Genomic DNA, 54,736 nt, shown 5'->3' with positions numbered 1-54,736 from the left:
TAACACAATTATAGTAGAAATTTTTAATGCCTTTCCAGAAAGATTTTTCATCATAAATTTTTAACAGCAAAAGAACATTTTTTTTTAAATTCATAATTATATTATATTATCCATAAATAAATCTATTTTAATCTAATTCTAGAAACACTAGCTATTTGATGTTTATAAAAAAAACCTAAAATACACAGTAGATTAATTTGAGATGCAGTCGCATCTGTTTGTTTGCCTCTAAAATATTGGAACATTCTAAATTTACGCTACCAAGTTATAGAATGATTTGAACATAGTTTGTCGGGATTAATTATCTAATCGTTACTTAACATGCGTATAACTTCAATTCTGAGTATGAATATCAGTAAGTATATAATTCTATAGCATAAATTAAATTCCGACAAAGGCAGTATATTACAAGTATCGCCATTTGCATTTAGTGAGATATAATAATTCATTATCCATCACTGCTCTATTGCTTAAACAAAACCAGGACATCTTATCGCAATCATCATTCACAATAACAAAAAAATGTGCAAAGTCAGTGATATTTGCATTATATCTCATTAAAACACTTCCAATAACAGGCATTTTTTCAAAAACCAAACACAAAAACAATAAGAATAATCTCTCAAAAATAAATATTTATCATTCTTAATAAAATTTAACATTTTAATATAAAGAAGAAAAAAATCCTCTTCATCCATTTTCAAAATAAAACAACCAATTATTAATCAAATAAATACATTTTAATTAACTCAATTCCGTTTATGATTGATGATTTCTAACAATGCTCTTTTCAGTGTAACCAAAAAAAGTTTTTCGAAAAAACTATTGTGTATTTTAAAATTGATTGTATTTTTGCACCCGCAATAGCAAAGTAGGCCCGTTCGTCTATCGGTTAGGACGCATGGTTTTCATCCATGTAAGAGCGGTTCGATTCCGCTACGGGCTACTAAGAAAAAGCTTCAGAGAAATCTGAAGCTTTTTTCGTTTATATTTACTTTAAAGAAATAAAAACTACACTCTTTAGAGAATAGATAACACAAAGGTTTACAAAATTTAATCAATAGCTTTATAAATCTTTGCAGTTAAATCAACACAAAAAAAGGACTGCATTAATAATAAATAATAGTAAAATGGAGCAAATTTTAGAAAAGCTAAACTTTTTTATTGAGAACAATTTACCTCTTGTACTGTCGAATTATACTGAAGATGATTTTGACATGATTTTAGATGAAAGAGACGAAGACTATTTTTCTGAAAAATGGATGGAAATATTTGATATCATCAAAGTGAAAGTTAGTGAAAGTAAAATAGACAAAACTAGTAGCCACAGCTTAAGAGAAAAAGTTTTTAAACTCGTATATTCTATAACAAATCATCCTGATTTATCTTCCTACGTATCTGATGATTTTGGCTTAATATTACAGTCATTAGAAATTAAACATAATGATTACTGGTTAAATTCGCTGTGGTTAGAATATAAAAAAGGCAATTTACCACATGGCCAATTAGCAGAAACTAAAGGTGAATTAATTGATTTAATCTAAAGAAAGCTTCAGATCTCTCTGAAGCTTTCTTTTTTAGAACTTTTGATATTACTAGTGATATTTACAATTCTTCCTTCACTCGGACTCCATCTCTCCTAATAATATATGCAGGAACACCAATTACGGTACAATTCTCAGGAACATTTTTTACAACTACAGCATTTGCTCCAGCCTTAGAGTTATTTCCCATTTTTACTTTTCCAATTATTTTTGCACCTGCATTAATTGTTACATTATCTCCTAATTCAGGACTATCAGTCGCATTAGAAAATCCAATAGTTACTTGCTGATTAATCCAACAATCGCGTCCAATAGATTTAGCAGATATTATTGTTGCAAAACCATGCTGAATAAATAATCCTGGCCCAATATTTTTTGTCAAAATAAATAGTGTATTCATCTTCGGACACATCCAATTTATTAAAAAAGAAATCTTTCCTACTCTTACATAAAAAACGTTTCTATATTCTGGGTAAAATGTCATAAGTGTTAGGAAACCAAATTGAGTATTGCTTCCTGAATTAGTTATCTTCAGCCAACGTTCGACATCATAATATATTACTTTCTTATTCCCATGAAAATTAAACAAAAGAATATGAGGTAAAAGTCGTATCGCACTTAATATTACAACGATTTTTTTTATATTATTTTTCATCTTATTTCTTGTAAATGCAAAATTTGCCTTTGTTTAATTGATATTACTTAATAATGGCGCAGTAGACCTTATGCTTACCTCTAAATTAAGATAGATTTACAAAGGTTTGCATTATTTTTTTGCCAAATATATAATATTTATCCTACGAATCATTAAGCCTTATATATATTTTAAGGAAACATTAGACATTACGTTTTTTATAGTAGATATTAATGCCAGGTAAGAAATCAAAATTATAATCTCGCATTCCTAAACTTATCTCTCTTTTGTAATTTCTAAGAACTATAACAAAGGTTATGAGATTTTTATAGATTTCATAAAATACGAAAAGTTGTACAGATACAGGAATCTTAATGTATTTTTATATAGAAACACTTCCCTAAATGAGTCATTATTTCTCTTTTCTAAATAAATTACATTTGCTTATTACTCTTTTTCAACACATTAGAAATATAAAATAATATGCGAGTGTCTTAACAATTTAATAATATATTTTCCTAATAACTGAGTTCGTTCTAATAAATGTTTTTATAAATTTGTGGCCTTGTATTTAATAGTTTTTACTTCACAGTATTTAAGACTTGGTAACCAAATACTCTATCATTTTGTCACTTATATATAAGCAACTAATCATGAGATCCTTTTACTTTATTGTTAATATAAAAGATATATTAACCTTGAGAAGTCCACTTCTGTAGTCTTTAAATTATTTACACTAAAAAATATTACCCACAATTCAAATATCTAATTTACAAACAAAACAACAAACAATTCCCTCACAATCTTTATTCATTAAATTATAACAGTAATTAAATCCAATGCTTAAAAAACACACAACCCAAATTCTAATTTTTACCCTTTTAAGTTTATTTTTTTCCATCAATTCATTTTCTCAAAAAAACATTTACGCAGGAATTGAAATCGGACGTAGAGCAATAAAAACTTCTGTTGTAGAGATAAATAATATTAAGAAAGCAGACTATACAATTCTCCACTTCTCGAATGAGAGAATTAACCTTGCCGAACATATTTCTACTTACGGAGAGCTTCCTCAGGACGACATTAATAAAACTAGCAATATAGTTCTTAGTCAACTGAGAGAAATAAGAGCGAAATTTAAAATTCCCGAAGAAAATATTTTTATAGTTGCTGCTCCTGCTTTTTCATCTGCTCGCAACATTGACGTTTTAAGAAATAGAATTTCTACTTTAACTAGCAAAAGTTTTGATATAATTAATGTTGACGAAGAAGCTAAAATACTAGTTAAAGGTGCTATACCACCTGTTGATTATTCAAACGCTCTGCTCCTCGATATTGGTGCCCAAACTACTAAAGGCGGATATATTGATGAGATTGGAGATAACAGATTAGAGTTTATTCCTTTGGAACTTGATTTCGGTACAATGACACTTACTGATGCTGTTAAAAAAACGGTTGTAAATCAAAGTCAAGCTAATGATATGTCAACCTATCAGGAAAAGGCTTTTGATTTTAACCCAATTCTGCGTAAGAAGATAAAACAATTGCTTGATGCAAATCCTCTTTTATTAAAAAAGGAAAAGATTTATTTATCCGGAGGAGCTGTTTGGGCGTTTTCAGCTCTTTATTATGATGAAAACACTAAAGACCATTATATTTCTTTTACGTTGGAGGACGTTATGAATTATGATGCAATCCTGAAAAATAATTTCGGTAAGTTTACTACCTATGCTAAAACGAATAAAGAAGCTGCTAGAGTTTTGACTACATACGATCAACGATACCTTATTTCAGCAAACAACATACTAGTAACTTGCCTGGAAAGTATTCCAAATTTAGAGAAAAAGAAAATATACTTTGTAAAAGACGGACAAGTAACTTGGCTTATGTCATACATTGCTGATCGCTCTAAAAAAGTAAATACTAATTTTTAAGTATCTTTTTTTACACTCTTACAAAGTCTATTCTGTTTTGTCATTATAGAACTTACATATAACATTAAGCAAAGCTTCAGAGAAATCTGGAGCTTTTTTTATAGAATAGTATTTTAAGCCTGATCAAAAGATAATGTTGCTAAATCGTTGCTGAAAAATTCATTACTTATAGTAAATTAGCTTTATATTAGCTTTTAAAAGACATAGTGAACATAGACATACTCATATCGCATTTTGATAATTATCTTCCTCTTGACAGCAAGGAAAAGGAAGAATTGAGTAATCGTGTGATTGAAAGAAACATCAAGCGGAGACAATTTATACTTCAGGAAAATGATGTTTGCAGGCATTATACTTTTGTTATTTCTGGACTTTTTAAAATGTATGCTGTTGATAAAAACGGAACGGAACATAACATTCAATTTGCTTCAGAAAATGAATGGATTACTGACATTGGTAGTTTTCATTCTGAACAACCAAGCCGACTTTATATCGAAGCTATGGAACCAGCTGTTATTTTGCAAATAGAAAAATCAAACCTTTTATATCTCTACACTCATTTTCCGAAATTTGACCGAAATTTTAGAGTTATTATCGAAAACAAATTTATTGAACTCGAAAATAGGGTTCTACAAAATATTAGTTCTACTGCCGAAGAAAGATATCAAACTTTTCTAGGTCAATACCCGAAACTTTCTAACCGAATTCCTAATACTCAAATAGCTTCTTATCTTGGTATAACTCCTGAATTCCTGAGTAAAATCCGCAATAATATTACTAAAAAGTAATTTACCCTTAATATAGTTTAAGGATATTTCTTAAACTTGTTTATAAGTGTTACACTTCTGTTTACCTCAACTTTGTAATGTAATTAAAGCATTATAAAATGAAAAAAATACTAATCCCAATTTCTTTGCTCTTGCTGATGGCAAGTTGTCAAAAACAAACAGAAAACAAATCCGTAACAAATAATTTAAAACAAGTAGAAATGAATACAACAGCAGAAAAAACAGCCATAGAAAAATTATTTTTCTCTTATCGTGATGCCTTAAACACATCAGATGTATCTAAAGTTTTGTCATTATACACTCAAGATGGTGTATTTATGCCAACCTCTGCCCCAACTGCAAAAGGCCAACAACAACTAAAAGATTCCTATGAATTTGTATTTAAATCAATACAATTAAACATTGAGTTTTTTATCGAAGAAATAAACATTAGTGGAGATATTGCTTATGCAGTAACAAACTCAAAAGGCACAACATTAATTCACGCTAATGGACAAACTGTTTCAGAAGAAAACAGGGAGTTATTTGTATTGGCAAAAGAAAATGGAGAATGGAAAATTGCCCGTTATATGTTTAATAAAACAAAATAATCAATAAAACAATTCCAGAATTGTCCTGTGAGGGGTGCAGTAAAGCTTCAGCGAAATCTGAGGCTTTACTATTTTATAACCCTTTTATTATAGTTAAATAAAATTCCGAATAAGACAAAAAAAGCAAATCTAACAATTGCTAAAAGTTTTAGCAATTAAATAGTACTACACTATTTTAGAAATCATCATAATAGCAATAAAGGAAACCACAGCAAACACTATTGAGTTAATAATTCTGTCTTTTCTCTTCATCGATTTTTCTGATATGTCTAGCTCTGTCAAATCTTTTTTTCTTGTTTTATTTGCTTTCATGTTTTTTAATTTTAATTCATAATATTAGGAATCAAAGTGTGCAAACTGTATGCCAAAGCAATCAAAAATAAATTAAAGCACTAAATACCAATAAATTAAATAATTAATATTGCTGTTTAATTTATAATACCTATCAAAATGATAAGGTTAAGCATTCAAAATGAAAGGGATAACACTCTATACAGCTGTTTTTTTTTGCAAGACACAATTTATAATTTTATATTTACGGTGTTCATTTATAGCTGGTAAAATATACAAATTTCACTTCTCTTAGATACTTTTTATTGCTTGCCCACAACTTAGACAATTTGAATAAAAAAAAACAAACAATTTTACTTATGAAAAAACAATTTCTACTTTCAATCTTTCTGTCATTTAGTTTTATGATTACATTACAAGCACAGGAAAAAGGTACTAGCGACATTAGTGTTAATATCGGTTTTGCAACATCTACAGAGTTGTCAAATCTTTTTGCTGATGTTTTTTCCAGCGCTTTTACTGGTAATTTAATTAAAACTGGTGATATGAAAGCAGGTCCAACTTTTGGTATAACATACCGTTATGCGATTGCCAATAGATGGATGGTACAAGCAGATGGATTTTATCAAAAAATGTCGCAAGATGTATATGTAGGAAACACAAAAGATGGTACAGTCGATTACTCTTATATTACGGTAGGTTTAGGTACAGATTATCGTTATATCTCTAATACTATTTTCCAAATGTATTCTGGAGTTGCGGTTGGTTACACTTCTGAGAATGTAAAGAATTCAGGAGGTCAAAGTTCCGTTGATGGAGATGGCTTTATAAACTATCAAGTAAATGCCTTGGGATTTCGTGTAGGGAAAAAATTTGCCGCTTTTGCCGAATTAGGTTTTGGATATAAAGGTATCATTAACACAGGCGTTTCGTACCAGTTTTAATATTACAGAAAAAAAATATAAGATTTTAATAAACTCCTCTATTACAACAAAGCTTCAGATTTCTCTGAAGCTTTGTTGTTTATATTTTTATGCTAGTTTTAAAATAGTATTATAAGCTAAATTCAGCGTAAAGCCTCCTTTCGCACAACCGAAGTTTTTATCACCTATTCTTCTATTACAAAATCAAAATTCCCATCAGCGGGGATGGTTAATATTCCTTTTTTATGCATTTCGTCTGTTGCTTGTGTATAGATGAAATGATACCACCAGATAAAAAATTCCTCGAAAGATATCTCCTTATCATAACCTAATTTAGTGTAAATCTTTTTACTGTATTCTCTTTCGCTTTCCAGAATCTTTAATAAGTCTGGCAAATAGTTTTTAGCTATTTCTTCAAACAAAATATTGTCTGATTTAGAAACTAAATTTCCGAATGAATTTGTTTTTACATGAAGTCTGTTATTTCCGTAAACACAAACGTCTTTGCTATCTATTTGTTCTGACTGATTTCCGTAAATTCCAAAAGATTCTGTTTTTGCATTTGTATTTTCACTAATTCTGTAATAGTAATGATTTCCGTGTCTTAAAGGTCTGTCTTCTTGCTTTAGAAATCCTTTTTCGACATCATTAATTTGCCAGGAATCTAATAATACATTACTTAAAATAAGGAATGACCATTTTTGGAAATCTTGTGTTTTTGAAATCTCTGTTTTTCCAAATTGCAGTTTTATATCGGCTAAATTTTTAATTATTGATTTGGTTATTTTTTCCGAAATGGGTTTTGCATATTTATAAAGCAGTTCACCATCTTTTGCATCGGTAATAAAAACTGTTGGTTTATATTGATTATTGATTTTATGAAGCCAATTTTTAGATTCTAACAAGGTAATTAAACTCGTCATTTTTTCATCACTAAACTTTGTGAATTTCTGAAAATCAGCTGGCGAAAACCCTTTATGGAGTGCAAATAAAAATATATCTAAACTATCTTTACGTGTTTTGAAATTAGGAAAATTATCTCCTCTAGAAATTAGAGATTGCTCGATTTTTAATTTAAAAATGTCATCGATTTTGTTTTGAGCATTTATATTTTTTCCAAATAACAGAAAGATTATAGTCAATAATTTCAGAATTCTCATAGCTTTTTTATATATAGTATTGGTAATTAATTCGTAAACAATAAAAAACAGCAAATTAAATGGATTTACACCATATAACTTGCTGTTTTACCAATGCTAATATATAGCATTTATACTACAAACAATAAACTACATAATTTTAATTTTATGCAATTATATTTACCTCGGTATCTGTGGACGCTCCATTTTATATTGTCTTCCCGATAAGGTTTTAATAAAAGAAACCAAGGCTATAATCTCATCATCATCTAGATTTAGAGGTTGCAACAACACATCTGTTTGTGGAAATAAAGGATCTGCAGCTTTTTCACTTTCATCTGGGTCTATCATGTGCATTCCGCTATTGTATATATTAATAATTCCTGTCATATTATCAAACAAACCATTATGCATCCATGGTCCTGTGTGCATGACATCGCGAAGTGAAGGCGTTCGGAATTTCCCGACATCTTCTGCCTTTTTAGTAATATGGTAAAGTCCTAAATCTTCATAGTCTCTTTTATAATAGGTAAGTCCTATATTGTGGAATGATTCATCGGTAAAATATTTCCCTGAATGGCAATTCATACAACGCGCTTTGGTACGGAAAAGATGCAAACCGTGTATTTCCTGGTCTGATAACTTACTGTAATCTCCTTCGATAAAAGCATCAAACCGGCTTCTTTTACTCAGTATTGTTTTTTGGAAAGTTGCCAATGATTGCAAGATTTTATCATAAGTAACATCAGTGTTTCCGTATGCATTTTGAAATAAAACTTCATAGCCTTTAATTTTTTTTATCTTTTTAGCCAGACTTTTAGCATCCATATTCATTTCATGATGTGCTGTAATTGGTCCTTGCGCCTGCTCTTCTAACGTTGTTGCACGACCATCCCAAAAGAATGATTTTCGCGCATTAATATTATATAAAGACGGTGTATTGCGCTTGCCTTGCAAATGATCATTACCCAAAGATACTTCTCTCCCATCTCCCCAAGCCAGTTCTGGATCATGGCAGCTACTACAGGAAACCTGATTAGAACCTGAAAGTTTTGGGTCAAAGAAAAGCATCTGACCTAGTATAACTTTAGGATCATCCATCCTTTCGTAATAACTTGTATCTACATCCAAAGGTTCAAATTCTTTCCAGATAATACCTTTGTCGATAGTTGGTTTTGGCCATTGATTTGTTGGCTTACTATAAAGTTCTCTCCAATTGGTATTTGCTATTTTTTCGCTTAGCGTAACGCTAAAACTCAATAATGAATATACAATACCAACGGACAGAATAAGAAAAAAGGTTTTTAATAAAATAGACTTCATTATAAAGTAATAGATATTTTACAATGCCTATTAAAACGTCATTCCTAGTGACATTTGAAAATAAGTATTGTTTTTGTTTTTAGAATAATTGTAGTAATCCAAACCTGTTTTAATGAAAAAATTAAGGTCTGTTTCATATTTGTAATCCCAACGTGCTGTTAGATTTACTTTGGTATATGCTGCTGATAAGTAAGCAAAATTATAATCTAACATTTCAAAAATTTGATTTGTATTTATGCGATCACTAAGTTTCATTTTTGAATCTAGAGCCCAGCTATGCTCTAATGATGTCGAGACTTTAATTAATGATTGCGACACCAATTTTGAAACCGAAAAATCTAATCGACCAATACCTTGCTGTATATCGATAGTTCTTAAGGGATCTATATATTTTGTTGCTGTATTTTTTAAATTAAAACTTGGCGTAATTGACCATGATAATTCTGGATTAGGAATACTGTATAAACCTGAGAATATAACCGATGTAACCTGGTTTGTATATTTGGTAGCTTCGGATATTTTTACGTAAGATGATGAAGTCTGATTGTCGAATATATTCTCGGTTCCTGCCCGATCAATATAATAAAATCCGATTTTTGTACCCCAAGCCTTTTCTTCTGATTTTTTTAAATAAGAAACTTCTCCATCATAACGTTTCTCTAGAATACTAGATGCGATAAGGTCTTGAAATTCGGTCATTATTTTTTCATAATCAAAATGGTTATATCCAATCGATAAAGCAAACCCATTCCTGTCTTTTGGAAATAATTGCACATTTGCTCCATATCCTTTCCCATCATAATAAGAGCTCAGTTTGTTTCCTGTAAGTAGGTTGTTATAGACTCCAAGTCCTGTCATATGATACACAGCGGGTGCGCCTAACTCACTGAAGAATTTCAAATTATTTGACTGCGTGTATTTTTGCAAATTAATAGCTGATCCAATCACATAATGATTTCCTATGTTTCGGGATATTCCAAGTGCTACTTTTAGATCCGAAACTGTATTTTTAGGTCTGGGATCTATATCTCGGTATTCCATCAAGGCACGGTATTCGGCAACGATACCCAAGGTCATTTTTTGATATCCTTTAGTATAACCTCCTTTAAAAGAATATTCTTCAAAAGAAAGATCTCCTCCTATAGAATCGGCGGTTACATAAGGATATATTACCTGATAATCTGAGCTTTCGTTCCAACGCACATTTTTACGTTGACCATTTTTATAGTTTGCATTTCCCCAAACCGTATTTTTAGGATCAATCTTATAATAGGATTGTGCGTTAATAAGAAACTCACTAATGCCATTTCCTAATTGTTGAATATTTGTTTGCTGCGATGTAGTATTATAACCGGCGCTAAACTCTGATAAGGAATAGCGACGTGCATATTGCATATTTGCAGGGTTTGTATAAAATGCATTAGAAAAATTATTTTCGGGAGCTAAGTCTTCATGAATACGGACAAGAACCGAGGTACTATCCTGTGCATGTAGCATAGCTGAACTAAAAATAATAAATAGAAAGATGGAACGAAAACTCATGATTAAATTATTAATTCATTAAAGATGGTTTAACCTCAGGGCTAAAATCTAATGTAGAGTTATTGGTGTCTTTCAATTCTTTTTTACCTTTTGAGTCCGTTGAAAGCACTTTACGACGAACACTTTTTCCGTAACGGCTTTGGTCTGCATCGACTTTTCCGCAGTATGTCCATCCCATATCCAATGAAGGATCGGTAACAATCCATTGAAATTCTGACGCAACACTTAAATTAACTGCATCTACAATCCATGAATTAGGAATAGAGTAAACACTCTCTCCCATAGGATAACTTTCTCCTCCTACTACTAAGTTATATTCATAGTCGTACGTGTAATCTGCCAAGTAAGAATCTTTATTTATTGGCAAACGAGCAATAACAAAGCTCTTGAATCCTCTGTTATGTACAATCATCGATGAGAATAAATTCTCCATATTAGGAACTGCAGGATTATCTACATCGTCTGCATCTTCTGTATAAAATTCGAAATTAGCTGTTCTTAAATCAATCGAACCCGAGTTGTATTCTTTATGATTAATTGCATCTTCGGCAATAATAAAAAATCCTCCCGGAGCAATAGGATATGTAGTTCCTGTTCCGGGAACAATAGCAATTGCCGATGCTGCAAAAGATTTCGCCATGATATTTGGCGTATAAGCCTGTTTCTCTACCGTCATAAATTCCGATTGAGCAATCATTAATCCATCTGCGTATAATACTTTATCTGTATTGTTGTAAATTTTAAAGTATTTGTCTCCTAGATATTGTTTTCCTTCGGCAGTTCGCGTTCCTGTAAAAAACACTTCTTCGATAATAAAATCTGATTGGCTTGTTTTTAGGAAAAGGTTTAAAGAAACCAGCGCTGTTTTTCCTGTAATAACAACCGATTCTTTGTAACCGCTTACTGCTGCCTCAACAGTACTTTCTCCCGCAGAATATTGGATTTTTCCGTTGATAGTAATTTCGTAAGATCCTTCACTTAATTCGATAGAAAGATCATTATTTACAAATGACTTACTCTCTGTTATTTTACCTGTATTAAGTTCTTTAAAAGATACCGAAAGATTAGAAAGTACAACATTATTTAAATCTTCTGGGTTAACAAGTTTTAAGGTTATAGCGGTTTGTTTGCTACTATAATTATCGTCATCTTTTGAGCAAGATTGTAGTAAAGCCATTATGGCCATTGTGAGATAAATGGGTAATAGTTTAATTTTCATAATTGAGGTATTTATTTAATATTAAAGGTTATAAATTCAAGTTTAATTCCATCCCGAAATAAGGAGAAGTGAGCCCTCTTTGTTCTATGTTCTGCCCATTGATTTCGTAGTTTTGATAGTAACTAAAGAGTCGGTTAACGAACATTGATATTCTGATTTTTTTATAAAAATCTTTAGAGATTTTCAAATTCATATTCATTGACATTGGAATTGTTCTTTTCTCAAATAAATCGTCGTTATATTTTATATCCAGCCATTGCAAAATAGGATCTGATTTATCTTCTTCGAGATAAGGATATTGTTCTCCCGAAGGATTTATATAAGCAATTGGTGTTCCGTTCATAGGTGTAGATTGATTGCTTCTAAACCACATAAATTGAAAGGAACTTGAGAACTCTAAACCAAGTGAAGGGATATAAGTATCGACAATTAAGTTTGTATTTAATTGTTGTTTTATAGAACCATCATCCCACTGGTAAAGACCTAAATACGGAAGTCGTTTGCCATTAATAATGATATCTTTTTGCCCACTTTTATACACAGGATTACTATTAGTATACGTTGTTTTAAACCAAGCACCATTTAATGTAAATCGTGTATTTATAGACTTAAAACGTTTAGACGATAGCTGAAATTCAACACCGCTTTTTAGTAGTTTACTTCCGTTGTTAGTAATGTTGTAAGTGGTTAATAAAGTATCCATTACAAAACTCATTTGGGCAAGATCTGGTTGCGATGTTAGTGCTGAAGGATCTATAGAACTACTATCGTATTTTTTATAAGAAAGCGCATGATATCGTGACCCACTTCTGAATCCGGAATCTAAACGTTCATTAAAAAAAGTAACAGAGAATCGGTTATTATCATAAGAGAAATCTGTGCGAACCTCCCATTTTTTATTTATTGCCGGCGTTAAATCGTAATTTATTGCAGACGTTTTATAGGTCATTAAATTAATTCTTCGGTATTCGGGAGTATTATGATAATAGTTAAGCTGCACCAAATCATTATATACATAATCAGGATAAAGCTGTGCCAATGTTGGGAACTTAGTATATTGCCCTGCTCCTACTGTAAGTTCCGTTTTTAATGCATGCTTGCCTAACTGGAAAGACGGAAGTACCCATTGTGCATTAATTCGGGGATCAAAATAATATTTTCCGTGTATAGCATAAGCCGATGGTACATTTAATAATGACATGGCTCGAATACCACCCGCAAGGTTTAATTGATGTTTTCCTAAAGGAATTGTAATAGCATCTTCGGCAAAAAAAGCAATATCCGTACTAGCAGGAATATCTTTATATGATCTGGGGCGTGTTGTCATTTCTGGAGATGGCGGATGTGTGGTATCGTAAACCTGACCTTTTCCGTTATTTTTAGAATATGTCCACTCCGAACCTGCTTTTAAAGCATGTGTTATTCCAAATAAACGAACTTCAAAATCTCCCATTGCTTTTAAAAAAGCATCAAATGGTTTACCATCAACCAGAAGATCTGAGGCGTATTGAGGCGTTAAAAAAATACCGTCGGATTCTCCTTGTTCTGTATTATTAGGTATCGCAGTAGCATTTGATACTTGTACCCATTTGGTTTGTTCGATTTTATCATATTGCCGACTAAGTGATGTAGCTACATGAATCGATTTTAAAAATCGTGATGTTTTAAAGTCTAAATCAAAAGAGTTAGCTATAGAAAATCTATTATAATCAGAACTATATCTATCAATTTTTGCGTAACCAACATTTGGGTCTGCTCTCTCATTATCCATCGAACCGCTATAATCTAAACTAGAATCCCATTGAAGCAGATAAGAATCATCCTCCCATGTTTTTTGCGCTCGTATAGATGCTGTGATTCTTTTGTAGTTTTCGAAACTATTACGAGGATCTGATTTTGCATCCAGGTAATCAAGTCCAACATTTAATACAAATCGTTTCTCTTCAGATTCAAACCCTTTCCCTACATAATACAGCTTACTAAATTCATCTGCTTTAAAACGAGATTCCCAATTACTGCGTCCTCTTTTTCGTTTAATTTTAATAAGTCCGCTAGTTAAATCTCCATATTCTACAGATGGAATACCTCTTATAATTTCGACTTTCTCAATTTGATCTGTAGATATAGAACGCATGTCTACTCCTTTTGATGTTGTGTTTCTGCGTGTATTTGCATATCCGGAACCCGGAGTAATAGTCATTCTTGGTCCAGTTGAATATTGTAAGTTAGCATCGGTATTAAGAGGAATTCCGTCGATTACAAAAGCAGTTCCAAGAGAGGAAATATCATAATTAGAATCGGCTATGCCTACTTCTCTTAATTTAATGTGATTGGATGCATTAAACACAGGATCTTTTGAGCGTCCGCCTGGTAATAGTTCTAATAAATCGGTAAAACTCGAAGGCTGCAAATGCTGCATGGCTCTTTTATCAATAATAGAGGTACTTGTCATTCCTCGAGACTCTGTAGCTGTTATAACTACTTCGTTTAACTCAATACTTGCAGGTTTTAACTCTAAAGACAAACTTTGATTGGTTGTAAACCATAGCTTTTTTTCGATGGTTTCGTAACCTGAATGTGATAGCTTTATTTTGTAACTACCGCTTACAATAGCATTCAGAACAATGCTTCCAAAATCGTCTGATTGTGCTTCATATTTCTGAGACGATCCTTCTACAGTTAGCAAAGCCCCTTTTATAGGCAATTTACTTTCGGCATCTTTAACGGTAATCTGAATATTTAACTTATTTATATTTTGTGTAAAACCAAGGTTAGAAAATAAGATGAATACTAACAGAATAATGCTTTTAGAAAATATTGGCGGGAGACTATTACAATAAGTCATTGTAGTTAATTTGTAATGCAGTTATATGATATATAACAGAAAGGTGATTAAAAGTTGCAAATATAACTTAATTTAGACTCGATAAAAATAGTAAGCTTTAAAAAATATAATCTCGTTTATTTAAAGGGCTCAATCTCCTACTCTCTTAAAAAAACAAAACACTAACTATCAATTAATTAAAGACTTATTATTTCAGATTTAGTTTCTAAAATAAATTTCTCCATTAATCATAAAGGTGTCTGAAAAAGAATACAAAGCAAATGGGTCTCAACTTTTCTATTGTTTATAATAAAGGTTATCCGAAAAGTTAAAAATGATAAATCAGATTACCTAGTTATCGGTATTTAATTAGAATTCTAAAAGACATAAAAAATGTGAAAAATGAAAACATTTTTTCGGTTTATAATTAAGAAACACTTTTGGAAAAAAGAAAATTTAAAAAGAGCTACTTTTGTATGACACGCTATTTATACTTGCAACTAACAGATTAAAAAAAGGTATAAAAAATAAAATCTCCATTCTACTTATTACCTCTTCAATACTTCTACTTTTTCTTGTAGCAAATCTGATATCGAGAAAGGGATTGATTGTATTTCAGAATCTATATATGTTAAATTAAAACACAATTCAGACGAAACTAATCCGAAAAAAGTTAATTACGAAATTGAATATACAGGACAGTACACTCTCGATGCTGTAACATGGACTTTGGGAGATGGTACTAGTGAAACTGTAAGTAGCAATACGATTTCACATGTCTATAGTACTTCTGGAACTTTTGAAGTAAAAGCTGATGTAACAGTTAAAAAAGGTTCAGAATCATCTTGTACTTCCTCGCATAAAAGAAGCATAACCATCGATTAAATAAGCATTATATAAATACATAAAAATTAAAAGAATCCTTTATTATTCTATTAATTTTTATGTATTTATATAATTATAAACCTTTAGCCAATAACACAGCGCATTGTTGTAGTTATATTTTTAAAGCCCGCTTTTTCATATGCTTTAACTGCCGATTCATTCTCATAATATACTTCGAGTCTTACCTCTGTTATTTCTTGAGATAAAACCCATTTTTTAAGGTCGTTAAGTATTAGATTACTAACACCTTTTCTTCTAAATTCGGGGCTCACAAACATGAAACCTATATAACCGAATAATTCATGTTTCTGGAAATCTTTTGCCGATCGGATTTGCGCATATCCGCATCCGATAATTTGATTATCGTTTTCGACAACCAGAACTTCTGTAACCTCATCTAATATAAGTTCTTGTATATCATAATAGAATATTTCGCCCTCTTTTAATGTCGGGTCAAACGGACGTTCTGCATTAACAAGATGTTGCAAAAATTCTGAAAGTTTAGGCAAATCAGTATTTGTGGCTCGCCTTGTAGCTATGTTTTTGTTATTTATATCCATATTTCAAATATATGCAAAATACTTTTTTGAATGAATTAAAAAACACTCTACCTGAATAAAATATCATTAAGTTAAGAAGAACATCTTTACACTGATATAAATTAAATTTAAATAAAAAACCTCTCCAAAATAAAACATTTGAAGAGGTTTTGAGCTTTCTCCTTATAATGAAGCACTCGTGGTATTTTTAATTCTTTTTTATTATTTCGGTTGTTGCTGTGTTACACAATGCACCATTCCTCCATTTTTGTATAAATTTCGAACATCGATTCCTATAACTTTTCTTCCCGGAAACAAACCTGCAATAATACCATTTGCTACAGCATCGTTAGGATCATTATAATTTGGCACTAATACTTTTCCGTTGGCAATATAAAAATTTATGTAACATCCTTTATAGCCTAAATTGGTTCCGTTTGTAGTTACTACATCATTTTGAGATAATGGCAAATAAACTTTGGTATATGCCTGATTATTTTTGTTAGAGGCATTATACAATAAATCGATATCACTTTGTTTTAATCCCCAATCCAGCAAATCATCATTACTCATCGTTACCAATTTATTACCAGGAACAAACTTTGCAATTCCATCAATATGCATATCGGTTACATCATATTTACTAAAACCTCCTTCTAACCAAATAAATTTTGTTGCACCATAATACTTTGTGAAATTAGCTTCTGCCTGAGCTTGTGTCATACCGTAATTTCTGGTAGATCTGTTTTTCTGACTCAAAACAGCACTTTTAGTAGCCATTAATACGCCATTACCATCTAGTTCTACAGCTCCGCCTTCGTTTACCATAGGAACTTTTATTGCTGTCATACCAATTTCTGATGCTATAAAAGATGGGATTGCGTCACATTTTTCATAACCAAATTTTTCTCCCCAACCATTAAATCCCCAGTCCTGAAGTACTACCTGACCTGATTGGCTTTTGGCAAAAATAGGACCGTTATCCCTAACCCAAACATCATTTGTTTGATGTATTTTAAAATTAATATTCGTTAGTGGTATTCCGGCTGTTGCCAAAAGTTTTTCTATTCTTGTTTTTTCTGTTGTATCATACGCTATAATATGAACTTTTTCTGTAGACTCTAATGCTTTGGTCATCGCAACCCATGTTGCATCCAAACTATTTCTATAACTTACTCCGTACTCATATTGATGTGGCCATTGTAACCACGTTCCTTCATGAGTCGAAGATTCTTCTGGCATCGTATAAAGAACAGAAGTAAGTGGCTTAGTTGGATCTGGTTTAGATGTTGTCGCATCAAGATCTGCACTATCGCAAGCCGAAATTAAAATTGCAAAAGTCATAGTTAAGATTGCTTTATTGTTCATTTTTTTTGTTTTTTAAATTATTTATACTCTTTGGTATAACTATAATTCCTCTTTTATTTTAGGCAAAAACTATTGACTAATACGAGAAGGGGTTTAATAATTATTCGACAAATAGAATACTTATTAAACCCCTAATTATTTTTTTTCTCCCAAATGGATTGTTTTGGGTACAGAAAGTTTGTTTTGCTTATTTCTTAACCAATTCTCTTACCTAATTTGGCTAGAAATTCTTGTTTGTTTAATTTACTAATCGGCACTTTATGAGTGCCAATAATGGCCAGATTACCATCTATTAATTCTACCTTGTTGAGGTTGACAATAAAGGAACGATGGCAACGATAAAAAGTCTGGTTCGAAAGTTCTTCTTCCATTGTTGACAGAGCAATTAAGGTTGTGTAATTTTTTTTCTCCGTAACAATTTTTACATATTTATGAAGCCCTTCTATGTATAAAATATCTGTCAAGAGAATTTTAATATGCTGATGGCTGGATTTTATAACTATCGATTTATCTACAAAAGTAGCTTCGGTAGCATCTTTGGTATCATTCTCTAAATTCAATAATTCTAATGCTCTGGTTGCTGCTTTATAAAAGCGCTCAAATGTTATTGGTTTTAATAAATAATCTACAATGTTTAGTTCATAACCATCCAAAGCAAATTCAGAATAAGCTGTTGTAAAAATCACTTTTGGCGGATTTTGTAATGACTTTAAAAAATCTATTCCTGATAAATGCTGCATCTGAATATCTAAAAAAACTAAATCGACTTTATGCGTTTTTAGGTATTTGTCTGCTTCAAGAGCCGATGAGCATTCGTGTACAACTTCGAGTTCTGGAATTTGCAGCAAATGCGTGCGTATTAATATACGGGCCAGCGTTTCGTCATCGACGATTAAACATTTATATACTGTCTTTGTTTCCATAAAAGCTTAGGCTTACTTTATATATCAAATTGCTGTCTTCAACTTTTAATTCATATTCATTCCCAAACAAGTTTTTAAGCTGAGATTCTAAATTCTGCAATCCAATTCCTTGATTATTTGATTTAAACTGAAATGAATTTGCAATCGTAAATTCAATCTTATTCTGAATCGTTTTTAAATCTATTGTAACAAATCCATTTTTACTTTCAATAATATCACCGTGTTTAAACGCATTTTCTATAAGTGTAATGAGTAACAATGGCGGCACTTGTTTTACCGAATTGTCATCGGATACATTAAAAATAATATTATCCATTCCTTCTATCTGGCGGTATTTTTGAATCTGAATATACTTATTGATTATCTCAATTTCCGATGTTAGGGACGTTTGTTTTTTGCTGCCTTCGTAAAGAAAATAACGAAGTATATCTGCCAGAGTAGCTAGCATTTTGGGTGCATTATCACTTTTTATTACAGTTAATGCGTAAATATTATTGAGGGCATTAAAAAGAAAATGTGGGCTAATTTGAGATTTTAGCAGCATCATTTCCGTTTGTAATTTTTCGTTTTCTAATTGTAATCGCAACTGTTTCTCGGTAAAATATTTATTAAAAACCCAAACAATATAGGAGATAAAAATATAAAGCGAATGGTTTAAAAGAAATGAAGTAAAAGACTTTAGCAAATCATCATCGTACAAAATAACATTTAAACCCGTAGAATAATAAATAGAGAAACTAAGACTTAATAAGACAACTAGTGATGCGATATAGGCTATTTTCCCTTTTTTGTTTAAAACAAACGGAAGCAAAACAAATAGATTAATATAAAATTCTATACCAAAAAATATAACTTCAAGAGAAGAGTACAAAACACTTTCTTTGAAATTGTAAAAAGAGGCTATATAATCAAATACGTATAAAAAGATAAATACCCAAAAAAGAATATGGTAGTAAATTTTATTCATTTGACTTTAAATTTTATACAAAGTAATTAATTTAGAAGATACATTGGCAGTAAACGAGTAATTGTTTTTTTTATTGGTTAAACCAAAAAAATCTCATAAACCAATGATACTTGTTGCTACAATTAATTTCAATGCATAAAAAATTTCGCCTAGCGTTACGTTGACAAATCCGAACGATTCTCTAGTCTTTCAAATTCTTTTTCGGCTATTTCTTTTGCCATCATAAAGAATTTAATACACTTTTCTTCTAGAATATTTCCATCTTCGATAGTTACACTTTGCACATCTTTAGATCCTGACATTTCAGAATTTGCAATCATCAGCTGATGGATTGCTGTTTCTTTTTCATCAGTAAAATCAAAAGGAAACTCAATTTCTTCTATGTAATTCAATAAAGAAAATAAATAATTCATAGAAAACTTACCCGAGTGATATCCCAGAAACAAGTAAATGAGTCCTCCTGCTATTTGTTCAACAGCTTTATGATGGAGTATATTTTTTATAAAAGTCGAATCTTCTATAAAACAATTTTGAGCAAGGCTAAGGAACTGTTGAGCAAGCAACATACGGTTTTCAAAATATTTCTTTGAAAAATCTGTATCTCTTTCCACCTCAAAAACATTAGAATAAACAAGATATAAAGGATTATTATAAATCAAGAGTCCGTTTGCTATAATAGTATCTAAGAAATATTTCTTGTTTTGGCTTTTCTTACGCAAGTAACTAGCACTATGATTAAGGATGGTTACTTTATACTTATTCCCAAATTTCTCCGTAATCTGAGTTTGCAGCAACTCTATCGCATTCTCTATATGTTCCAGGTTAAGAACCAACAAATAAAAATGATAATCAGGAAGTTCATTACTATAATTCTTGTTTTTATCTATTAATTCCTGTTTATGATTTGTTGTATATCCAAAACAATATATTGATCTTGTTTTAAGGGATTCTACAATTACAGCACTTATCTGGGAGAATGCCTCATCCATAATATAATTAGGCTGGATTCTTCCATTAAAAATCGATTTCCCTAAAAAAGATTGATTATTCAGTTCTCTAACTTTTTGTTTACACGATTTTACGTATTCAATAAAGAGTCTGTTAATTTCTCTCTGCATTAATTCGATTTTCCCTTTGGCTTTATCAATTAATGCAGCATCAATATCGACCATATCACGGTTTTGCTGTATGCTATTGTAAGCGGAATTAAGCATTACCAAAATCTCTTTATCTTCTTGGTTTTCTTTATTAAGTATGGTTTTAAATGTAGGAGCAAAATCTATTATATAATCATAATGCATTAATAAACACGTAGAACTAATAAATTCTGGCATAAGAAACTCTGAAGCACAGATATAAATATAACGCAAGGTTTGGTGCAATGCAAAGGCTGCTTCTACCCGCTTATTATTTCTGGTATAAATAGAGACATTACGAAAAATTACTACCGCAGCTTCAATGTCTATATCAAATCGTTTTTTGGCTCTTTTAGACAATTGTTTAGAAGTGTCTGTACGTGGATAGAATACTTTAGAATCTGGCTCAAAATAAACCAATTCTTTAAAGGTACAATGTTGTATAAAAAACAGTTTTCCTTTTTTAAATCCATAATCTACCCAATTAGAATTAATGAATTTAAAAACAAAATCAGGATATAATTTTATGAATTTATGTGTTGTTTCATTTAATGCATCTCCGTCCTGACTACAATTTTCTTTCAGGACAAATGTTATAATAATTACATTATTGCTAGCACTATAGGATACATAAACGGCTCCTGCTTCGATAAAATGAAGCAAATCTTTAATTACTTTTTCCAATCGCTCACGATGGGGATTACTTTGTGCTATTTTAATCGGATAATCCATAATTTACTTTTACTTGTTAAAACATCTCCTATTTTGTAGCTACTAATCTTGCCCTTATAACCACCTAAACACTACTGAATACTAAAGACTTTCGCCTCATTTCTTGTACAAGCTGCTAATGATACGTGAGTCATAAGCATACTTCTTCTTTTTTTTTGTACGTTTGTCTTTTAGTTAATCTTTTTCTTATAATGTTACAAATATATAGAGTATATCCTACATATTATAATAAATTGAGTAAATAATCTATAAATATATACAATGATTATCGACAGAATCCTACAACTTATTAAATATAAAGGAATTAACAAAAGAAAATTCTACATCGAAACTGGTCTTTCTAATGGTTTTTTAGATAAGGTTAGAGATATTGGTGTATCAAAAATAGAGCATATACTCAATGTCTATCCAGATATTAGTGCCGAATGGCTTTTAATGGGAAGAGGAAACATGATATTAAAGCCCGTTGGTTTTGAAGACGAGTCCGATTTAGGAAATAATTTACTTCAGGAACCAAATCCTGTTTATAATAAAACTGCACAAAACAAAGTACCATTATACGATATCCAGGATTCTGCTGGAATTGTTTCTTTGTTTAAAGATGCTAACCAAGACCCAATAGATTTTATTTCGATTCCTGGTTTACCAAAATGCGATGGTGCTATTTATGTAAATGGTGATAGTATGTATCCTCTTTTAAAAAGCGGAGATATTATTGTGTACAAAAAAGTAAATAACATTCCAGAGAATATTTTTTGGGGCGAAATGTATTTGGTTTCTTTAATAACTGATGATTCTGAAGAATTTGTTATGATTAAAAAAGTCCAAAAATCGGATAAAGGTGAAGATTGGATACAATTAGTAAGCGAAAATCCTCAGCATCAAGCTAAAGATATTCACTTTAAAAACGTTAAAGGATTAGCGTTACTAAAGGCAACAATTAGAATAAACGCTACACATTAAATACAATACATAATCATCTTATATCATAAACAAAGCTTCGGAGAAATCCGAAGCTTTTGCATTTTACAGCTTTCCTATTTAAGTTTACCTCAAAATAAATTATATATTAGCTAAACCAAACAATAAAAAATTGTAAAATGAAATTACCTCCTTACAATAGTTTTCCAAAAGTTATTGGCGATAAAATCTCTTTGCGCCAAATACTACCCTCTGATCTTAACGACATTATAGAAATTTCGTATTATGATGCAGTTCAAGCAAAAACACTAGAGCAAGCAGCAGAAATGCAAGCTAAAATCGATAAAGATTATACTGATGGCAACTCTATACATTGGGGAATTGCAGATAATACAACCAATAAAATTGTTGGAACTTGTGGCTACTATCGCGGACTAGACATTGGAGCTGGAGAACTTGGTTGTGTTTTATTGCCTCAATATCGTGGACAAGGTTTTATGACTTTGGCAATGACTCTGGCCATAGAATTTGGAAGTAATCATATAGGATTAAACCGCATTTGGGCCGAAACATCTCAGGAAAACCAAAATGCAATAAAACTTCTTGAGCGTCTTAACTTCATTAAAATTGGTGATCTGGAAGACAACCATATCGAATACGAATTAAAACAAAATGCATAAATAAAAAAAATTTTAGAGAATCTAGAACTTTATAAGTTCTCGTATTTTCATCTTGGTCTAAAATTAAAATAAATTATATATTAGCTAAAGAATTAATACAAACCATTTTAGCTATTTAGACCACGAGCCCCATGACTAAGAAAACCATAATCTTACTTGGATTTATTATTTTAAAGTTTGCTTTACAATACATATTAATAAGTCCGGAATATGATTTGCAACGTGATGAATACCTACATCTCGACCAGGCAAATCATCTCGCTTGGGGATATTTATCGGTTCCTCCTGTAACATCCTGGATTTCTTATATCATCCTGTTACTCGGAAATTCTGTTTTCTGGGTAAAATTCTTCCCAGCTCTTTTTGGTGTTTTAACACTTTTAATCGTCTGGAAAACTATCGAAAAGCTCAACGGAAATCTATACGCTTTAATTCTCGGTGCAACTTGTATTATATTTTCGTCATTACTGCGAATAAACATTCTTTATCAGCCCAACTCCTTAGATGTATTATGTTGGACAGGATTTTATTATATCCTAATACAATACGTTACAACCGAAAAACCTAAATGGCTTTATATAGGAGCAATTGCATTTGCCTTTGGATTCCTCAACAAATACAATATTCTTTTCCTGCTTATAGGTTTACTTCCTGCCTTAATACTATCTAAACAACGAAAAATATTTACAGAAAAAAAACTCTATATCGCCTTACTTTTAGGTTTACTATTAATTATTCCAAATCTTTTATGGCAATACAACAACCATTTTCCGGTTGTTCACCACATGAAAGAGCTTGCCGAAACACAATTGGTAAATATGGATCGCGTAGAATTTTTAAAAAAGCAATTCCTTTATTTTATAGGCTCTTCTCTTGTAATTCTCTCGGCTTTATATGCGCTATTATTTTATAAACCTTTCGAGAAATATAGATTCTTTTTCAGCTCACTTATCTTTACAATAATCGTTTTTCTATACTTTAAAGCCAAAGCTTATTACGCAATTGGACTGTATCCTATTTACATTGCTTTTGGCGCTGTTTATCTTTCACAAATTTTAAACTCGGGTAAGAAACGTTATTTACAACCTGTATTCATAGCCATTCCGTTGTTGTTGTTTATTCCTATGTACAATTTGTCTTTTCCTAATAAAAGCCCTGAATACATCATAAAGCATCCCGAAAATTATAAAAAACTAGGTATGCTAAAATGGGAAGATGGCAAAGACCATAATTTACCTCAGGATTACGCCGATATGCTTGGTTGGAAAGAACTTGCCCGCAAAACCGATTCGGTTTATGCAACTATTCCAAATCCTGAGAAAAAGAAAACCCTGGTTCTTTGTGACAATTATGGACAGGCTGGAGCAATTAATTATTATACCAAACAAGGAATAAAAGCCGTCTCTTTTAATGCCGATTATATTAACTGGTTTAATCTTGATAAACAATACAAGAACTTAATACGAGTTAAGGAATACCATGAAAATGATGATGAAATGGCAGAAACTGGTCCATACTTTCAGACTGCTATAATAGCCGATTCTATCACAAATAAAAATGCCCGAGAATACAAAACAACCATTTTTGTATTTACAGGCGCCAAGATTGATATTAATAAAAGAATTGTTGAGGAGATTTCTAAGGAAAAGAACTAAGGTTCTTTTTTAAAGGCACAAAGGTTCAAAGGTTTCTCAGTTTGTGTGTAGAAAGGTTTTGAAAAAGGCTTTGAAAAAAGGTTCAAAGGCACAAAGATACTGAGGTACTAAGGTTTGGATTGAACATAAAATGCAATTTTGTCATTTGATGCAAGGAAAACTCAGATAATATAAATCAAACTAATAGCTCGACAACGGATTCGAGCCACAAATAACATGCTATAAACATAGCCAACGGTTTCAACCGTTGGAACGCAATGAATTATCGCAATCTGTATCACACGGTTGAAACCGTGGGCTATGATAAAATTGAATAGAATTTAATAAATTAGAGTTCTTTGGCACATGAAATCAAGTTCCTTGTCTCCTTGAATTAAAACTTTAAAATAATATTTGGCTTTGATTGTCGAGCTACTTATGTGTTCTTCTCCCGAAGCTTCGGGACGCTCAGAATGACAATATTACGTTTTTGTTATATAAAATAAGGCTTCATCCAAACCTCAGATCCTTTTACAGACAAACTGAAAAACCTTTGAACCTTTGTGCCTTTAAAAAAACCTAAAAATGAAAAAAATATCCAAACTTATCTCTAACCCAAAAAATATATTCCTTTTGGATAGTATTGGTGCATTTTTAACTGCTTTCTTATTGGGATTTGTCTTGGTAAGATTTCAAGATAGTTTCGGAATGCCTCAAAAAACACTTTATATTTTATCGGTCATAGCGTTTATTTTCGCAATATACTCTTTGTGTTGTTATTTGTTTGTTTCTAACAAATGGCGTTTTTATCTAAATATAATCATAATTGCTAATGCTTTATATTGTTGCCTTACAACGGGACTTATAATTTACTATTTCCATAAACTAACCCCTTTAGGTTTAATTTATTTTATACTCGAAATAATTGTTATTGTTTTCTTAGTTTACTTAGAAGGTTCAAAGGGTTTAAAAAAGGTTTTGAAAAAAGGTTCAAAGGCACAAAGATACTGAGGTACTAAGGTTTGGACTGAATATAAAAAAACGCAATATTATGATTCTTCTCCCGAAGCTTCGGGACGCTCAGAATGACAATATTACGTTTTTATTATATAAAATAAGGCTTCATCCAAACCTCAGATCCTTTTACAGACAAACTGAAAAACCTTTGAACCTTTGTCTCTCAGAACCTTAGTACCTTTAAAAAAACCTTTGTGCCTTTGTCTCTCAGAACCTTAGTCCCTTAAAAAAACCCTTTGTGCCTTTAAAAAGTATCTTCCTCCTAAGCCATAAACAAGGCGTACTTATTATAGTTGTACAATACTAAATCGTATGGTACTAAGTTTGGCAATACTTTTTCAGAATTGGGATCAAACTTTATATTATTTGCTTTGCGGAATAAGTAAATATCTTTTAAACAATTAGATAAACTCTGATGTATCATTGATGAAGTTATAGGCAGTTTATTATCTCCTACCAATAAATCGATTTGATAATTAGAACTAGATTTAGAAAGATTATTACCAATTATTCTTATTTCGAATGTTGTCGGTTTCCCATTATGTTCTCCTTGATATTGTACTTTCATAGTTTTATCGGTTTAAATTAAATACAACTTTGTTACTATTGTTTTTTATGTAATCGTTTGTAAAAATAAATTTAGTAATAAAATCTTTTTAATTCGTAAAAAAAATTAAAATCTTTTTCAGAAACAACCTCCTCTCTCCCTCCTTGTATTTACTCGGATTCAAGCTAAATATTCTTATCAAATTCTTATTTTTTGAACTAACAAATAAGAATATCACACGTATTTTCTTAAATAAATAATTTAGTCAATTTTTTACATAGATATTTTTCCTACTTTTGGCAATTATTACCTAACGACTAAAAATAACGCCAATCAACTGACCTTTAAACCCTTGAGTTATGGAAAAAAAACTACTCATTAGACTAATATTTCTCCTTATTAGTTTCCCAATTTTTGCATTCCAAACCCCAACAAACATTCCAATTCCTGATACAGAATACCAAGCTTTGGTCGATTTTTACAAAGCTACCGGTGAGTCTAACTGGAATAATAAATGGAATACCAAAGAAAATAATCTTCACGAAGTTGCCTGGTATGGTGTAACCGTAGAAAACGGACACGTAACAGCAATTAACCTCAACAATACAAGTAACATTGTTGGAAAAATCCCAGTATCTTTTGGGAATTTAAAATTCTTAAAAAGCCTTTCCCTTTACGGCGCAAGTTACAGCAAAGACTTAAGCACAACCGATTTGGGAGTTCTATCAGAATTAGAAGCGCTAGAAACTCTCGACCTAAGAAATTGTAACATAAAAGGTAGCATTCCTGCTTCATGGAATAAGCTAAAAAAATTAAAAACCTTATATCTAAGCAACAACGCCATCACTTCTTTACCCAAAGAAATTGGAGAGATGGAAAGCTTAATAACTTTAGAATTATCTACCAACCAAATAAGTGTCTTAACAAAAGAATTAGAAAACCTTACTGCCTTAAAAACAGTAAATCTAGCCAGCAATAAAGTATCAACTATCGACGCTTTATTAAAAAGCACCGTTAGCTTAGAATTAAATTCCCAAACTCTTAGCATTGATAAATTGCAATATGAGGGAGTTGATTTAAAAATTAGCAATCTCCCAAAAGTTGTTCTTTACAACAGAACCAAAAATGATTTTTCGGCCAGAAGACCAATAGGAATCTATGTCCGCGGAAGTCAGGTAGGAACAAATATAACCGTTGCCGAAGATGGCAGTCTTACGATTCCGTCGGCTTATCTGGCTACATTAAAAAATGGAGATGAGGTATATCTGCGTCAGCAATATGATGGAACTTCTGGAGCGGCATATTACAGTAATATTTATTTCACTACTGTAAAAGTAAACCAACCCGGAATACCAAATATAGAATATCAGGCATTGGTCGATTTTTACAATGCCATGAATGGTAGCAAATGGAATAATAAATGGGACATTAACGAAAACAACCTTAATGAAGGTGCATGGAATGGTCTAAGTATAGAAAACGGACATGTAACGGGAATTAACCTCAACAATACCAACAATATATCGGGAGCAATACCGGCTTCTTTTGGAAACTTAAAATATCTAAAAAGCTTTTCTCTATATGGAGGAAACTACGGCAAAGATTTAAATACTACAGATTTGAGTTCTCTATCAGAACTGGAATCTCTAGAAACTCTTGATCTAAGATATACCAAGCTAAAAGGGAATATCCCAGCTTCATGGAGTAAACTAAAAAAATTAAAAACATTGTATTTAAGCAACAATACAATTACTGGATTACCAGATGAACTAGGAGAAATAGAAAATCTGGTAACCCTGGATTTATCTTCCAACCTGATAAAAACAATTCCTGTTTCTATAGGTAATCTCTCTTATTTAGTAACGCTAAACTTAGCCAGTAATCAGATAGAAGTACTTATAAAAGAATTTGAAGGTTTAAACGCTTTAAAAACGTTAGATCTTTCAAGCAACAAAATTTCGAATATTGTAGCCTTGCTAAAAAGTACGGTAAGCTTAGAGCTAAATTCTCAATCTATAAGCCTGGAGAACTTTTTGTACAGTGGTACCGATGTAAAAATCGATAACATACCGAATATAGTTACCTATAATAAATCTAAAAATGATTTTTCGGGCAGAAGACAAATTGGTGTTTACATACGAGGCAGTCAGGTAGGAGCAAATATTGCAATGGCAGAAGATGCAAGCCTAACTATTCCGGCAAGTTATCTGGCAACCTTAAAAACTGGCGATCAGGTATATCTGCGCATACAATATGATGGAACGCTTAGTGCGGCTTATTATACCAACATCTTTTTTACTAATGTAAAAGTTGACCAACCACAAATACCCGATTTAGAATATCAGGCTTTAGTAGATTTTTATAATACTATGGGCGGAACACAATGGAATAATAAATGGGATATAACTCAGAACAATCTTCACGAAGGTGCATGGTATGGTGTGGGTATCGAAAACGGACATATTACAAGCCTTAACCTTAATAATAATAGTAATGTTGCGGGAGCAATACCAGCTTCTTTTAAAAATTTAAAATATCTAAAAAGTCTTTCTCTTTATGGAGGAAGTTATACCAAAGATTTAAGCACAACCGATTTAGGAATCTTATCTGACTTTGAATTTCTGGAAACTTTAGATTTAAGATATTCAAAATTAAAAGGAGATATTCCTGCTTCATGGGGCAAATTAAAAAAACTAAAATCATTGTATTTAAGTTACAATGCAATTACAGGATTGCCAGAAGAGTTTGGCACAATGGAAAGTCTGGTAACAATAGACTTATCATCCAACCAGATAAAAGCTATCCCAGTATCGATAGGTAATCTCTTAAATCTTGTAACCTTAAACCTGGCAAGTAACCAAATAGAAGTACTTATAAAAGAATTCGAAAATCTGAATGCGTTAAAAACACTAGATCTTTCAAGCAATAAAATATCCAATATTGTAGCGTTGCTAAAAAGTACCGTAAGCCTCGAGCTAAATTCACAAACCGTAAACATAGAGAATTTCTTGTACGAAGGAACCGATGTAAAAGTGGATAATTTCCCGAATGTAGTTACTTACAATAAATCTAAAAATGATTTCTCAGGTCGAAGACAAATTGGCGTTTACATACGCGGTAGTCAGGTAGGAGCAAATTTAACTATGGCGCCAGATGCCAGCCTGACGATTCCTGTAAGCTATCTCGCTACACTAAAAACCGGAGATCAATTATACCTGCGTCAGCAATACGACGGAACACTAAGTGCAGCATATTATACCAACATCTTTTTTACTAATGTAAAGGTTAATCAGTCAAAAATACCCGATGCCGAATACGAAGCTTTGGTAGATTTTTATACCGTAATGGGCGGCAATAAATGGACCAATAAATGGGACACTAGCCAGAACAACCTTCATGAAGGAGCATGGTACGGTGTGAGTATCGAAAACGGACATATAACAGGTCTTAACCTTAATAATAACAATTACGTTGCGGGATCAATTCCTGCTTCTTTTGGAAATTTAAAATTCCTGAAAAATCTTTCTCTTTATGGAGGAAGTTACCCCAAAGATTTAAGCACTACCGATTTAAGTGTTTTATCTGAGTTAGAATCTCTAGAAACTTTAGACTTAAGATATAGCAAATTAAAAGGAGACATACCTGCTTCATGGAGCAAGCTTAAGAAACTAAAATCATTGTATTTAAGTAACAATGCAATTACAGGATTGCCAGAAGATTTGGGCGCAATGACAAGTCTTGTTACAATGGATTTATCAGTTAATCAGCTAAAAACTATCCCTACATCAATAGGTTCTCTTGCCAATTTAACAACTATAAACCTAAATAGCAATCAGATAGAAGTTCTTATAAAAGAATTAGAAAACTTAAATGCATTAACATCTTTAGATCTTTCTAGCAATAAAGTGGGGACTATTCAGGGATTATTAAAAACTTCTGTAGCTCTGGAATTAAACTCACAAACTCTTAGTATAGAAAACTTTCTGTACGAAGGAACCGATGTAAAGATTAGTAATTTACCTAATACCGTTCTTTATAACAGACCTATTAATGATTTTTCGGCAAAAAGACAATTCATAGTATACATGCGTGGTACTCAGGTAGGAACTAACCTAACCGTGGCACAAGATGCTAGCTTAACCATTCCTGCAACTTATCTCGCAACACTGAAAACAGGAGATCAGCTATATCTGCGTCAGCAATATGATGGAGCTTCGGGTGCAGCTTATTATAGTAACATTTATTTCATTAATGTAAAAGTAGATCAGCCTAAGATTCCAGATGTAGAATATCAAGCTTTGGTAGATTTTTATAATGCAATGGGAGGCAGTAAATGGACTAATAAATGGGACACTAGCCTAAATAATTTGCATGAAGGTCCCTGGTATGGTGTAAGTATACAAAACGGACATATTACGGGTATTAACCTCAACAATAATAGCAACGTTACAGGAGCAATACCAGCTTCTTTTGGGAATTTAAAATTCCTAAAAAACCTTTCTTTGTATGGAGGAAACTATACAAAAGATTTAAGCACTACTGATTTAGCAATCTTTTCTGAGCTGGAATCTCTAGAGTCTTTAGATTTAAGATATTGCAAATTAAAAGGAATTATTCCTTCTTCATGGGGAAAATTAAAAGCATTTAAAACACTTACTCTAAGTTATAATAATATCGAAAATGCAGACGAAGCATTAGCTAGTTTGCCTTTACTAAAAACAGTTGATTTTACATATCAAACCATTACTGTCCCAACTATAGAAGTAGGTGCAAATGAATTGGTGATAAACCTGCCAACACTTAGCACTTTTATTTTTAACGCCGATGGAGGAAGTATTAACAACAAAAATTATTTTACGCTTTTCATCAATGGCGTAAATAAAGTATCGAATTATTCTAATAAAGAAGGCAACTTAATCTTTAAGGATATAGCATTACTAAGCATAAAACTAACCGACAAAATTTCGATTACACAAAACGACGGAACTGCTCAGGGAACAACGATCAACTATAATAAAGTGACTTTTGGAAAACCATTGGCAGAGGAAGAATTTGAAATTCTAAAAAAATTCTATGCTAGTACTAATGGAGCACAATGGACTCAAAAATGGGATACTTCACAAAACAAGCTTCATGAAGTAAGTTGGTATGGTGTAGGCACAAAAGAAGGTCATGTTGTATCAATAAGTTTATCAGGAAATAATTTATCGGGAACACTTCCTGAAGAATTATCTGGTTTAACCTATCTGGAAACCCTAAACCTGCAATCGAATGTTATTGAAGGAAATATTCCAACAACTATTGGGCAACTCACAAATTTAAAAACCCTGAACTTACAAGCAAATAAACTAGGAGGAACAATACCAGTACTTTCTGGAATATCAGGTTTAAAAAAATTATCTATAGCAGCCAACCTGTTTAAAGGAACTATCCCGGCACAATTCAATCAATTCCAGAATATAGAACAGCTGGATTTATCTAATAATGTTTTTGATGCTCTGGAAACAGCTTTTACCTATGATCTGAGTAAAGTATATGTAAACCTAAGAGGGCAAACAATTGTAAAAGAGGAATTCCTGTATTTAAAAGGAGACGAAATTAGTGTAGTCCTACCTCCTATCACTACCTATAACGAAACTAATCCAGAGCAAGAAGGAAAGTATTTATTTGCCTTACAAGCAAATAACTTTAAAATATCTGAGGCAACACCAGAAGGCAATATTCTTGTATTCCCGAGCGTATCTATTGCAGATGTTCCTGCGGGAGCAAAAATTACTATCTGGCAAAGAACAGGTGCTTCTCAAGGTACTTACTTGCAATATAAAGGAATTGCCGACGGATCTGAAACACCTCTTCTAGCAGAAGAATTTGATGCCTTGGTTGCATTTTTCCAAAAATCCGGAGGTGCAAACTGGAAAACACCTTGGGATATATCTACAAATAATCTTCATGAAAAAAGATGGAAAGGAGTTACAACCAATGATGGACACGTGGTAGCAATTAACCTAACCGATAATAACTTAATTGGAGATATAAGTGCCGAGTTAGGCAAATTTGTAGAGCTACAAAGCCTTAACCTAACCCGTAATAAATTAACAGGTAGTATTCCAGACGGGTTATCAAGATTAATCAAACTTAAAACAATCGACCTTTCGGAGAATGAACTTACAGAAACAAATGCTGTATTTCCGTCAAACGTGAATTTTAAAATTGACCGTCAAAAAATTAATTTAGGTGCATTACCGCTAACAGTAAATGCAGTAATAAAAGACAAGAAGATAAATCGTTACGACCATACCAATCAGTTATTTAGTCCAAGTCAATCGTATAATATGACGCTAAAAGACAATTACCAAATGGTAACAGTTCCTGAAGATGGTATTAAGCTAATGAATATAATGAGCGAATGGAATATTCCTAACAACCAAACTCTTGAGCTCAGACAAATAGCGGGATCAGCTAGAAATAGTATCCTTACTTATACATTAACCTATCGTGAGGGAGACAGCAATCTGGATGGTATTGTAAATATACTAGACATCCAATCTTCTTTAAATTATACTCTGAGCCAGAAGCCAAAGTATTTTAATTATGCTGCAGCCGATATTAATAAGGATAAGAATTTAAACCTCTTGGATATTATTCTTCTGATAAATAAAATACAGGATGGAGTACAAGAAAAAGTACAACAAGCTGCTAAACGTTTTGCCTTAACAAATGATCAAAATACAGTGTTAAGCATTGAAGATGATATTTTATACATCGATAACCAAGCAACAGCTACAGCCGCATTTGACATTCGTTTAAAAGGAATAAGCAAAGAACAAGTATCAGATTTGCTTTCAGCCAAAGGATATACAGTATCTATTGCAGAGAATAAAGGCGAAACAAGCGTTATCGGATTCTCTATCGACAAAACATTATCGGGTAAGGTGGCTATTGCCAAAGTAGCTCCTAAAACGACTATTGTTTCTGCCGTAATATCCGATGATAATGCAAACGAAGTTCCTTATAAAATTGTAAATGGAACACTAGGAATAGATGATATTGATGCTAATTCTGGAAAAGATATTGTTATGAACTTCCCTAACCCTTTTAGAGAACAAACAACAATAAAATATCATTTACTAGAAAATGCAACTAAAGTAACACTGAAAGTCTACAATATGCAAGGGCAAATTGTTCGACTACAATCAGATTTAGAAACCTCAGAAGGGAAACATGAAGCGGTCTTTTTACAAAAAGAACTTGCTGCTGGTGTATATTTTTATACTCTGGAAGTACAAGCTACAAACAGCCCAAAAATATTTAAAGGAAAAATGTTAATACAATAAATTTATTAAAATGACATCTACTAAATTAACCTCTATAAAATTAAGATCCTTTCTTGCATTTATTCTTCTGTTTTTAGGAACACTTACTTATGCCCAAAATAGTCTAAAAGTTATAAATGCAACTGCTGGACCAGGCGAAGAATCAAAAATTTTGATCGATTTATCCAATACAGATGAAGTAGTTGGAGCTGAGTTTACGCTAACAGTTCCTCAAGGACTTATCATTAACGAAAAAGCAAGCAAAATAAGTGATAGTCGTAAAGGAGACCACGCTGTTTATGCAAACATCGAGAAGAATAATCCACGAAATTATCATTTTATAATTCTCTCGCTAACAAGTAATCCTTTTAAAGGAAATAGCGGGACTTTATTAGAAATTCCAATCGAAATTCCGATAAATTATCCGTCTGGGCAAACTCATAACCTAAACCTTTCTAGTGTTGTATTGAGTTCTAAAAATGCAATAGACATAGGCTCAAACCATACAAACGGAATACTTACAATAGCAACAGCGCAATATCCCGATTTAACTATTTCGGGTATAACAAGCAGCGAATCTCAGATTACTCCTAACGGAAAAATAACATTGTCATGGGGAGTAAACAACATCGGAGATCGTATTGCATCTGGAGGATGGACAGAACAAATTAGTATAATTTCGGAAACAACTGGTATCGAGTATAATTTAGGAAGTGTTTCCTATGATGGTGATTTAGAAAGCAAGAAAACCATTAGCCGAAATGCTACTTTCAACCTTCCTAAAATTATAGGGATAGACGGAAACGTAAAAATAAAAATAAACCTGGTTCCTAATCCATCTGTAAAAGAACCAGATGCGTTACAAGCCAACAATAAACTTATTAGTCCTAATACAATATTGCTCGAAAAAGTATTGTATTTAACCTTAGATAAAAAATCTATTTCCGAAAATGCCACAGAAGTAATCCGGGCAACCATAACCCAAAGCGGAGACCGAAGCACTGATAAAACATATCAACTTGCTGCTTCGCAAAACGGACAACTAGATTTTCCTGCGAGTATAAAAATCCCTAAAGACCAATCATCTGTCGTTTTTTATATAAAACCTGTAGACAATACTGCTGCCGATGGAAACAGAACTGTAGCACTATCTGTAACAGGCAATGATTACCCTACAGTCTCGGATAATATCGAAATTATAGATGATGAGGTTTCATTAATTACACTAATACCATCAAAAACAACATTCACAGATGGGGAGATGATTACTGTTACTTTACAAACCGATTTTGCAAAAAACAAAGACACAAAATTCAGCATTACTGCAGATCAGAATTCCCGTTGGATTGTTCCATCAGAAATCATTCTACCATCAGGAAGCAAAACTGTTTCTTTTACTGTTCAGGTTAGAGACAATAAAGTACCAGAAGCAACTGTAATAGGAAAGATTACAATCCGAGCCGAAGGTTTCCAGGCTAGTAGCACCGAAATCATCTTAAAAAGCTCGAACATTCCTACTTTTGAATTCGAGATAACACCCGAAACCATTTCTAAAGGAGATGGAGTTTATGCAACTTATGCCATCATAAAACGATTGGATAAAACAGACGTTAGCATAAAAATCCGTTTGTCTGCCAATGTAGCAAATACTTTAATTCTTCCTGATATTATTGAATTTCCTGCAAATGTAAACCAGAAAAAAATCAATATTGGAGTCATAAATAACGGACTTGTCGATGGAACAAAAACTGTAAAAGTAACCGCAGATGCTTATATTCCTTCTTGTAACTGTACAGTTGCTGCAGGAAACGGAGGAAGCCAATTGGCAAAAACCATTACCATACTAGATAGTAATGGCCCTGCTTTGTTTGTAAAAGCAAACCCTACAACCGTTAAGGCAGGACAAGAAAATTCTGCAAAAATAACTATTGCAAGAAATACTGTAGATACATCGACAGCTATTCCTGTCAGACTTTCGTCAGATGCTCCTACAATTGTATCTATTCCTGCAACTGCTACTATTCCTGTAGGAAAAGAAGCCATAGAGATAGAAATAAGCACTAAAATAGATCCAAATAAAAAAGGAGATCAAACCATACGTGTTCAAGCCGAAGCAGACAATTATAGTTCTGGATTTGCATGGATAATTGTAACCGATCAAAATAAACCTGATGCTACTATTACAAAAATAAACACAGTAACTCAAGCAACAGGAAAAGATAACATCGAAGTAGCTACAACAATTACCAATCAAGGATTTGCCATTCTTACCAAAGGTTCTAAAATAGAATATTACCTTTCTAAAGATAAATCTACAAAAAATGCAATCCTACTGGCAACTACCGAATTAGACAAAGATATCGAAGCAGGAAAATCACTAAATTTAGTTAAACCTATTCAGCTGCCTGAAAAAGCTGGCGATTATTTTTTAATTGTAACTATAAATTCAAATCAAAAAACAGACGAATTAACATTTACAAATAACGAAGCCAATACTGAAATAAAATTACTTCCGGGTTATTTTGCAACTGCTACCGTAGCTAAGTCATTATACAAATCTGGCGAGTTAGTTACTATAACCGGATCTGCCAAAATGCTCAATAATTCTCCTGCTACAATCAAAGAAGTAGAAATCACGATTACAAGCGGAAACTTTGTTCGCCTATATACCGTTACAACAAATGCTTCTGGAAATTTTGCTTATGATTTTGAACCGCTACAAACAGAAAGCGGGCACTATGGCGTAAGTGCTGGTTACCCAGGAACGAATAATGCTGCACAAGCAGAATTTGACATTATTGGTTTTGAATGGACCAACAAACCATCTGGTTATTTAAAATGGGAAGTAGTAGAAAAAACACCTTTTAAAGGAGAGTTTAAATTAAAAAACAATGGCAAAACTGCGCTAACTAATATAAAAGTTGAACTTCCTGCAGATGCTGGATTTAATATTCAAGTAACGCCATTAGCGCTGGCAGCAGGACAAGAAGCCATATTAAATTATACAATATTAGCCGATAAAGCTTCTGAAGAAGAGAAGTACTACCCTATTAACTTTACCATCTCATCTGATGAAGGAGCAAAACTAACAGCTCTAGCTTATTACCATTGTCAAATTCAAACAGCAAAAATAGTAGCAAACCCTGTAAGTATTAATACCACAATGACCAAAGGAAGTTCTCGCTATTATGAATTGGCAATTACCAATACTGGAGCTATAGATGCCGAAAAAGTAAAAGTGGAATTACCTAAACTAGACTGGATGAAACTTAAAAGTCAATCGGTTATAGATAAAATAGCTCCAAATGAAACCGCTAATATAATATTAGAATTAGCCCCTACAGAGAAACAACAAGTTAACATTCCTCTATCTGGAAACTTAGCAATATCTCTTGCTAATGGACAAGGAATTAGTGTGCCTTTTAAAATAGAAACAGTATCCGAATCTAAAGGTTCTTTACTTATTGATGCAGTCGATGACTATACATACAATACAGTAGAAGCACCACATCTAAAAGGAGCAAAAGTAGTAGTACGTCATCCATTCTCGGGCGTTATTGTTGCAGAAGGTGTAACAGATCAAAACGGATTATTTAATGCCGAAAATCTTCCAGAAGGAAGTTATGTTTTAACCGTAACGGCAGACAAACACAGTAATCATCAAAGTAATATTTTGGTTGATCCGGGTAAAGTTAATAAGCAAAGTATTTATTTGGCTTATCAGGCAATCAGTTACGAATGGACTGTAAAACCTACAGAAATAGAAGATAAATATGAAACTGAACTTGTTGTAAAATACGAAACCAATGTTCCCATTCCGGTAGTTGTCGTAGAAATGGATAAAAAAGTTCAGGATATAGCCAAAGGAAGTAGCTATATACTAATGGCAACACTTACAAACAAAGGGCTTATTACTGCCAAAGATGTATATCTGCAGTTTCCGAGTGATAACGAATATAAGTTTACACCATTAATTGATAAAATAGATATATTAGCCAAACAATCTATCCAAATTCCTGTTAAGGTCGAAAGAATGACGGGAACCATATTAAGAGCGGCAGCATCAACAGCCCCTTGTGATGCAGTTGTAATGGCTTGGTATACGTATCAATGTATTGATAGTCATTGGGTAGCTGTACCACATTCATTTTCTTTTTCGAGAGAATGTACCAATCCAGGACCTGTAGACATTCCGGTAATTAATGGTCCAAATTATGTATATTGTAGAAATTGTCCTGTACCAGGAGGAACCGGTTATTCCCCAATCGATTTTACTTATGATGCCAATATTACATGTGACCCATGTGCATTTGCCATTGGAACTGCAGTTCTAGCCTGTTATCCACCTACAGTTCTTCTTAGTTGTGGGCTTTCTCTCCTTACATCGACTACTTGGGAAGATGCAATAATAAGCGGAATCGGATGCCTCATAAAAAAACAGACTTATGGTTGTATATGGGGAGCATTAAGCGCGGTAAAAACGTGTCTGGGACTTTCAATAACAGGTCGAAACGCAGGACCAAGCTTGTTCGAAGTAATTGAACAGGATTTAACAAAATTAAAAGCTGCAGACAATGCTTTTACCAAGAAAAAAGAACTTATTTTTAATAACAATAAAATTCTTGAAAGCGAAAGTTTCCCTGATTTTGTAAAAGAAGTAGCCACAAACTTAGATAAGAAACAAATTTTTACCGAAACAGATATTGCTGTTATGAAAAGCAGGTTTGTTTTAACAGATATTAGCGCTGCCGACATAAATGTATTCAGTCAAAGATGGAATGAGTCTGTAGAAGCCTGGAATAAAGGAATTACTTCTCCAAATGCACAATATGCTACCATTATTAGTAAAGATAGTTTAGATGTTTATGCCTTAAAGGCAAAAGAATTAGCAGACCATACAAAAGCAAGAGGTTTTGTTTCTGCTTACGAAATGTATGAAAAAGATAAAAGTGACTTACAAGAATATGTAGACAGAAAATCATCTAATTCTGTTTGTGCCACAGTTACAGTAAAGTTCTCTCAAAAAATGACGATGACCAGAGAAGCTTTTGAAGGTACTTTAACTATGAACAATGGTAGTGATCTTAACTCAATAAAAAACATAAACTTAGATTTGATAATCACAGACGAATCTGGAAATGATATGACCCATCTATTCCAAATTAATAAAGATGCTTTCCTGAGCGGAACAGGAATTGTTGGTCCGCAAAGTAACAAATCTGGAACAGTACTTTTTATACCAACAAAAGAGGCTGCTCCTACAGTTGCTAAATCTTATTCGTTTGGAGGAACATTATCTTATCTGGATCCAAATACAGGAGAAATAGCAACAATAAAATTATACCCAGTTACGCTGGAAGTAAATCCAAGCCCAGATTTAGTACTGCATTATTTTATGCAGCGTGATATTATTGGAGATGACCCTCTAACGGAAAAAATAGAACCTATGGTTCCTGCAGAAATGGCATTATTAATTAAAAATGAAGGTTACGGTCAAGCCAAAAATGTTCAGGTAGAATCTATACAACCTGAAATTATCGAAAACAAAAAAGGACTATTAATTGATTTTGAAATCATAGGTAGTAACTTTAATAATGAGCCTAAACAATTAGGTTTACTTAACGTAGATTTTGGAAATATTGAACCACAAAAAGCTGCAATCGGACAATGGTGGTTTACCAGTACATTGTTAGGACATTTTATAGAATATGATTTAAAAGTAAAACATTTGAGCAGCTACGGAAATAAAAATCTGAGCCTAATAAAAGCATCTTATGTTCATGAACTTATTAAAAGCGTAAAGGCTTATGAAGCTGGACATGATAACATAGCCGATTTCTTAGTAAATGATATTGCAGATATAAACGATGTTCCTGATGCTATTTATTATTCTAATGGTGGAAGTGACGAAGTATATAAAGTAAGTACCGCAACTATTTCTAACCCTATTTCACCAACTCAGGTAACGACAATTCTAACTATGAACTCGTCTAAAACAGGATGGAATTATGGTAATTTAACAGATCCGGGCAGAGGTAAATACAAACTTGTAAAAGTTGTTAGAAACAGCGATCAACTGGAATTGCCTTTGCTAAACTTCTGGCAAACATTTGTTACATTAAGAGATGGAGCAGATCCTAAATATGAGAACAATCTTCATTTTGTTGACAAAATATCAGGATTAGAAAAATACACGTTGTATTATACACCAATAAATACCAATGTACCGAAAGTAGTTTCTTTTGAGAGCATTCCGTCAACAACAACCAAAGCAGTAGAATCTGTTCAGGTAAACTTTAATAAAGCCATAAACCCGAGCACCTTTACTGCCCAAAACATAACATTAATTCACCAAGGAAATAAAATCCCTTTTAATGATAGTTTTATTGGCAAAGTAAACGACTCTACTTATGTCTTAAACATTAAAACACTAACCGTTGCTTCTGGTTATTATGAACTAACAGTGCAATGTGCAGGAATAAAAGATCTGGAAGAGAACGAAGGAGTTGAAGGCAAATCTGTTTCCTGGACACAAATAATTGGAGAATTAGGAATCATTCAGTTTAAAACAGATCAAACAGAAGCCCAAGCCGTAAATAGCATTGAAATATCATTTAATAAAATAGTAAAACCAATCCAGTTTACTAAGGACAAATTAAAGCTAAACGGAAAACCTTTGGATAACATTTCGATAGTAACAGAGAACAATCAAAAATATACTATCGTAGGATTAAACCAATACAATCTGGAAAAAGGAGAATATGAATTAACTGTAGATTTGCCATCTATGAAAGCCGAAGATAACTCGTTAGGTTTAGTAGTACAATCCCATAAATGGAAAGTTGATTTAGTTGTTCCAGAAGTAGATAGCTTTAAGCCACAATATCAGGGAGCGCTTAATAGCCAGAACGTAACAGATATGCAGATAGTTTTAAATAAACCATTAAAAAATAATTTTGAAGCTAGCTGGATTAAGCTATACAAAGGAAGTGTGGATCTAAATGCTAAATTAACTGTTACAAAACAGGATGATTTACATTATCTAATCTCGGGATTAGGAGAACATACCCATACTGCAGCTGGATACAAACTAATAATTGATCAATCTAACTTTGTAGATGTATCTGGAAATTATGGAACTGGTAATACAAGCACGATGTGGACTGTGAAATTTGATAAACCAGCTTCTCCAAATAATATGCGTATAACTCCTGATAGAGGAATTTCGGCAACAGATAACATTACTTCTGGTAATGATTTATCTATTGCTCTAAAAACTATAGAAAATAAACAATCTATAGAACTTTATGTAATAACTCCAACTAGTAAAGTATTAGTAGATAAAAAATACGTAGAAACAGCAGGAGATTTAAGTTTTGCTATTACAGGATATATCGGAAAAAATACTTTTGAAGCCATTGCTTATGATGAATATGGAAATGCTAGTGCCCCTGTAAGTATCGAAACATACATAGATGTTGTGGACTTTAGCAGTACAATTACGCCAGTAAAAACTAGCAATACCGATTGTGCCGAAATAGAGCATCTTAAAATACTTTTTACCGATGAAATCATGGCATCTCAGTTTACAAAAGACGCTTTAATAATCAAAGCCGGAGGGATAAATATCTCTAATGAAAATGCAGTAATCGCTAAAATATCTGATACTGAATTTAAAATTCAGAATATAGAGAAATTCAATGAGAATGGAGAACTTACATTTGGTATCGATTTATCTAAACTACAGAAAAAAACAAGTGCCTTACAAGGAAAAGGAATTGTTTATGAAAATGTGGGTGTTATAAATACTATTTTGGCTAGTATAACAGGAGATGCTCTTATTACCGAAACCAATGCTACTACTATCTACACCGCTACACCAAATATGCAAAGCTATAACTGGACTGTAACCGGAGGAGAAATTGTAAGTCAGGCAAATAATACTGTTACCATAAAATGGACACAAAAGGGAACACAAACTCTTTCTCTAAATTATGTAACAACAGGTTTATGTAGCAAGACAACATCTTCAGAAATAAAAGTAGATGCTACTCTGGCTATCGACGATCATACAAATCCAGATAAAAAAGGATTAACAATTGCTCCCGTTCCTAATAATGGTACATTCACACTATCTTTAATCGGTGAGCAAGGAACATTTAAACTCACAATATATGATGTGGGAGGAAGAATTGTTTATGAACAGGATAAAATAAATGTAAACGATAACTTTAAAAAAGAAATCCATACCCATTTAAAAACTACTGGAGTATATTATCTGGTATTACGCAATTCAGAAACAACTTATAAATCTAATTTCTTAATTAAATAGAAAAAAAGGGATGCTATAAAGCATCCCTTTTTTTATCAAAATAGAACAGAATAAAAAACGTACCTAACATTTTAGACATCAGTTATTTAAAACAAAAATATCTGATGTAATTAGTATTTAATATTTTATTAAATTTGAACAACTAACCTTAAACCCTAATCTTATGGAAATGAATTTCTTAGCATTTTTTGCTTCGGCACTAACAACTCTTGTTACTGGTTTTATCTGGTATAACCCTAAAGTATTTGGAACTATCTGGATGAGAGAAGCTGGAGTAACTCAAGAAGACCTCCAGAAAGGAAGTATGCTTAAAATATTCGTATTAACATACATCTTTTCTTTAATGATGACTATAATTGTTTCGGGATTAACAATACACCAATCGGGCGCTGTAGGAATGGTAGGCGGACCACCAATGATAGAAAGTGCAAAACCTTCTTTTGCAGCTTTTATGGCCGATTACGGAACTGCATTTCGCACTTTTAAACATGGAGCACTTCATGGCTTCATGACCGGTTTATTCTTTGCTTTCCCTATGTTAGCAATCAATGGTTTATTCGAAAGAAAATCTTGGAAATATATTTTTGTACATGCCGGATATTGGATTCTTACCCTAACTATTATGGGAGGAATTATTTGTGCTTGGGCATAAATAATTAAAACATAAAATCCGTTTGAAATTAGAAAATCAAACGGATTTCTTTTTTGGAAAATTTACAAGTAAAACAAACCGTAAATTATATTATTCTGTTATTATTAAGTAAATTTGAACAATATAGTACTCTTACCTTGAATTCATCTTATTCCTTCCAGATTTATACTAATACTGCCTCTCTTCCTGAAACATGGAATGACTTGGCAACACATAATATTTTCTTATCCAGGGAATATCTAGAAGTATTAGAAAAATCAGCTCCAACCAATATGTTGTGCCATTATATCGGACTTTTTAAAGACGCTGAATTAGTTGGTATTGCTCTAACCCAATTTTTAGATTCTAATAAGCTCGAATCATTTGGAGAACGAGATAAATGTGTAAAAACTTCCGTTCGTAATTTTGCTTTTAAGAAATTCGCTTCTCATGTTTTATTTGTTGGAAACAACATGCTTACAGGTCAAAATGCTTATTCCTTTTCTGAAAAAATAAGCCTACCAAAAGCAATTAAATTATTGCATAAAGGAATCAATGCATTAAAAAAAGATTTCAAATCGAAAGGGCAAAAAATCCATATCACCACAATCAAAGATTTTTCGGCAACAGAAATTGATATGCTTTCTGCTGAATTTAAAAAAGGCTACACGTTTTCTATCCAGCCAAATATGGTTTTTAAAATCAATGAAGATTGGAAAACCGAAAAAGATTATATTAATGCATTATCCAAAAAATACCGGGACCAATATAAACGTACCCGCAAAAAAGCCTTAGGAATAGAAAAGAGGAAAATGGATCTAGATGACATCATAACTTTTGAAGATACTATCTATGATTTGTATCATCACGTAGCCAAAAATGCTCCTTTTAATACCTTTTTCTTAGCCAAAAATCACTTTAGAGTTTTTAAAGAAACATTAAAAGAGAAGTTTCTTTTTTATGGTTATTTTATTGATGGAAAACTAATCGGTTTCAATACTTTAATCATGAATGGAACCGCAATGGACACTTATTTTTTAGGTTATGACGAAAGTGTTCAGCGCGAAAAAATGCTGTATTTAAACATGCTTTACGACATGATTGCACTTTCTATTAACAGGAATTTTAAAGAAGTTATTTTTGCCAGAACGGCTCTGGAAATTAAAAGCTCTGTGGGTGCAAAACCAGTAAAAATGTACGGACTTATCACACACAGCAATTCTTTAATCAACCATAATATTGCCAAATTATTTAATTATCTGGAACCCAAAACAGATTGGCAAGAACGAAATCCGTTTAAATAATTAAATCCATTATTATACCAAATTAGATAGGCTTTCTTTTTTATAAATCATCAAATAAAATTCCTCTTTTGTTCATCCAGCCTCCGGTATGATTCCTTTTTTTATATCTTAAATAGTTATAACTAAAAAAATCAATATTAGAAAAACGCATTGTATTTACCTTAAAATCTTTATCATAAAAATCCATTTGATTGTTTTTGTTTAAAATTACAAAACCATTTAATGAATAAATCTTATCGTATTTTATAGGTACTATCTCCTTCAAAGTGATTGTATCATTTTTTTGTTTAAAGGTGTAAAGTCCTTCCTTTTTATTTTTTATTAATATCACTCGATCATCAAAACCACCATTCACAGAATATTCCATAGTCTTTCCTCGGCTTATAAAAAGCAGCGAATCAAATTTTATTTTAGAGTCGATAAAAATATTTTTAGGCATCGATGTATAACCATAAGTCATTTCTGCATTAACGATTTTCCTAAGTCTGTTCCGTTTTATGCTTAATGTATATCTTGTAACAGTTCCACAGCCTAAAGCTCTATTGCTGTAAAATGCGGGAGTAAAAACACAAGTGTCAATTTTTTTAATTTTGTTTTCTGTCAATATCTCTATATTCCCAGATCTTTGATAAATGTCACGGTAGGCAAAAGTGCTGTCTAATACAAAATCAGAATTGTAGAATTTTACAGTCTTATCATCGATCGTAACAAAATGTTTGTTATTGTAATATTTTAACGGAAAGTCATCCAAAATCTTTTGATTGCCCTTAAAAACCGTATAACTGCTGTCTTTTCTTATTTTAAGAGTATATTTTCCAATTTCAAAATATCCTGTTTCCATATTAACAGCATTTTTATCCTTTATGGAAACCTTAAGACCATAAGTGTTATAATCACTTTGCAAATCCAGAAAACTTGTTTTTATCTCATTATCTTTTTTATAAATCAAACCTAGACGTGAAGACCAATAAATAATTTTATTATTAGCCATGACCATCTTATGTATTTCATCTTCTTTTTCACTTTCTAATTCCCAAACCTCTTTCTTTCTTATTACTTTACAAACCAAAACACTATCATTCTTCAAGAAATAAAAATGTTTCAGATGAGGCTGATTCACAAAGTAAACTTTGTCTCTAAACTCTTTTAACAAATCAAAATCACTATTCAAATCAGAGAGTTTTATCGCATTCATACTGCCATAATATTTTTTGTCTATAAAATCTACTTTTTCTGTAGCATAAACATCGAATATATTACTATGAAAAAAATTGCCGCGACTTTCAGTAAACCCTTTTTTCTCAATTTTATAAAAATAAAGCGTGTTGCTATTAACTTGACAATAATCGTAGTTAGTAATGTCCGTAACTTTGTTTTGCGCATTCGCGATTGTCACAAAAACAAATAAAATTAAGAGAAGTTTATTTTTCATTAATAGTAATATTATCGACTAATCTTCTTGTTCAGCATTTTGAATTAAATCCTGCATAATCTCTATTCTTTCCTTAAGCGTTATTTCATTAGATAATTTTTCTTTTAGCTTTCCCATTACACTATCATCCATATAGTCTGTATTTGTAGCCCTTTCGTATGCCTCATTAAAATCATAGGAACTAAAATACTCTTCTTCATTTTTGCTTAGTATCTCCTTCATTTTATTAATATAAAATTGTTTTACTTCTTCGGGAAATTTTTCCGAAATCAATTTATAGTAGCTTTCATTTCCCTCAAAAAAATTATCTTTCGCCAAGATTAATTGTTTCTCGGTTAAGACTAAAGTATCCGATTTTAAAACTTTTACTTGTCTGTAATAATTTATAAAATCATACTTGGGCAAGTCATTACACTTCAAATAATAGTCAATACTTTTTTCATAACGTTCTTCTGGCGATTTTGAATTTTCAATTTCTTTTACCTTTTTTATTTTCTCAATTATATTTTTCCAGTCAGAATCACTTTTCGAAAGATGCACCAATAGCGTCAGTTTCTTTTTTTCTTTTTTAAAAAACAGTATACCATAATATTTTCTATTAGAATCAACGCCTTCCGCAATGCCCATACAAGTTTCACCATTCATCATACTGCTTTCGTAATAATCATTTTCACTTTGAGGGCAAAAAATTTCTTTATCTATAAATTTAATATTAGAGTCATTTTTTATGATTTCCTCATAATTATTTACCTTAATATATCCCACTTTATAATGATCATTAATATACCTATTCCCGTATTCAAAATCTGAATATTCAACAAAAAGGATTAAATCGCTATTCATTGTCAAATTTCTCAAATCAACACTTTGAGAATATATTACACTCTGAATCAGAATGAAAATTGTGAAAAATATTTTTTTCATTATTAATAAATATATGACGGGGTTATTATAAAAACTAAAATACTTTTTTACATTTAAAAACTTACTTTTTTAGTTAAGGTTTTCCCCCTTTTTACTAACCCTTGTATAAATTTTACCCCTAAACTGATTTTTGTCTTTATTCTTTTTTCAAATTAAAATTTCACTTTTAAGGAATGGCAATTTTCATTTGCTTATGCAAAATACGAATATCCAATTTAGTCTGAGCGCCACAATACTCACCATCAATTTGGAAACTAACTGGATGATTTGTTTTTATGACTGCTTGATCTGTAGAAATGATAACAATATCATCTGAATCGATAGGCATATTACCCGTAATTATTTTTCCCAGAATTATTAAATCTAGATTTTTTAAAACAACCAATTCAAATTTACCATCATTAATTGCTCCATTTGGGTTAATGACAACACCTGTTCCATATTTTTGAGAATTGGCAATTACAACCATTCTTGCTTCATGTTCAACCGTCTGATTATTGGCCGTAATAGATACAACAAAAGGATCTCCAGACTCTTTGATAGTAGTATACGCTTGAGATGCATAACCCCAAAATCCTCTTATCTCACTTTCTTCATAATTCTTGATTAAATCGGCATTGAGTCCTATATCGCTTAAATGAATACTTTTTTTCCCGTTGATACAAATCATATCCATCTCGATATAATTGTTGTTAAAAGCAATACTTAAATTCTCTTCGAGTGTTTTAGGTAAATTTAAATCGACCGATAATCCGTTGGCAGATCCAGCTGGCAATATCCCAACAATAACATCATATTCCTCCATTGCTTCGGCGACCATTTTTACAGTTCCATCTCCTCCGGCAACAACGATTCTAATGGGTAAATGTTGGTTATACAACGCTTGTATTTGGCTGATGTCATTCTGCCCAGTAGTTTCGTAAACTTTCAAATTAATATGACACGTTACCGCATAGGATTTTACTGTCTCAATAAGCTCAGATTTATCCAGATCACCCGAAATAGGGTTTACAACAAATAAGATATTCCTTTTCAAAATTTTATCTTTATATTTATTCAAAAGTAATTACACAAGTTATCCCAAAAGTAAGCAATTAATGAAACCTATTTTAAAATTATATCGCGGTTATGCCAATGATCAGGAACTAATTGTTATGGGGCACGTTTTTAAACCATCGACTGCCAATGATTATGATTTTCAAAAGCGAAGTTTTAAAAATGCCACTTCTGTTCTTAAACTTTTCCAGATAAAAACAATCCCAAATTACGATGTTTATTTAAAACATGGAGAGAACCAAATTCATACCAAAACTCTCGATGATGGTTTTTTTAAATTCTGCATTCCTTTAAAAGAGGAAACAGGTTTTGGATGGATGAATTACCAAGTTAGCATTTCTCATAAAAACGAAACAATATCCTGTGCCAGCACTTTTATAAGACCTCATGAAGGAAATCTTGGGATTATATCAGATATTGATGATACTTTTTTGGTTTCGCACACACATAATTTCTTCAGGAAATTATATATTTTATTGTTCAGAAATGTAAATGATCGCAAAATATTTGATGAAGTTGTACCGCATTATCAAGCATTAAGTTCCGCAGAAAGAAACAACAAAGAAGAGAAAAATGCTTTTTTTTACATCTCGAGTAGCGAGTGGAATTTATATAGTTTTATTGTTCGTTTTACCAAAATACATGAATTACCAAGGGCAGTAATTTTATTAAAGGATATTAAAACCGGAATTGCCGACTTTTTTATGAGTGGCAGAGGAAACCATGACCATAAGTTTGATAAAATCAAACACGTCCTGGAGTTTTATCCAAACCTAAAATATGTTTTATTGGGTGACGATTCTCAACACGACCCAATGTTATATGAAAGAATTTGCAAAATATTTCCTGTAACGGTAAAAGCGGTTTATATAAGGCAAACTGGTAAAAACAAAAAAGAATCAACGAAAGCAATCCTTAAAAATTTAGAAAACCTTGAGGTTTCTGTTTGCTATTTTAAACACAGCAGCGAAGCCATTGAGCATTCTAAAAAGATTGGAATTATAATGTAACTGTGAAAGGTATTTTGAAAATGTGAAATGTCAGCTGAAACTGAAAAACCTTTGTCAAAATTCGAAAACTTTGACAAAGGTTTATAGATAATATTCTTATTTTCAAAAAACTGAAAACTGAGACTAAAAACTGTATTATGCGTTGAAATTATCAATCTCCTCCTGAACTACTTCCCAGTCTGATAATAATTGATCCAAATCTTTTTTCTTTTTATTGTATGCCATAAAGAAAGAAGCGTCTTCGATGTGTTTATCATAATTAGAAGCCAACATTTTATCGTCATGCTGAATATCTTTTTCTAATTGTTTGATTTGACTTTCGACTTTACTCAAGCGATTTTGTAATGCTTTCGTTTTCTTCTGATCTTCGTAAGAAGTTTTATTACTTTCTTTAGGAGCAGCAGCTTTTACAGCATCTTTTTTCTCAACTTCACGCATATTTTCCATATTACGTTGCTCTAAGAAATAGTTAATGTCTCCTAAATATTCTTTTATCTTCTGATCTTTAAATTCGTAAACCAAATTAGACATTCCCTGAAGGAAATCTCTATCGTGAGAAACAAGTAGTAAAGTTCCACCAAATTTTTGAAGTGCCGCTTTTAATACATTCTTAGATTTTATATCCAAGTGATTCGTAGGCTCATCCATTAACAAAACGTTTATAGGTTGTAATAACAACTTACATAATGCCAAACGGTTTCTTTCTCCTCCTGAAAGTACTTTTACTTTTTTCTCTACATCATCTCCACGGAACAAGAATGAACCCAACATATCACGAACTTTTGATCTATTGGTATCCATTGCAGCATCTTCCATTGTTTGCAACAATGTGATTTCTCCGTCTAGGTATTCCGCTTGATTTTGGGCAAAATAACCTAACTGTACATTATGTCCTAATTTTATGCTTCCTTGGTATTCGAACTCATCAACTATAGCTTTAATAAAAGTTGATTTTCCTTGTCCATTCTGTCCAACAAAAGCAATTTTACTTCCGCGTTCTACTAACAGGTTTATATCTTTAAGAATAACTTTATCACCGTAAGCCTTTGTAACATTATCGGCTTCTACTACTACTCTACCCGGTTCTTTAGAAACTGGGAAAGAAATATTCATTACAGAATTATCATCTTCGTCAACCTCGATACGCTCAACTTTATCTAATTTCTTGATAAGCGATTGCGCCATAGAAGCTTTAGAAGCTTTTGCACGGAATTTTTCGATTAGCTTTTCTGTTTCTTCTATTTTTTTGGCTTGATTCTTTTGTGTAGCCAATTGTTTTTCACGAATTTCATGACGCAATTCTAAGTACTGAGAATATGGTTTATTAAAATCATATGCTTTACCTAATGAAATTTCGATAGTTCTGTTGGTTACATTATCCAGGAACATTTTATCGTGTGATACAATTACCACTACTCCAGGATAATTACGCAAGAAACTCTCTAACCAAATGATACTCTCGATATCCAAGTGATTCGTAGGCTCATCCAGCAACAATACATCATTGGCTTGCAATAATAATTTAGCTAACTCGATACGCATTCTCCAACCTCCAGAAAAAGTTTCTGTTTGATTATTAAATACTTCTCTTTTAAAACCTAATCCTAAAAGAATTTTCTCTGTATCTCCTACATAATTATAACCACCCAATAACTCAAAACGATGAGTATAATCAGATAAATCTTCGATAATCTGACTGTATTCTTCACTCTCATAATCGGTTCTGGTTACCAATTGATGATTAATATGCTCTAATTTTTTCTCAACGACTTTAATATCCGTAAAGGCTTCGTAGGCTTCTTCTAATACTGTTCTTCCTTGTTCAAAATCGATATCTTGACGTAAGAAACCCATTCGAACTTCTTTTTCTGTTGCGATTTGTCCAGAATCTGGTTTAAAATCTCCTGCAAGAATTTTTAGCATTGTTGATTTTCCAGCACCATTTTTTCCTACAAGACCTACTCGGTCTCCAGCACCTAAACGAAAAGTAACTTCTTCAAACAAATAAGTACCTCCAAAAGAAACTGATAAATTATGTATATTAAGCATTTATTATTGTTATTATAAACTAATTGATTGTTTAAATTTATATCTCTAATTTGACTAGAAATTTAATTTTTGTAGACATTAAAAATACCTTTCTCTGAATAACAAAATATTTCTTTAAGCTTACCAAAACTTTAAATATTTTATTTAATCAACCTCTAATCAGTATTTTTCATTCTTGTTTTTCTAAAACATATTGCAATTTATATTGCCTTTTACTTATAATTTTAAAAATGCAAAGGTAGTGAAAAGGAATGTATTATGCTATAAAGATAAAAAGGCTGTTTTGGGATATTAAGAATTGAAAATTGTTAATGTGATGACCAATGATTATCTTTGGGATAAATTCATCATTTTTATTAAAAAAACAACTGCATAATTTCTCTTCGAAGTATTTACATCGCAGTTTATACATTACAAAAACTTACTCAAAATGTTCAAAAAAGGATCTAAACTAAATAGTATTTTAAAAGGAACTTGTCCTAAATGTCAAAACGAAAGTATGTACGAAGATAAGAACCCGCTACATTTAACCAAAGTTTTAAAAATGAATGAATCTTGCAGTCATTGTGGTCTTAAATACCAGATTGAACCTTCCTTTTTTTACGGAGCAATGTATGTAAGTTACGGATTAAATGTAGCATTAGGAATTGCTGCTTTTATCATATCCTACGTTTTCCTAAACTCTAGTATCGAAGCTTCTTTTATAGCAATTGTAGTAACACTTGTTGTATTATTTCCATTTGTATTAAGATGGTCGAGAAACATTTACATCAACATGTTTGTTTCTTACGACCCAACCACTAATATCAAAAAATAGAGATTATACTAGATAGCTTGAATTGAAAGTATAAGTAATTATAAAAAAACAACCATATAACTTCATTTAAGAAAATACTAAAACTTATATTTCCTTAAATAGCCTATATCGTTTAAACAGTTTATACATATAACAATTTACCTGTTTCTCTTTCTGTAAAATCGTTCGATATTTATTTCGGTATCCAAAGGAGTTTCATTTTCTATATTTTCGAATAAAGCTTCAGCCATTGCTGGTCCTAACATTACTCCTCGCGTACCTAATCCGTTAAGAATATGCAACGTTTTATGTGTATTATGCGTTCCTACCAGTGGTCTTCTATCTTGTACTGTAGGACGAACACCAGCAAAATGCTCAACGATTTCAAACTCGCAGGTAATTATTTCGCGAATGCGTTCTAGGAGTTCTTGCTTTGCCTCCTCCGTAGGTAAATCGGTTTTATCTTTCCAATTATATGTTGCCCCTACTTTAAACAAATCATTTCCTAAAGGCAGGATAAACACACTTGTATTTACAATAACGTCTAAATTTAAACCAACTGCTTTAATAATAAATAGTTCTCCTTTGGTTCCATCCAGAGGCAAATCATTAAAGAATGGGTTCTTATGCAACCCAAATCCTTCTGCAAAAATAATATGACGCGCCTGAATGTTTTTATATTGAATTCCTGAATCTAAAAATTCAATCTGACTATAATCAAACGATTCTTCTAACAGCAAATTATTAGCAAGTAAATATTCTCTATACTTTTCTAATAATAAAGCCGTATCAACATAACCTGTGTGCAAAACTTCGCCATAATCGTATGGAGAATCTATACTGTTATATTTTCTGTTAACTAATTTGGTAGACAAGAAAGGCGCTAAGTTTTTTTTATCTGAAGCACTAAACCAATTATTTTGCTCTTCTATCGAGAAAAACTTTCGTAAAATAGGTAGCTGGAAATTGAATTTTGTAGCAAGTTTATTTTCAATATCTGCATAAAAAGAGTCCATTAAAACAAGTTGCTGTTGTGCTTGCCATACTTCACTAAATCTTTTTAAAATTACGGGATTATACAAACCTCCTGCTATTTTTGATGAATTTTGTGATTTATCATCTACTACCAAAATAGATTTATTGTGCGACAATGCTTTTTCTGAAAAAGAGATTCCTGCTAAACCTGAACCAATAATTAAATAGTCAATCATGAAAAAATAAATTAAACTGTTACCGCCAACAAACATAAATGAAAAAACTCTTACCAAAAAATGGTAAGAGTTTTTTATATTAAAGAAGGAAATTAAATTTTAGTAATTCCACATATCTGATTCGAAATTTCTAATTTTCTCTTTCACTCTCTCAGACTCCAATAATTGGTTCTGAGCGTTATCCTTCATGTATTCTTCTATAGCTCTATCTCCGTAAACGTTTTCTTCTTTATAGATTGTACTATTAAAACGTCTAGAGTTTAAGATTTGATCAAAAGAAATTGGCATTGCAGAGTTCTTGTCATTAAAGGCTTTAGCCTCATGTAAGACACCTCTTGCATCCGGGAAGAATACCCAGAACAATTCAATATAATCTTTTTCTTCACTATTAATAGTGTAAACATCTGGAGTAACAGGACAAATTCCTAAAAGACGATACTTCAATTCACTTTGACGTTTGTCAAAATACCAATATCCTTTAATTTTATATTCTGTAACATCTTGAGCTGTTAAATCAGTTTTCAAGATATATTCAGAAGATATAGTTTTAGATGCAGGAACAGTTACAGTTTCTGAAGTTGTTACTTTGTTTTTTCCTTTACCAGTTGTCTTCTTTTTTTCGATTGTTTGCGTAACATACGCATTCGGATCTTGATTCAATTGTTCTCTACCAGCATCAGTTGTATCGATACGAGATAAAGAAGATTGAATGTCTTTCATAGACTTTTTGGTATTGAAATAACTATCAGTATAAACTTCAGTAATTTTACCATTTTTAATTGCCTTTGTCAAAACATCGTACATAGAACGTCTGTCCGAACCGATATTTGCAGTATCAATTGGGAAATACATAGAAAAGTTGATTTTTTCATTTAAATCAATGATTTCCCAAACAGTTTTCCCCATCAAAACGTCTCTATCATGTACATAACCATAAGCTAATGGTTTGTCATTATCAGAAACAAGTTGTGCTGGAGTTTTTAAACCAATTTCAGCTGGTGTTTTTGCATTAAGCAAATTCGACTGTGCAAAAGTGGTATAACTCCCTGCAATAGAGATAATAGCTATTAAAAAATTTCTTACATTCATCATGGTATCAGTATAATATTGAAGTAGTTTTACTTTATAGATCTACTTATTATTGTATTTCATAAATTACTGGAGCGGTTCTAGGCAATAAATAACTTCCTGCTCCAACAAGTTTAGTTTTAATCTCAGAAATAGTAACTTGGTCTCCTCTACCTGCTTTTGAAAGAACTGATTTACATTGTGCATTTAATCTATTACCAGAAACTACAACTGTAGGTTGTCCAGTAACTTTTAAATTAAATCCAACAACATCTAATCCAACTTCGAAATCAAAATCAACTAATTTAGCTCCAATTGTAGCAATCTCTAAATTTGATTTAGGTCCTTTTACAACACCCATTTCTCCTCTAATTGTTCCAGTTGGTCCAGGAATACCTTTAATTCTAAAAGTTTTCTTATCTGTAACCTTAGAACCATTTGGCAATGTACCTGTAACAGTAATTGTAGTTTCAGTACCTGTACTTGGACTCATGTTATATTTACCTGGTTTACCAGCAGAAGATAATCCTGGAGCAGTTGCAACAACTTTATTATCAGCAACACCCGCAAATGAAACTGAAATTGGGTTAACAACTCCTCTGTAAACTACATTCATTTTGTCTGCAGAAATAGTTGCAGAGTTTGGTTTTGGTACTACAACATATTTACCTTCAAATTTAAGTGGAATGTTTTTTCCATCTTCTAAGAATGTAAATTGTCCGTTAATACTTTGTTCTCCAATTCCACCAGCAGTCATCGAAATAACAGCTTGTCCATTTTCAATTTTACCTGGACCAGAGAATGAAGTAGGAGTTGTGTTTTCGTCATAACGACCTAAAACAACTTTACCTGTAACAGTTTCTCCTTGAAAGTAAGCACTTTTATCAAGAACTACAATCGCTTTATAGTTGTTATAAGAAGCTGCAGCTACTGCCGCTTTTCCTAAAGCTGAACTATAAACATCAGATTCTACTTTTTTAACATCACTCTGCCAAGCAGATAATTTTGCAACTGATGCAACAGCTGGAAAACCTTTAAAGTTATAAGCTAAAAATTTATCTTTTAAACCTTCTTTGTTTTTAACGTCAGAAGTATTAAATTTATTATCAATCTCAGCTACAATTGCACTATATTTTTTATCACTCAATACAGATTTCATATCTGCTCTATACTGATTGATTTTTGCAACGATTTCGTCACCTTTTTTAGTATAACCTTCACCTGTAAACCAGTTGTCGATATTATCACCTTTGTCCATAGACTCGTAAGGTAATTTTCCAGTTTCTTTATCTTTTTCGAATCCTTTTAATACATCACCTTTTAAAGTTCCGATGTAAGCATAAAAATCTTTAGATATTGCTGCCACTTTGTGAGCTGTTTGAGCAGCTGCTTCAAATTCTCCTTTAGCCTCAGCAGCTTTCTGGTCTAATGACATTAACATTTGCTCATTAGTCATATTAGCAGACTCGTTTGCACTTTCAAATTTTTCATTCATTAAGCCAAAAGCAGA

The 54,736-nt window shown here is 32.0% G+C and carries 35 protein-coding genes and 1 tRNA gene; 16 read left to right on the top strand and 20 right to left on the bottom strand.

Going from position 1 to position 54,736, the window contains the following annotated elements; translation table 11 throughout:
• The first annotated feature begins 874 nt into the window (after positions 1-874).
• Together B8T70_RS16545 and B8T70_RS16540 are read left to right on the top strand one after the other, a co-directional pair.
• A tRNA-Glu gene (locus B8T70_RS16545) sits at positions 875-946 on the top strand.
• Between the two features lie 184 nt (positions 947-1,130).
• The gene (locus B8T70_RS16540) at positions 1,131-1,544 is read left to right on the top strand and encodes a hypothetical protein (protein ID WP_052259339.1); all 414 of its coding nucleotides are present in this window, start codon (positions 1,131-1,133) and stop codon (positions 1,542-1,544) included.
• Positions 1,545-1,605: 61 nt separating this feature from the next.
• On the opposite strand, the gene B8T70_RS16535 is transcribed toward B8T70_RS16540, so the two are convergent.
• On the bottom strand, positions 1,606-2,199 hold the full coding sequence (locus B8T70_RS16535; protein ID WP_086895535.1) for a serine O-acetyltransferase: 594 nt from the start codon (positions 2,197-2,199) through the stop codon (positions 1,606-1,608).
• 818 nt (positions 2,200-3,017) lie between these two features.
• Between B8T70_RS16535 and B8T70_RS16530 the strand changes: the two genes are divergently transcribed.
• The 3 genes from B8T70_RS16530 (at position 3,018) to B8T70_RS16520 (ending at position 5,490) form a co-directional block, all read left to right on the top strand.
• Positions 3,018-4,112 (top strand): exopolyphosphatase, encoded by a 1,095-nt coding sequence (locus B8T70_RS16530; protein WP_039111468.1) that lies wholly within the window; start codon positions 3,018-3,020, stop codon positions 4,110-4,112.
• Positions 4,113-4,318: 206 nt separating this feature from the next.
• Positions 4,319-4,900 carry a Crp/Fnr family transcriptional regulator gene (locus B8T70_RS16525; RefSeq protein ID WP_039111469.1) on the top strand — a complete coding sequence of 194 codons (582 nt, stop codon included), beginning with the start codon at positions 4,319-4,321 and terminating at the stop codon, positions 4,898-4,900.
• 98 nt (positions 4,901-4,998) lie between these two features.
• The gene (locus B8T70_RS16520) at positions 4,999-5,490 is read left to right on the top strand and encodes an SgcJ/EcaC family oxidoreductase (RefSeq protein ID WP_086895534.1); all 492 of its coding nucleotides are present in this window, start codon (positions 4,999-5,001) and stop codon (positions 5,488-5,490) included.
• Between the two features lie 165 nt (positions 5,491-5,655).
• Here the strand turns inward: B8T70_RS16520 and B8T70_RS23910 are convergent, their stop codons facing one another.
• Positions 5,656-5,802 (bottom strand): hypothetical protein, encoded by a 147-nt coding sequence (locus B8T70_RS23910; protein ID WP_165572306.1) that lies wholly within the window; start codon positions 5,800-5,802, stop codon positions 5,656-5,658.
• Between the two features lie 338 nt (positions 5,803-6,140).
• On the opposite strand from B8T70_RS23910, the gene B8T70_RS16515 reads away from it, so the two are divergent.
• Entirely contained in the window at positions 6,141-6,725 is a 585-nt protein-coding gene (locus B8T70_RS16515) for an outer membrane beta-barrel protein (RefSeq protein ID WP_039118761.1), read from the top strand.
• 164 nt (positions 6,726-6,889) lie between these two features.
• On the opposite strand, the gene B8T70_RS16510 is transcribed toward B8T70_RS16515, so the two are convergent.
• The 5 genes from B8T70_RS16510 to B8T70_RS16490 form a co-directional block, all read right to left on the bottom strand.
• Positions 6,890-7,864: a hypothetical protein gene (locus tag B8T70_RS16510; RefSeq protein WP_086895533.1), complete on the bottom strand. Its 975-nt coding sequence runs from the start codon at positions 7,862-7,864 to the stop codon at positions 6,890-6,892.
• A 159-nt stretch (positions 7,865-8,023) separates the two neighbouring features.
• Positions 8,024-9,166 (bottom strand): cytochrome-c peroxidase, encoded by a 1,143-nt coding sequence (locus B8T70_RS16505; RefSeq protein WP_086895532.1) that lies wholly within the window; start codon positions 9,164-9,166, stop codon positions 8,024-8,026.
• Positions 9,167-9,196: 30 nt separating this feature from the next.
• The gene (locus B8T70_RS16500) at positions 9,197-10,708 is read right to left on the bottom strand and encodes a DUF6850 family outer membrane beta-barrel protein (RefSeq protein WP_086895531.1); all 1,512 of its coding nucleotides are present in this window, start codon (positions 10,706-10,708) and stop codon (positions 9,197-9,199) included.
• A 10-nt stretch (positions 10,709-10,718) separates the two neighbouring features.
• Positions 10,719-11,927 (bottom strand): DUF4876 domain-containing protein, encoded by a 1,209-nt coding sequence (locus B8T70_RS16495; RefSeq protein ID WP_086895530.1) that lies wholly within the window; start codon positions 11,925-11,927, stop codon positions 10,719-10,721.
• 28 nt (positions 11,928-11,955) lie between these two features.
• Positions 11,956-14,772 (bottom strand): carboxypeptidase-like regulatory domain-containing protein, encoded by a 2,817-nt coding sequence (locus tag B8T70_RS16490; protein ID WP_086895529.1) that lies wholly within the window; start codon positions 14,770-14,772, stop codon positions 11,956-11,958.
• 570 nt (positions 14,773-15,342) lie between these two features.
• On the opposite strand from B8T70_RS16490, the gene B8T70_RS24260 reads away from it, so the two are divergent.
• Positions 15,343-15,636: a PKD domain-containing protein gene (locus tag B8T70_RS24260; protein WP_117615793.1), complete on the top strand. Its 294-nt coding sequence runs from the start codon at positions 15,343-15,345 to the stop codon at positions 15,634-15,636.
• 83 nt (positions 15,637-15,719) lie between these two features.
• Here B8T70_RS24260 and B8T70_RS16480 read toward each other — a convergent pair whose 3' ends face one another.
• The 5 genes from B8T70_RS16480 to B8T70_RS16460 all read right to left on the bottom strand — a co-directional run bounded on the left by B8T70_RS16480 (position 15,720) and on the right by B8T70_RS16460 (position 21,301).
• Positions 15,720-16,196: a GNAT family N-acetyltransferase gene (locus tag B8T70_RS16480; RefSeq protein ID WP_086895528.1), complete on the bottom strand. Its 477-nt coding sequence runs from the start codon at positions 16,194-16,196 to the stop codon at positions 15,720-15,722.
• A 201-nt stretch (positions 16,197-16,397) separates the two neighbouring features.
• Positions 16,398-17,543, bottom strand: coding sequence for an agmatine/peptidylarginine deiminase (locus B8T70_RS16475; protein ID WP_242667501.1), 1,146 nt, complete (start codon positions 17,541-17,543; stop codon positions 16,398-16,400).
• A 194-nt stretch (positions 17,544-17,737) separates the two neighbouring features.
• Positions 17,738-18,466 (bottom strand): LytTR family DNA-binding domain-containing protein, encoded by a 729-nt coding sequence (locus B8T70_RS16470; protein WP_039111473.1) that lies wholly within the window; start codon positions 18,464-18,466, stop codon positions 17,738-17,740.
• On the bottom strand, positions 18,444-19,433 hold the full coding sequence (locus tag B8T70_RS16465) for a sensor histidine kinase (RefSeq protein WP_086895527.1): 990 nt from the start codon (positions 19,431-19,433) through the stop codon (positions 18,444-18,446). Before B8T70_RS16465 ends, B8T70_RS16470 begins: the two co-directional genes overlap by 23 nt.
• 155 nt (positions 19,434-19,588) lie before the next feature.
• The gene (locus tag B8T70_RS16460) at positions 19,589-21,301 is read right to left on the bottom strand and encodes a hypothetical protein (protein ID WP_086895526.1); all 1,713 of its coding nucleotides are present in this window, start codon (positions 21,299-21,301) and stop codon (positions 19,589-19,591) included.
• Positions 21,302-21,562: 261 nt separating this feature from the next.
• Between B8T70_RS16460 and B8T70_RS16455 the strand changes: the two genes are divergently transcribed.
• From B8T70_RS16455 to B8T70_RS16445, 3 genes are all read left to right on the top strand, one after another.
• Entirely contained in the window at positions 21,563-22,264 is a 702-nt protein-coding gene (locus tag B8T70_RS16455; RefSeq protein WP_242667500.1) for a S24 family peptidase, read from the top strand.
• Positions 22,265-22,401: 137 nt separating this feature from the next.
• Positions 22,402-22,902, top strand: coding sequence for a GNAT family N-acetyltransferase (locus B8T70_RS16450; RefSeq protein WP_086895525.1), 501 nt, complete (start codon positions 22,402-22,404; stop codon positions 22,900-22,902).
• A 131-nt stretch (positions 22,903-23,033) separates the two neighbouring features.
• Positions 23,034-24,557 carry a glycosyltransferase family 39 protein gene (locus B8T70_RS16445; RefSeq protein WP_086895524.1) on the top strand — a complete coding sequence of 508 codons (1,524 nt, stop codon included), beginning with the start codon at positions 23,034-23,036 and terminating at the stop codon, positions 24,555-24,557.
• 1,258 nt (positions 24,558-25,815) lie between these two features.
• Here the strand turns inward: B8T70_RS16445 and B8T70_RS16435 are convergent.
• The gene (locus B8T70_RS16435; RefSeq protein WP_086895522.1) at positions 25,816-26,121 is read right to left on the bottom strand and encodes a hypothetical protein; all 306 of its coding nucleotides are present in this window, start codon (positions 26,119-26,121) and stop codon (positions 25,816-25,818) included.
• A 338-nt stretch (positions 26,122-26,459) separates the two neighbouring features.
• Between B8T70_RS16435 and B8T70_RS16430 the strand changes: the two genes are divergently transcribed.
• From B8T70_RS16430 to B8T70_RS16415, 4 genes are all read left to right on the top strand, one after another.
• Positions 26,460-33,434, top strand: a complete 6,975-nt coding sequence (locus tag B8T70_RS16430; protein WP_086895521.1) for a leucine-rich repeat domain-containing protein — start codon at positions 26,460-26,462, stop codon at positions 33,432-33,434.
• A gap of 10 nt (positions 33,435-33,444) precedes the next feature.
• Complete coding sequence (locus B8T70_RS16425; RefSeq protein WP_086895520.1) at positions 33,445-41,745, top strand: CARDB domain-containing protein; 8,301 nt, start codon at positions 33,445-33,447, stop codon at positions 41,743-41,745.
• 163 nt (positions 41,746-41,908) lie between these two features.
• The gene (locus B8T70_RS16420; RefSeq protein WP_039111483.1) at positions 41,909-42,397 is read left to right on the top strand and encodes a DUF1761 domain-containing protein; all 489 of its coding nucleotides are present in this window, start codon (positions 41,909-41,911) and stop codon (positions 42,395-42,397) included.
• Between the two features lie 137 nt (positions 42,398-42,534).
• A complete protein-coding gene (locus B8T70_RS16415; RefSeq protein ID WP_086895539.1) occupies positions 42,535-43,680 on the top strand; it encodes a peptidogalycan biosysnthesis protein in 1,146 nt (381 codons plus the stop codon).
• A 40-nt stretch (positions 43,681-43,720) separates the two neighbouring features.
• On the opposite strand, the gene B8T70_RS16410 is transcribed toward B8T70_RS16415, so the two are convergent.
• From B8T70_RS16410 to B8T70_RS16400, 3 genes are all read right to left on the bottom strand, one after another.
• Complete coding sequence (locus B8T70_RS16410; RefSeq protein WP_086895519.1) at positions 43,721-45,112, bottom strand: hypothetical protein; 1,392 nt, start codon at positions 45,110-45,112, stop codon at positions 43,721-43,723.
• 18 nt (positions 45,113-45,130) lie between these two features.
• Entirely contained in the window at positions 45,131-46,036 is a 906-nt protein-coding gene (locus tag B8T70_RS16405; RefSeq protein ID WP_086895518.1) for a hypothetical protein, read from the bottom strand.
• Between the two features lie 166 nt (positions 46,037-46,202).
• Positions 46,203-47,072 (bottom strand): diacylglycerol kinase family protein, encoded by an 870-nt coding sequence (locus B8T70_RS16400; protein ID WP_086895538.1) that lies wholly within the window; start codon positions 47,070-47,072, stop codon positions 46,203-46,205.
• A 61-nt stretch (positions 47,073-47,133) separates the two neighbouring features.
• On the opposite strand from B8T70_RS16400, the gene B8T70_RS16395 reads away from it, so the two are divergent.
• Positions 47,134-48,102 carry an App1 family protein gene (locus tag B8T70_RS16395; RefSeq protein ID WP_086895517.1) on the top strand — a complete coding sequence of 323 codons (969 nt, stop codon included), beginning with the start codon at positions 47,134-47,136 and terminating at the stop codon, positions 48,100-48,102.
• Between the two features lie 135 nt (positions 48,103-48,237).
• On the opposite strand, the gene B8T70_RS16390 is transcribed toward B8T70_RS16395, so the two are convergent.
• Positions 48,238-50,151 carry an ABC-F family ATP-binding cassette domain-containing protein gene (locus B8T70_RS16390; protein WP_039111487.1) on the bottom strand — a complete coding sequence of 638 codons (1,914 nt, stop codon included), beginning with the start codon at positions 50,149-50,151 and terminating at the stop codon, positions 48,238-48,240.
• Positions 50,152-50,581: 430 nt separating this feature from the next.
• Here B8T70_RS16390 and B8T70_RS16385 point away from each other — a divergent pair, with 430 nt between their 5' ends.
• A complete protein-coding gene (locus B8T70_RS16385; protein ID WP_039118733.1) occupies positions 50,582-50,968 on the top strand; it encodes a DUF983 domain-containing protein in 387 nt (128 codons plus the stop codon).
• 137 nt (positions 50,969-51,105) lie between these two features.
• On the opposite strand, the gene B8T70_RS16380 is transcribed toward B8T70_RS16385, so the two are convergent.
• From B8T70_RS16380 to gldM, 3 genes are all read right to left on the bottom strand, one after another.
• Positions 51,106-52,158, bottom strand: coding sequence for an FAD-binding oxidoreductase (locus B8T70_RS16380; RefSeq protein ID WP_086895537.1), 1,053 nt, complete (start codon positions 52,156-52,158; stop codon positions 51,106-51,108).
• A 99-nt stretch (positions 52,159-52,257) separates the two neighbouring features.
• Positions 52,258-53,247: a gliding motility protein GldN gene (gene gldN / locus B8T70_RS16375; RefSeq protein ID WP_039118764.1), complete on the bottom strand. Its 990-nt coding sequence runs from the start codon at positions 53,245-53,247 to the stop codon at positions 52,258-52,260.
• Between the two features lie 49 nt (positions 53,248-53,296).
• A partial coding sequence (gene gldM / locus B8T70_RS16370; protein WP_123912122.1) for a gliding motility protein GldM occupies positions 53,297-54,736 on the bottom strand: 1,440 nt, incomplete at its 5' end.

This window comes from Flavobacterium sp. AJR (assembly GCF_002156885.1).
In the GTDB taxonomy this organism is placed as follows: domain Bacteria; phylum Bacteroidota; class Bacteroidia; order Flavobacteriales; family Flavobacteriaceae; genus Flavobacterium.
Note: the sequence above shows the minus strand (reverse complement) of the source record. Positions and strands in the feature narration are given on the sequence as shown.

What these genes read in the sequence shown, in the direction of transcription:
- B8T70_RS16540 (WP_052259339.1), top strand. Translation starts at nt 1,131, where the DNA reads ATGGAGCAAATTTTAGAAAAGCTAAACTTTTTTATTGAGAACAATTTA.
- B8T70_RS16535 (WP_086895535.1), bottom strand. Translation starts at nt 2,199, where the DNA reads ATGAAAAATAATATAAAAAAAATCGTTGTAATATTAAGTGCGATACGA.
- B8T70_RS16530 (WP_039111468.1), top strand. Translation starts at nt 3,018, where the DNA reads ATGCTTAAAAAACACACAACCCAAATTCTAATTTTTACCCTTTTAAGT.
- B8T70_RS16520 (WP_086895534.1), top strand. Translation starts at nt 4,999, where the DNA reads ATGAAAAAAATACTAATCCCAATTTCTTTGCTCTTGCTGATGGCAAGT.
- B8T70_RS23910 (WP_165572306.1), bottom strand. Translation starts at nt 5,802, where the DNA reads ATGAAAGCAAATAAAACAAGAAAAAAAGATTTGACAGAGCTAGACATA.
- B8T70_RS16515 (WP_039118761.1), top strand. Translation starts at nt 6,141, where the DNA reads ATGAAAAAACAATTTCTACTTTCAATCTTTCTGTCATTTAGTTTTATG.
- B8T70_RS16510 (WP_086895533.1), bottom strand. Translation starts at nt 7,864, where the DNA reads ATGAGAATTCTGAAATTATTGACTATAATCTTTCTGTTATTTGGAAAA.
- B8T70_RS16505 (WP_086895532.1), bottom strand. Translation starts at nt 9,166, where the DNA reads ATGAAGTCTATTTTATTAAAAACCTTTTTTCTTATTCTGTCCGTTGGT.
- B8T70_RS16500 (WP_086895531.1), bottom strand. Translation starts at nt 10,708, where the DNA reads ATGAGTTTTCGTTCCATCTTTCTATTTATTATTTTTAGTTCAGCTATG.
- B8T70_RS16495 (WP_086895530.1), bottom strand. Translation starts at nt 11,927, where the DNA reads ATGAAAATTAAACTATTACCCATTTATCTCACAATGGCCATAATGGCT.
- B8T70_RS16490 (WP_086895529.1), bottom strand. Translation starts at nt 14,772, where the DNA reads ATGACTTATTGTAATAGTCTCCCGCCAATATTTTCTAAAAGCATTATT.
- B8T70_RS16480 (WP_086895528.1), bottom strand. Translation starts at nt 16,196, where the DNA reads ATGGATATAAATAACAAAAACATAGCTACAAGGCGAGCCACAAATACT.
- B8T70_RS16475 (WP_242667501.1), bottom strand. Translation starts at nt 17,543, where the DNA reads ATGAACAATAAAGCAATCTTAACTATGACTTTTGCAATTTTAATTTCG.
- B8T70_RS16470 (WP_039111473.1), bottom strand. Translation starts at nt 18,466, where the DNA reads ATGGAAACAAAGACAGTATATAAATGTTTAATCGTCGATGACGAAACG.
- B8T70_RS16465 (WP_086895527.1), bottom strand. Translation starts at nt 19,433, where the DNA reads ATGAATAAAATTTACTACCATATTCTTTTTTGGGTATTTATCTTTTTA.
- B8T70_RS16460 (WP_086895526.1), bottom strand. Translation starts at nt 21,301, where the DNA reads ATGGATTATCCGATTAAAATAGCACAAAGTAATCCCCATCGTGAGCGA.
- B8T70_RS16455 (WP_242667500.1), top strand. Translation starts at nt 21,563, where the DNA reads ATGATTATCGACAGAATCCTACAACTTATTAAATATAAAGGAATTAAC.
- B8T70_RS16450 (WP_086895525.1), top strand. Translation starts at nt 22,402, where the DNA reads ATGAAATTACCTCCTTACAATAGTTTTCCAAAAGTTATTGGCGATAAA.
- B8T70_RS16445 (WP_086895524.1), top strand. Translation starts at nt 23,034, where the DNA reads ATGACTAAGAAAACCATAATCTTACTTGGATTTATTATTTTAAAGTTT.
- B8T70_RS16435 (WP_086895522.1), bottom strand. Translation starts at nt 26,121, where the DNA reads ATGAAAGTACAATATCAAGGAGAACATAATGGGAAACCGACAACATTC.
- B8T70_RS16430 (WP_086895521.1), top strand. Translation starts at nt 26,460, where the DNA reads ATGGAAAAAAAACTACTCATTAGACTAATATTTCTCCTTATTAGTTTC.
- B8T70_RS16425 (WP_086895520.1), top strand. Translation starts at nt 33,445, where the DNA reads ATGACATCTACTAAATTAACCTCTATAAAATTAAGATCCTTTCTTGCA.
- B8T70_RS16420 (WP_039111483.1), top strand. Translation starts at nt 41,909, where the DNA reads ATGGAAATGAATTTCTTAGCATTTTTTGCTTCGGCACTAACAACTCTT.
- B8T70_RS16410 (WP_086895519.1), bottom strand. Translation starts at nt 45,112, where the DNA reads ATGAAAAATAAACTTCTCTTAATTTTATTTGTTTTTGTGACAATCGCG.
- B8T70_RS16405 (WP_086895518.1), bottom strand. Translation starts at nt 46,036, where the DNA reads ATGAAAAAAATATTTTTCACAATTTTCATTCTGATTCAGAGTGTAATA.
- B8T70_RS16395 (WP_086895517.1), top strand. Translation starts at nt 47,134, where the DNA reads ATGAAACCTATTTTAAAATTATATCGCGGTTATGCCAATGATCAGGAA.
- B8T70_RS16390 (WP_039111487.1), bottom strand. Translation starts at nt 50,151, where the DNA reads ATGCTTAATATACATAATTTATCAGTTTCTTTTGGAGGTACTTATTTG.
- B8T70_RS16385 (WP_039118733.1), top strand. Translation starts at nt 50,582, where the DNA reads ATGTTCAAAAAAGGATCTAAACTAAATAGTATTTTAAAAGGAACTTGT.
- B8T70_RS16380 (WP_086895537.1), bottom strand. Translation starts at nt 52,158, where the DNA reads ATGATTGACTATTTAATTATTGGTTCAGGTTTAGCAGGAATCTCTTTT.
- gldN (WP_039118764.1), bottom strand. Translation starts at nt 53,247, where the DNA reads ATGAATGTAAGAAATTTTTTAATAGCTATTATCTCTATTGCAGGGAGT.